Source organism: Candidatus Bathyarchaeota archaeon (genome assembly GCA_025059045.1).
GTDB lineage: Archaea > Thermoproteota > Bathyarchaeia > Bathyarchaeales > DTEX01 > JANXEA01.
The window spans coordinates 57672-115342 of record JANXEA010000010.1 but is presented as its reverse complement, the minus strand read 5'-3'; the positions used below and the strand labels follow the sequence as shown (position 1 = coordinate 115342).

The following is a 57671-nucleotide window of genomic DNA, read 5'->3' as shown; positions in this document are numbered from 1 at the left end:
TTCGCCTCTCATCTACAACCATGTCCACAACAACAGCCATAGAGAGATTGAGACAGGAACAAAGGAATATTGAGGAATCATTAAAGGAGCTTGAGGCTCAGAAGAAGGAGATCGACGCTAAATACGCTGCCGTGGTAGATGAAGAGAACAGGATCCACGAGGAGCTCAGGAGATGCAGAGACCCATACCAATACAGCCAACTTGAGATGAGACTATTTCCCATCAGAAGGAGAAGAGGCGAGATAGAGGCGGAGAAAACCGCACTCGAAAGGAAGATCAGAGGCTTCCAAGAAGAACTTGAAAAGGTGAAAGCAAGGATAGAATACATGAGACCCAAGGGTGATCTCATACAAACCAAGGAGTAGTCTCATAGATCAACTCAGACGCAAACCCATACTTTCTTCACATTCTTAGGAAAAAGGCCCATAAGCTCTGCACATTTCCAAATAGGGATCCATGTCAAGCGTACAGTGGAAATAGTGGATCTAATTCAGAGAAAGTCTTAGTTTTAAATAATCCCTCATCGGGCCTCAGTCTATTGTTCCTTCTATCCTTATGATCCCCCTTCTCTCAAGCCTTCTAAGCGCATCATAGAATTCGCTTCTCTGCTTCCCCTGAAGTTTAAAGTGCTGCATCATATCCTTTATGCATGACCAAGCGGTCCCATTATTTCTTAAGTGGTTCTGCAGATACTTGATCACTAAACGTTCAATCTTGCCACACTTCCATGTTGTGTTCCTTATCAGGATGGCAACGGCCCTGAACATCGCCTGGGTCTCAGCCTTAGTCCGCCGAGCCATCAGACCGCCCCTTAAAAGGTAGAATAAAGATTGATAGTTTTAATATATATAAGTATCTATGGATGTTTTTATGTCTATAAAATAATTTCCATAACCCGCGTCTGTGGGAGATGATGAGAGTCAATGTCAGGGTTCATTTCTAGTAGGGCGAGGGTTGAGGGCTATCTTGAGCCCGATGTAGTTGTTTTGGGCCCAAGCACCGTAGGCTACGGGACCTTGCTTGGGAAAAACGTCATGATTGGCTATCCATCTGAGAAGACGATTAAAACCATTCTCTCTTCCCATCCCTTTAGATTTGAAGAATATGATGCGGTGAGCAAGGGAGCAACTGTGGGAAGGGAGTGCATAGTCCGCTCCGGCTCAGTTATTTATGAGACGGCTTCATTAGGCGATAAAGTCCGAGTTGGACATAATGTCCTGATTAGAGAAGGAAGCTTCGTCGATGAGGAGGCGCTTATTGGTTCATCATCAATATTAGACGGCTCAGTCAGAGTTGGGAAGAGAACGAAAATCCAATCTAACGTCTATCTACCTCATTTAACCGTCATCGGCGACGACGTCTTCATATCCCCACGCGTATGCTTTACGAACGACCCCTATCCGCCAAGCAGACGCATGACCGGGGTTACCGTGGAAAGAGGCGCAATAATCTGTGCAAACGTCACAATTATCGCTGGGGTGCAGATCGGCGAGAACTCGGTAGTCGGCGCTGGAGCAGTGGTCACAAGGGATGTGCCAGCAAACACTGTTGTCTTGGGGGTTCCAGCACGCCATTATATGACACGCGAAGAATTTGACCGGAAAAGAGACGCGTGGGAAAGGCTCATAAACCCTCAAACAATATGAAAGATAAATTTTCATCAAAGGCAATGGGTGTGATGTTAAGGATATGATCAGCTTAGAGAAGTACAGGATAATCGATCTTTCCCGCGAAGTTTATCCCGGACTTCTAAAAGTCAGCGGAGAATACCAGCATGGAAATGAGACTAGAAGGTTTGAGGCACGCCAATTCATCTATGCACCGGACAAAACATATATGCATTGGGTCGAGACTGAGACCCATATAGGAACACACGTCGAAGTCCCCGCACATCTGCTTCCGAATGGAAAATCATGTTCACAGATGCCCATCGACACTTTCATAGGTAAAGCAATAGTTCTGAAGTTTGACTTCTTAAAACCAAGAGATGGGAGAGGGGCGGCTATAACGCCCTCTCATCTCCTGAGAGTTGAGAGCAAAGATATTGTGCTTATGTGGAGCCCATATGTGGGAGAGGGGTCACCCTACATCTCACCAGAAGCCGCAGCATGTCTTGCCGAGAGACCCATAAAGATGCTTGGTGTGCAGAATGTCAGGGTCGAGGCGCCGGACGGTCTCATGTCAACCCATAACAATCTTCTAAGAAGGGACATACCTATAATTGAAGGTCTGATTAACCTTGAAAAAATTAGAAAAGAGAAAGTGTTCTTCATCGGCTTACCCCTCCGCATCGCCTACCTTGACTCCTCATGGATCCGTGCAATAGCACTAGAACCCATAGAAAATAATACATGATTAGAACATCACCTCGATTAAATTAATTTAGGCGTAACGTTGTTCTAACCATTAGATAGGGGGCCGATCAATTGATTCCGCGAGAGAGGGTCAGCCTAGCACTTCGTCATAAAGAGGCGGATAGGATACCTATTCACGATAACATTTGGCAAGCGACGATAGAAAGATGGCGCAAAGAGGGTCTACCCGCATCTGTATCGCCCGCAGATTATTTTGGATTCGAGATATCCTGCTTTGAGGCGGATACTTCTCCACAGTTCCCCATCGAGGTAATCTCAGAGAATGATGAGTATATTGTGGAGAGAGATAAATATGGCGGGATAAGAATGAATCACCGCGATTTTTCCACAACGCCCCTAATAATTGATTATCCATGCAAGAAAAGAGATGACTGGGAGAAGATTAAACAGAGACTTGAGCCAAGCGACTATAGAGTGGACTGGGTGACAGGTTTACAGACATTTCGTAGGGAGCATTCTAAAGGCAGATTCATAACCTATAATGCTACAGTCTGCTACGACAAAATACAAAAATACGTGGCGCCGCCACGCCTACTGAAAGCAATTCTCAAAGAACCTGACTGGGTAATTGACATGTATGAAACCGACGCTAAATTAGTTATGGAAATGTGCAATCGGATGATTAAGGGAGGGTTCAGATTTGATGGAGCCTTCCTTTTCTGCGATTTAGGCTACAAATCCGGCCTTTTCTTCTCCCCCAAACATTACGAGGAACAGGTTCACCCAATATTCAAGGAGCTATGCAGGTTCTTTCACGGTAAAGGGATGTTTGTAATTCTCCACTGCTGCGGAAGGGTGAAAGATCTAATACCATACTTCATCGAGGAAGGGATAAACTGTCTCCAACCATTAGAGGTTAAAGCCGGTATGGATCTTGTAGAACTAAAAGAGAAGTTTGGCGACAAAATTTCCTTCATGGGGGGAATCGATGCCAGATTAATGGCTCTTGACGATCTAAGAGCCATTGAGGATGAAATAAGAAAGAAGATAATGGCCGCAAAGGAAGGTGGAGGATACATATATCACTCAGACCACTCTATACCGAAAAATGTAAGTTTCCAGAACTATATGAGGGTCATAGAACTAGTAAAAAAATACGGAGAATATAACGCCTAAAAAATTCTGCCCCACCTATTTTCCCGAAAAGAAAACTCCAAAAATATAAGCTTATATCTCGCTTGATCAATACGAATCATGAACAGAACCTTATGCCGTCAACAATCGCTTGGGGGGCTGCATATGGTCAGCAAGAAGAAGCAGAAGGAATATGAAGAAAGGATAACGCAGGCGATAAGGATCCTCGGTCAAGTCTCAGAGGATACAACCACCCCCAGAAACATTAGAAGAGCCGCCAAAGAATCTATGGAGACACTTCAGCTCACAACGTATACGATGGGGGTTAGAGCCTCGAACGCTGTATCCATCCTAGATGAGATCCTTCAGGATCCAAACATGCCTCCATACACCCGCGTCAAATTATGGAATGTTATAAGCCTACTGGAGGCAGTCAAAGATTAGAACTCATATCGCCCCATACACGTAATAATTAATCCAGTAATATTGAAGAGAGAGTCTGCAAATCGGCATGGAGGAAAGGATTTAGAGGAAAAGGCTAGTAGAACCCTATAGGTGCATAATTATTCATGTATAAACGTGAAGCCATGCTCTATGAAGAGATCCAGGGAAAAATGGTACGCTGCAATCTCTGCGGTCGCAGGTGCATAATCAGGGATGGCGGTTTCGGTTTCTGCGGGGTGAGAAAGAATGAGTCGGGAAGACTATATGCATTAAACTATGCGAGGATCTGCGCCGCGAATGCTGACCCAATTGGAAAGAAACCTCTTTCACATTTCCATCCAGGCGCCACAGTCTTGTCAATTGCGACCGTAGGATGCAACTTCAGATGCCAATTCTGTGACAACTGGTCAATTAGTCAAGAAAGGGACATCGTTGGAAAGGATTTTCCCCCAGAGAAGGTGGTAGAAACAGCCGAGAATTATGAATGTGAAGGTATAAGCTACACATACACTGAACCAACAATATTTTTTGAGTATGCATATGATACGGCCATTCTTGCCCATGAAAAAGGAATCTTCAACACCTTTGTAACTAACGGTTACATGACACCGGAGGCTGTTAGAATGATCGCACCATACTTGGATGCGGCTACTGTAGACTTCAAGGGAGGCGGAGATCCAGAGTTTTATAGGAAGTTCTCATCCGTCCCCTCTGTTGAACCAATATACGAGTCTCTGCGTGAAATGAGAAAGTGCGGAATCCACATCGAGGTAACAAATTTAGTTGTACCCGAGATAGGCGACTCTTTAGAAAGGATAAGGGAACTTGCTTCCTGGATAAAAGAGAATTTAGGCAGAGATACTCCTTTCCACCTTCTCAGGTTTCATCCAGACTATAACCTCACCGAGATCCGTGCAACCGAGATTCAAACATTAGAGAAGGCTTACGATGTTTCAAGAGAAGCTGGCCTAGACTACGTGTATCTAGGTAATGTTGCAGGTCACAGGTATGAGAACACCTATTGCCCCATTTGCGGAGAGACCGTGATCAAAAGGTACGGTTATGAAGTTATAAGATGGAATTTGACCGAAGATATGCGTTGTTCCAATTGCGGGAACAAGATCCCGATTCGCGGAAGATTCCACAATAAAGGCTTCTCATTCCCATATCCCATATTGTGATGGGAAATTCCAAATCTATCTCATACTAGAAGAACATATCGTTAATAAGGTTGGACAGGCCTATTTAAAATTCTGAGAAAATGATCACCATATTCAGGCCCGATGCAGTTTCGGTTCTTAATGATGAGAAAGTGAGGGCAAGCCTGCCCAGATACTTCGCCGTAATGCAAGATAAGAAGCCGGCGAAATTCTTGATCGCAAAGAGAATTCCAGCAGATTTTTCAGAAGATGAAAGCCTAAGCGGATTATGGCGAATCCATGATGATCTCTCAAAAGAATTCTTTCGCATCCAGGACCAGATAGACAATGGTGAAGAAAAAGTAGAAAATGCTGATCTGCCCCAGAAGTCCCTCCTAGACCTGAAGATAGCAATAGCAAATCGCATCCTTGAGAACTGCTGCCTCTGCAATAGGAAGTGCGGGAAAAATCGGTTGAATGGTGAACTCGGCTACTGCAGATGCGGGTCGCAAATGATAGTGTCATCCATCTTCGAGCATATGGGCGAAGAGCCGGAGCTAGTCCCTTCTGGAACCATCTTCACAATGGGCTGCACAATAAGATGCCTACATTGCCAAAACTGGTCAATATCCCAGTGGTATGAGGAAGGAAAGGCTTACACGCCGAGAATGCTGGCCCAGGCTATAGAGGGTCTGAGGAGGAATGGTTGCAGAAACGCTAACCTAGTTGGCGGGGAGCCGACGCCATGGCTCCCCCTCTGGCTTGAAGCGTTCAAGCACGTGAATGTAAACATACCGGTTGTATGGAACTCTAACTCATACTATAGTGAGGAGACAGCTAAGCTTCTCGCCGAATTTGCAGACATATACCTCTTGGATTTCAAGTATGGCCAAAATGAATGCGCAGAGAAGATTTCGGATGCCCCTGGTTACGTAGAGGTTTGCAGGAGGAACCACCTATACGGAAAACGTTTCGGCGAGCTCATCATAAGGGTCTTGGTCCTCCCCGGACACTTATCCTGCTGCACAGAACCTATCTTAAAATGGATATCTGAAAAATTGGGAGAAAATGTTAGGGTAAACCTAATGTTCCAGTATCGACCTGAATGGAGAGCCCATGAAATCCCTGAGCTCAGGAGAAGACTGACGTTCAATGAGATGAAAAAAGCGGTAGAACTGGCGAGAGAAGCCGGGCTCTCCAATTTCATAACATAACAATCCAGCTCACAATGACAGTATGTGAGCCAACCTGTATTTTTCTAGGTCGATCTCCTTAACCTGCCTAGTAGACTCATAGAGGCTCATAGACCCTATCTTCCCATCCTTAATTCGGACAAGCCTCTCCTTCTCCCCATTAAGGAGCAGCTGAACTGCCAGATGACCAAACTCGCAGGCCAGTATCCTGCTAACCGCCGAGGGACTTCCACCCCTCTGCACATAACCAAGAACAGTCAAGCGAACCTGATATTGTGTCTCTTTCGCTATGTAGTTCGCAATCTCAGAGGTGGAGCCAACCCCCTCAGCCGCAACGATGATCTGCGAGGTCTTCCCCTCATGCAGCCCCATCCTCAGCCTCTCACATATTTCATCTAGGTCAAATTTCACTTCTGGTATGAGAATTAATTCCGCTCCCCCGGCTAACCCAACTTCTAACGCGAGGAAACCCCTCCTTCGCCCCATAACCTCGACCACAAATATTCTCTCATGTGAAGTCGCGGTGTCCCTAATCTTATCTATCGCGGAGACAGCCGTATTGACCGCGGTGTCAAAACCTATCGTACTATCCGTTCCAGCAACATCATTATCGATTGTCGCCGGAATCCCAATCACGGATACCCCGCTTACCCTTTGGAGTTCAACCGCACCTCTGAAGGTTCCATCGCCACCGATGGCCACGAGCCCATCCACATTTAGATCTTTAAGGTTTTCAGCAGCCCTCTCTATACCCTCCCTAGTCTCCATCTCCGCGCATCTTACAGTCCTAAGTATCGTTCCTCCCAGATTGATTATCCCGCTGACGGACCTCATGGTCATAGGCCGCCACTGTTTATGTATGAGGCCTGCATACCCTCTTTCGAACCCTATCACCTCCAATCCCATGTAGATCGCGGAGCGGACGACCGAGCGAATGGCAGCATTCATTCCAGGAGCGTCCCCACCAGCAGTTACTAGACCGATCTTTTTCACCATTATCCTCACCATTAATGGCTCAAGAATTAAATAACAAAGGTTATTCAAGAAGTATTTTAACAATTATCCGCTATGATCAGTTTCCTGTCTGCTTAATGGCAAGATTATCCTTACTGTTGTTCCCTTCCCATAAGTACTTTCCCAGCTAATCGTTCCATTGTGCGCCTCAACAAAACGTTTTGATACCGCAAGTCCGAAGCCCATGCCTCTTGGCTTCGTCGTGAACAATGGTTTCCCGAGATTTGGAAGCATCTCTTTAGGTATACCGATCCCCGTGTCCGTAAACGTGACTTCCACCCTATCGTCAAATTTGACTGCTTGTATGGTGAGCTTCCCACCGACAGGCATAGCCTCAACGGCATTCCTTATTATGTTGACGAATACCCTCTTCATCTTTTCAATGTCTACCTCAAGCTTCACCCCCTCATCCACTAGCTTCACAACTTCAATATTATTCGGTATTTCCAGAATCCTTAATGATTCGGATATAAGCGAGGCTAAATTGACCACTTTAAGATTTAGACGTATCTCGCTGGAGTAGTCGAGAAGATCATCGACAATCTTGTTCGCATACCTAACGTCATCCTCTATTATTTTCAGCATATAGCGGCTCTTCTCGTCTAGAATGGAGTTATACTTCATCTTCAAATAATAGGATGCGCCGAGTATGCTGGTCAACGGGTTCCTAAGATCATGACCCACCATTCCAGCTAACTCGCCTATTGCGGCAAGCCGTTCCGACCTAAGTAGCTTCTTCTGCATCTCCTTGCGGTCAGTTATGTCTCTAGCCATTGCGATTATGTAGGCTGGATTGTTTTCTAAGTCCCTAATTAGGCTCAGAGAAACTTCCCCTGCAAATTCTTTGCCATCCGCGGTCAGAAGGGTGATCTCAATATTCCTCACAAGACCCTCTTTCAGTAGCACTTTTGAGATCTCCGAGAGTTTCCTATGATCTTTTTTAGCAACAAAATTAAGACCATTCTTCCCAATCGCATCATTTCTAGAAGGGAATTTAAACATCGTTAATGTCGCATGATTACATTCAACAATGTTTCCTTTAATGTCGGCAACTAATATCGCGTCGGGAGACGCGGTGAACACATTCGTCAGCCAGGATTGGCTCTCCTGAAGTTTCTTTGTCTTCTCTTTCACTAAGCTTTCCAGATGCTCCGTGTACTTCTTCAGTTCTTCCTCCATGAGTTTCATTCTTGTCACGTCATGCAGAACGAGGATTCTGCATCTGGGATTTCCAGACCAGTCAGAGACAGTTGAAAAGTGTAGGCTATACGTCTTCCCTCCCAGCGAAACCTCCCGGCCGCTATCATTGCACAACTCACTTGATGAAGGGTTCGGGATAAAACTCAGAATCTCAGAGGCAGCTCTTCCCCGCGCATCCTTATTCGATAAACCAGTCATCGCCTCCGCGGCCTTATTAAGCTCAAGAATATTGTTATGCTCGTCCATCACGATTATTCCATCACTTATGCTGTTCAGAACGACTTTATGGGCGACTGGGATAACATCCTTGAGACGCAGCCGGGATGGATTAACTAAGGATAGTAGTATCGAAGCAACAAGACATATGGCCGGTGTAAAATCCATTGGAAAGACGCGAAGTCTCAGGTAGACGAACGCGCTGCTAACCCATGGGACAACCGTGATTAGTAAAAGAGCCGCCGCTTGAGATTTATATAGAGTATATGCGCGAAATAAGGTGGCTAGAGAGAAAACCGATGAATACAAAAGAAGAGCGTAAATGTAAATGAAGAAGACCCAAAAACCAAGACCATAATGGACGGTTAACGGTAGTCTCGGGTCATAAGGGTTTAGGCTTACCTGTTCATAAATTAGGCCATGCATCTCATTAGTGAAAACAAGCAGCAGTTTCACAGCTGGAGCGATGCTTAGAAGGCAAACCAATCTTCTGGTTAACCACCTCCCATATCCTAGAAGATAAAGAACATAAATGAGCCATGTTGATGGAAGGAGGTCAATCCCGATAAATTGAATCTTATTCCATAACAGTTTAGTGGAGAAGTCGGAGCTACTTATCTCAAGGGTCAGTCCAAGCGACCATATTAGAATTGCTGAGATGACTATAGAACCGATAATACTGCTCGTATTTTTTGATATTAGATTACGGATCACAAACATTATTGCGATAATGCTGAGCGTGAGTAACATGGCTGCGTAAAGTAGCATTACAGGTCCCCCATTTAATCAATAGGCCTTCTGTTTTGCATGTGGGCTCCAAGCGTCCCCCATAGGCTACTCGTAGCCTATGACCATAAGTCATGCACGTTTATCCCCGTCTGCGGCCGATAGAATCTCTTTTATATAGTCTGAGAATTTGTAGTCTTTTCTCCACCTTATCTCTTGTCCCAGCTTGAGATACAAATTCTCTATTATCAGATCCTCAATAATTGTTGAGCCTATGCCCAGCATCTCCTTAAGTGCAAAGGAGAACAAGTCGCTCTTACTTGGAATTTCATGCCACTCAAGTGAGAAGTTCCTTCTCAACGCTTTTACAAGCCGCGTAAACGCCTTCTCCCCAAGAACATTAATCAAAACCTCTTCCACTACTTTCAGCACCAGCTCTTCCCCAGCTTGAATTCTGCTACTGGCGATAGTTTTCATGGGGCCTCATTTCTCCGGCTTCTTCCTAGGCTTGGATTTACTCTTCATCTCTCTGGCCCTCGTCTCTATAAATTCCGCAACCTTCTCCTCGCTGAACCTGTTTTCCTCCTCCTGCCTCTTCAGATGCTCCGCAATCACGTGACATAAGGCGTCTACATCGATAGGCTTTACTAAATAGCCGTCAGCACCCTTGTTCACAGCGTCTATTGCATTCTTCAATGTAGGGTAGCCGGTCAGTATGATTTTTATCATCTTCGGCGTCGTCTCCTTCATTCTTGTCAGAAGATCGGTTCCTTCCATGTCCGGCAGCTTTATGTCTATTAATGCCAGGTTATAGAAGTTCTTTTGAGATTTTTTTATCGCCTCTTCCCCATCCTCTGCGACGTCCACTATGTACCCTTTGTCTTCTAGGATCATAGATAGGACCTTTCTTATGTTTTCGTCATCATCGATTATCAATATTCTCGGTCTGCTCTTCATCAGTCTGTCTTCCCTTCAATTTCGATAAAATCACCTCGCCCTCATATCTTCTTCAAAAATTGCTCCATTAAATCGCTTATGAACTTTAATTATGTGTTCATAAGATGTTACCTTAATATCTTCTTTAGATAATGAATAATCAGTAGGTCTGATGTTTGTAGTATAAGAAGATAAAGTAAACATGTGCCCGTCTCACAGTCATAGAGGGAGCGATGATATGATCTCAAGTGACGCGGTTGAACAGTATTACAAAGCCGGAGAAATCGCGTCCAAGGTTAGAGAACAGGTGAAAAGTGTGGTTGAAGAAGATAAACCTCTCATCGAGATATGTGAAAAGATTGAGGGGATGATCAGAGACCTTGGCGGCAAGCCGGCTTTTCCATGCAATATTTCAGTTAATGATGTCGCTGCACATTATACTTCCCCAATAGGTGATGAGAAAAGGATTCCTGAAGGGTCTATTGTCAAAATCGACATCGGCGTACATATTGACGGCTATATTGCGGATACTGCGACAACCGTCTGTTTTAATACCGATTATGAAGGTATGGTTCATGCCGCTGAAAAAGCATTGGAGGCGGCGATCAGGATTATGAGACCTGGGATCTCAACATCAAAGGTCGGATCGGAGATACAAGGGGTCATCGAGAGCTACGGTTTCAAACCAATCTCAAATTTGACTGGCCACCTTATCAGCCGATACACAATCCATGCTGGTAAATCTTTGCCAAACATATCCCATTCTTTTCCAAGCAGGATTCTTGAGGGAGAAATCTATGCAATAGAGCCTTTCGTAACAGTCAGGAATGCAGCTGGGAGAGTGAAGAATGGGCCTGAAATGCATATATTCAGATTTACCAAGCGGAGACCTTTGAAATCTTCGGAATCAAGAACCCTTCTTAAACATATTGAGAACGAGTTCCACACTTTACCATTCGCGCAGAGATGGCTGAAAGAATATTTGACTGAGGATAAGTATAGGTCAGCGTTCTCGGAACTTTTGGGTTCAAAGTGTCTTATGGGATATCCCGTCTTCGTAGAGGCTAGCGGATGCACGGTTGCGCAGGTAGAGCATACAGTATATGTTGGAAGCAGAGGTGTAACAGTATTAACTTAGCATAATCTGTTTACTCCTCTTTCTCCTCAGGCTCTCTGAAGATCGAGGAAACATATGTCGGGCTGTTGCATTTTGGGCAGGGATCCATCTGCCTAAAAATGTAATCTCCCTTCTGGAACTCTCTGACTTGACGGAACTCGCAGCTTCTGCATTGAATATTGGTGAAAACTTTCGGAATTTCAAAGCCGAGTTTTATAGGCCTACTTTTCAACTGAAAGACCATATAAAATGATAATATAATCGCGCTGATGCTGAGAAATATTGCTAGAAAGTCCGGTAAGCCTGTACGCCTATAGATCTCGAATGCTTGGAAGAGGGAAAATATGGATAGTGCCAGCAATACGGCTATGATTGCTATAAAAAACGCTGATACTTTTTCAACGGAAGACGATTTCTCATTCATAATTCATCACTACTGCGCAATGCCCATAGTATTTCCAATACCGGCGATTATTAAGCAATCGCCAGGCTTCGTGTTCTCAAGCACTATTCTATGGATTCTTTTAATGACCTCATCAGCACTATTCGATATCTCCTTTCTCATCGTAGAGACGACGTCGCCTATTCCTTCTTTAACTAAAATGGCGTGAACAGGCACTTTATATTTCGTCGCGGCTTCCTCAACCTTATATTTGTCAACCCCTGGACCCCCAATCGCGACCCCTGTCCCCTCTACAATTTCACCAGGTTTTTCGCCTTCAAGCTTCTGTGCAGCGTCGACTAGGATTATCAGAGCAACACGACCTTCCCTCTCCTCAAGTATCTGCTTTACAGCCTCCCCTGGCTTTCCAACATTTCCGCCAGGTCCCTTAGCCTTGAGGACATAGGCCACTCTCCCCTCGATGGGAACCTCTGACACTACAATGTCCTCAGCTATCTCCCGGCTTGCCCTCCCATACATTAGTTTCGCCGAGACCAGTGCGCCAATCCCATCGCCGATTGGTTGACCCAGTGTGAAGGCTCTCAGCGCACTGGCAAAGGCCTCGCATTCCTTCATTATCTGTGGCAATATCATCTGCAACTGTAATACAATGTAGAAACTTGATGTCTTCTTACCTAAAAGATAGAAATGCCTAACGTACTTGTAGATTTCATTGAGGGCCAAAGCGGCTTCAAGCATATTCGTCAAATTGTTTATCTGAGTCTCATCCGCATTGGGAACCATATGTCTCACTTCATCTTTGAATCTGAAGTCCCGTACGTCAATTATATGCTCAAGCCTTCGAATTATTCCGCTAGGATCCAGATCAACTGGCGGAATGTAAACGTGATCAAGGATTCGATCAACACGTGCTGAGGGGTCCTCAGAGAGGTTACCGACCTCCTTAATAGTTGAAATCGCTATGCTTCTTCCCTGGTCTCTCATAGCCTTTAGCCTATAAAGTGAACTTTCAACCTCCTTCAACATAACCTTAACCTGCAGCTTCTGCCCATATAGCAAGTAAAATACGAAGAATGCAAGCCACGCTACCTGAATCAATAGGCCAATGTTATCCTGAGAAGCCATGCCTTGCATTAATTGCAGTACCACTTCAGCCATCATATATCTTCCTTACACCATCCAAGAATAAACCATCAAAGATGGTTAATAAATGTTGAGCAAAAAAACTACAATTGAAGTTATGGAAACAGACAGGAAATACTTAAATTTGCAGATCATCTCATAGATCTAAGTGGCATGAAAGTAAAGCTTCTCTATCTTGGCCTGGTTAGAAATTCTACTGGAAGAAGCGAGGAGGATATTTACCTTAAGGAAGGCTCCTCGCTCAAGGATTTGCTAAATGAACTGGCGAAAACATACGGAGAAAAATTTGGAAGATTTATAAATGCTAAAGAGCACCTTTGGGATCCAACTTTCATCGTGGCGGTCAACGGGAAACTCATAAATCTGCATAACGAGAGTCCAATTTTACTCAAAGACGGAGATGTCATATCATTGATGACCTTGATTAGCGGCGGATAGAACTTGTATATGCAGGGATTTCCATGACTAATTCGTAGGCTCTTGGATCGATATTTCTTCCACAGTTCTGTTTAACGCCACTTCCGCGATGTTTCTACCATAATCCGCCATCCGCCTTACGTTGTCAAGGATCAAGCTAAAGAGGGAAGAAAAAGCTGGATCCATCTTCTTACTCGATATCAAAACTGAAAGCTGATTTTCTATTCGCCGTGCCAAGTCAATTTCTCGTATTACCCTTTCCGCTTCTATATAATTCCTTTTGAACAGCGCCTTTAAAGACTCCTCAAATAAACGGTGTATGTGATTGTTATAATCAAGAATTTGACTGTAAACCTCCTCATCTATTGGCTCCTTGGAGAAGATGGTCCCGGATTCTATAAGTGGCTTTATCGCCATAAGGTTATTAATAATATTTAAGGCGTTATCCGAGATCGCTTTAACATCATTCACAACTAATCTATAGCCGAGAAACTCCTTAGCTGTTTTGAACCCTAATTCTTTGAAGGCATTCCTCTCGAGTCCATATTTTAGTTGTCTAGTCACATATAAGCTCAGTCTGTAAACATCATTGCATATCATAAGAATGCCTCGCGCAGTCTCCTCGCTAATGTCTTTCAGATTTGAAATTACATCATTGCTTGCAGACAAGGCGAGCACCGCCATTCTTCTTATAGCCTTCTCAACTGGAAATTCAAGCTGGTCGATAAGTATCTGAATTGTTATCCTTCGCGGTGTTTCCTCAACTATTTCTGCGCCCAAAAGAAAATTTTTGACGATTTCATGTATCTCATTTCTAAATTTAAGCGCGGTTGAAGCATCCTTAAAGGTTACATGGATCGTGTTAGCGCTCACAACGTATAAGGAGGTTATCCTGCGCCGCAATGATCCAACATTATCGTCTGGGTTAACATGCACCCAATATTCTTTCCTTTCTCGTCTTTCTCTTTTGCTTTCAAGTATTTTTCTCGGCGTCAAAACCAGTGAAGAATCTTCTTGAACCTTAAATGCTATCTCGCTTCCTTTATCAAGCCCAAGACTTTCGACCCACTTCTTTGGAAGTGAAATTATGTAGGACTTTCTGCCCGTGGATTGAACCTTTCTGTAGCCGAGATCTTTTTCCATGATGGGCACTCTGTCCAACATTTTTACATGATTCATATATCTTCGGATTAAATCACTTTCAGCGCATTAAAGCATAATGAACACATATAAATACCTATTGATGATACGCAATACTCTTTCGTGAAAGTCGAAAAAGAATAAAATGGACTGTCTGTTAGGTGAAGTGGAGGATGCCATATGCCTGAAAGAGTATTACGGAATTCCTCATACCTAAATGGAAAATCGACAACAGGAACCAACACAAGGGTCAGAGATGTCAGCTGCACAAGTGGAATGTGCCCATTATGCATACGAGACTGCCCATTTCTCTGCGAAATCGCTCTTTCGACATTCAGGGGCAGAGAAGCACTTTACCCAGAACCTGTACAGTACGGGTTCAGCACATCCGGGGCCCTTAAAGACTTCGGTCTGGACTGGTCTCACTTTAACATTCAATCCAGCCTATTTGAGGTTCAGGGGGTCGAGGCTGATCCTGACGTAGCCTTCTTCGAGAACGTGAAGACCGACACTGTCATCGGCGGCGTCCCACTAAAGATACCTATAATAATCGGCGCCTTCGGATCGACAGAAGTTGCAAGGCTAAATTGGGATGGTCTAGCCATAGGCGCAGCTATCTCCGGTGTCGGGATAACAATCGGCGAAAACGTCTGCGGAATGGATCCCGATGCGGTGATAACTCAGGGAAAAGTAACCTATTCTAAGGAACTTAAACGGCGGGTGGATGCATTCAGAAAGTTCTGGGATGGAAAGCATGGAGACGTCGCCGTCCAGACGAATGTTGAGGACCAGCGTCTCGGCGTCGATGTCTATGCCTTGTCGAAACTTGAAGTGAACATTATCGAGAGGAAATGGGGGCAGGGGGCAAAAGCCATCGGCGGCGAAGTCAGAATTAACAATCTAGAGAGGGCTATAACCCTGAAGAAGAGAGGCTACCTCGTCATCCCAGACCCTGAAGACCCGAATGTTCAAGCTGCATTTAAGGAGGGCGTATTCAGGAGCTTTGAACGTCACAGCAGAGTTGGGATCCCAAACGCAAAGGACTTTGTTGAGGATATTGAAAACTTAAGGAGCCATGGAGCAAAACATGTTTTTCTTAAAACCGGAGCTTATAGGCCGTCGGCTGTGGCATATACTTTGAAGATAGCTTCAGAAGCGAAAATTGACGCGGTGACATTCGACGGTGCAGGCGGCGGGACTGGCATGAGTCCGGTTCCAATGATGGATGAGATGAGTATCCCCACAGTCTATCTAGAGGCATGGGTTCTAAAATGCGCGCAGATTCTAAAGAAGAAGGGTATGTATGTGCCGGACATTATCATGGCAGGGGGCTTCATAAATGAGACACAGATATTCAAGGCTATAGCGATGAGCAACTTTGGGGATGGACCGCTAGTTAAGGGCGTTTTGATGGCTAGGTCTCCATTAACAGCGGTCATGAAGAGCTCCTATTTCATTGAGCTGGCGAATAAGGGGCAGCTTCCAAAGAGCTTCATTGAGAATTTTGGCAATAGACCTGAAGTCTTTTTCGCCGCAGCTCCTGAGTTGAGGGCTAAGTATGGAGAGAGGTTTAAAGAAATTCCATGGGAAGCGGTTGGCCTGTATTCCTACTTAAGCGAACGTGTCAAGGTCGGACTCATGCAGCTCATGGCAGGGGCCAGAAAGTGGCGTCTTGACCTATTAGATCGAAAAGACCTAATGGCGCTAAGTGAACGTGCAGCAAAGGTTACTGGAATTCCATTGGCGGAGGAGGCTGAAGAAGAAGCCGTCCTGAGAATACTTGACCCATAACCTTTTTTTTATATTGATCTCTAGTCAAATTTTTGAAAATCCTCCCCTCCAGTCCACTTTATATAAAGGCATCTCTATCATAATGGTTAACAATTTAAATTTGATAGGTCACCTCTATTTAGGTGGCAGAGTTGAGTTCTGAGTTAATCTCACGTCATTGGCTCGTCTTGGTTATAATCGATATGCAGGAGAAGCTTATTGCGAAAATAGCTGAAAAGGATCTTCTAATCGAGAATGTTAAAAAATTGATAAGCTTCGCAAGGATCATGAATATTCCAATCGTGTTGACTGAGCAGTATCCAAAGGGCCTGGGAGGAACTATTCCGGAGATCAAGACTCTTCTCCTGGACGTCGAGCCTATCGAGAAGGTGGAGTTTAGCTGCTTCAAGTCCGCGAAGTTTGCTGAAACTCTAAGGGAGATTAATGCACGGACACTAATCATCAGTGGAATCGAGGCGCATATCTGCGTGATGCAGACGGCACTTGACGGCTTAATTCGAGGCTACAGGCCATGTGTCGTTTACGATGCAGTCTCATCCAGAAGGCTTGAAGATAAAGAGGTCGCTATCAATAGGATGAGACAGTGCGGCGTGACCATAGCTACAACGGAAATGTTAATGTATGAGATACTTGAAAAGGCAGGAACGCAGGAGTTCAAAGAGGCATTAAAGCTTGTAAAATGAGCTTTGGATCATCAGAAACATTTCCAATATTTTCTCAGGATCTTCTTCAAATCCCCCAATATCCTTTCAACCTGGACCCTGTTTTGCCACGGATCCCTCGGCGATGGAAAATAGTCCTCAATTTCTTCCGGATCCCTTTGCGGTTCAATGAAACCAGCCGCCAGAGCGTACCAACAATAGGGAAGGACCAAGGGATTATATCCACTGGCGATCAGCAACGCAGCCCGACCATTACATACTTTTTTAGAAGTTTCAAGGATTGTTCGAGATATTTTGAAGAAGCCTTTAGCCGTTAATCCCATACTTCCCAGATGATCTGCAAAGTGCGCATCGCTTCCGCCGTTAGCAATTATTATTTCAGGTTTGAACTCCTCCGCAAGTGGAGGGAATATCTCATTCAAAGCAAGTAGATATGATTCTTCGCCAGTTCTGACCGGAAGCGGAACATTTACGTTATAACCTTCCCCTTCCCCCTCTCCGATCTCATCTATAAAGCCTCTTCCAGGATATATTGTTAGCGGGTCCTGATGAAGAGAGATGAAGAGCACGTTGGGATCAGAGTAATATATGTCGCTCGTCCCATTGCCGAAGTGGACATCATAGTCTAGTATCAGAAACCTCTTCACACCAAACTTTTCGCGAAGATGCTCTACAAGTATGGCTATATCGTTGAAGATGCAGAAGCCGCCTGCATAATCTCTACCTGCATGATGGAAGCCGCCTCCTAACGCGACCGCCCGCCCGAATCTTCCAGAGAATATCGCGTCTCCCGCCTCTATAACGCCGCCAATCATAAACATTAGAGCCTCAAGAATAGGCATGGAAACAGGTGTATCAAGATCATATGGTCTTCCAGCTTCAGCGAGCCTCTTGATTAAATCAACAAACTCTCGTGTGTGAACTTTGATCAGATTGCTCTCTTTTGCGGGTCGGGGTTCTATATAACATACATTCTGGGATTTGGAAAGGTTCTTCTTATCAAAAAAGGCCTTTGCTTTGGGGAACCGGTCGCCTTTGAATGGATGATTCGCACCTAGGTCATATTGGCGAAACTTTTCATGGTATGTTATGCAGACTGACAAGCCGGGATTGACACCCTTTGTGTCACTCTTTTAAAAGAGTGAGGGAATGTGCTATTTAATGCTTTCAGTGGTATAGTAGCCTATCCTCGTATTTTCTCAGATGCTCAGACGCTTTGTAGGTATCCATAAAGAGGGAGTCAACCCTCTCGACATCCTCAAGTTTCACTGTTTCATGCTTCATGACCTTGGCGTTTTGGGCGGCTAGGCTTAGAAGTTGAACCGCATATCTCAGTGATGACTTTGCCCCGATTTGTGTGAGCCTTTCTAGAGCATCATTTTCGATGGTCACCTTCTCCTCTCTTGCCCTTATCCTCAGTATCTCTCTTATACTATCAGCGTCGTAGTCCTCAGTGGCTATGATCACAGACCTGTCAATCAAGTCTAGGGGGAATCCAAGAGGACTTTTAACGTCTGTACCCCGAATCGTCGTTACCCCCCTATTGGTTGCTAAGATTATTATTGGGACAAGTTCGCTTTCAAGGGCTCTGCCAAGGAAGCTAAATGCTTCTAGGTCAAGGAGGTGGCTGTCGTCTATAAAGAGGACGCCGGGATGAATGAAGGCTTTGCCCTCGTCGACCATCTTCTTTACAGATTCGTCAACGGCAGCCCTGATATCGGTGTCAATCTCTTTCGTCTCCGCTCCACCTAGGAATAGTGAGAATAAGCCGCCTCCCAGCCTGTGCCTAGCGTTGATCTCATCCATATCCGCTAATGTTAGCGTATAAACAAACTCCTTCTCTTTGAGAACGTCTCCTGATGGTCTAGGCACCTTCTCGCTCGTATCAACATCGTACGTCTTTCCCTTGGTGCTCTCTATGCTCAGCCCAAGATTCGCAACCCTGCCAGTCTCAGCATCAATCTGTATGACATTGCCTTCTGTTATTCCCTGCTGAATAATCTGCTGCGCAATTGAGGCTCCTGCCTCAATGGTTTTCTCCTGCTTAGTCGTCTTTAAGGTTATTCTCACGCTTTCAGGAACCTTTTGATAGGGGTTATAGGGATGCGGAGCTGTCCTAATGTCGATCGCTGTCACTTCGCCCTCGTAAACCTTACGCATCTCATGTATCTCGACGCCTATGCACTTTCTCATCGCCTCGATAAGCACCTCTGTTTTCTTTCTCTCGCTGCTATAGATCTCGCTGCCGCTCATCTGAATAAAAGGCACATTAGGCCCCAATTCACGGGATATGGCAACAGCGATCGCTGTCTTACCAGTTCCTGGCGGGCCTGCGAGTATTACGGTTTTCCCGCTCATCTTACCCTCCTTAATCATTTGAACAACTAGTCCCGCGGCTTCTCGTGCCTTCTCCTGTCCCACCATGCCATCCTTGACTTTGACTGCTCTGAAGTTTTCGTCCAGCCCTAACCCTTTTATGTGTGTATGTGCGCCTATCCTTTCGAAGCGGCTTGCTCTTGCCGGAATTTCCCTAATTTCAGCCATTCAGCCTTCACCTCCTCTTTTTTATAAGCGTAAAAGAAGGGGTGAGACTATTCTTTTCAATAGCGCAGGCAAAAGAAAGCGTGTCTCTCATTGCTCTCCCAGCCCCATCAAACTTTCTTTTAGTCCATCTCTAAACAAGATTGAGGCGGATTGAGGTTTTTTACATCCCCACATGAAGAGCATCCTATCCATATCAGCCTTAAGAGTTTCCGCTACGATTCTAGCGGCAGCTATATTATTTTTCCGCGCATCACCCCCCTTAGTTCTGTAAGGCCTTTCCCTGAAAACTAATAATGACTGACCTCTTAGCATTGTTAAATATGCCAAATTATGCTAGTCCTCCCAAAATCGTGAAATGAGAGAAGGCTAATTGGGAGATATAAATGTTTTTGAGTCCGAGATGATCCTTCGATTACTTTATTCCTGAATAGTTATGAAAATTCTTCTCCATCACCTTTGGCTGAGAAGAAGAATTGCCTGCGCCAAGTCGCCATTCGTCTCTTCCAAAGCAGCTCTTGCCTGCTCCAAGCTAACATGCGCCTGCTGCGCAACGAGCTGGACGTCTTCCTCCGGGATTGTAATCTTTCTCGCTATCATTTTTTCCGTCAACTCGCCGCCCATTATCTGGAATATTTTTTGCCCCTGCACATCTAAGATTGCAACTTCAGGATTCTTTATCATTATTTCTTTGTCTCTGGTTTTGAGAATTACTTCTTCTACGTCGATCTGGTTCATTGAGAGTCCCATGCGTTGCATAATTCTCTTAGCTTCTCTTGGACTTATCCTGCGCAAATCCTATCATCCCTCAAACATTCACTCTTTCATTCCTATTTTTCTTTTTTAGGGCTTTTACTTTTTCTGATTTTTACGGCAACACCTCTATTGAACTTTTTCATCTCATCGCCAGTAAGAACAGACCTGCCAACAGCGATCACTTTATTCTCGTTATCCAAAATTATAACCTCTTCTCCCGGCCTTATCTCTTCATCTGCATCGAGTACATGTTTAGCAAAAACGTCGCTCCCTTTTCCAACAAAAATGGAAGCTTCGCTGCTGATTTTTACCCAGAGCCTTTTAGGATTCATTCCTTCAAACAGCCTCTTTGCCCCTTCAATGCTTAGGGAGAAGAGCCCGTCACTCGGTCTTAGGGTTGCAAGAAGCCTCCCTTCATGATACACGTGCCTAATCTTACCCGTCCTTTTAGAACGGATTATTTCTACGTTATCCGGGAATATGATGTTCCCTGCGCCTAAGCCGAACTGGTAATCCGCAATGCATCTTATCTTTCTCAAGAAATCATCTTGTAGGCTATACATATCTTCCGGCCTCAAGAATATCATAATTTTGCTATATGCTTATTCTTGTTTGTTTTGGATTGATAGAAAGGTCTTGCGTCACCTTTAAGTTTGTCATCACATATGTATGTTTGGTGTCCCCGTTTGCATTGTGAGGTTTGCGGCCGACAAATTGAAGGAGAACCTCGAAGGGTTATTATTGAAGGAGCAAAAATGGTAACGTGCGAAAAATGTGCCAAACTAGGATCAGATACCTGGCTTCCGAGATCAAAAGAAGATGGATCTGGGTCAGGTAAGAGAAAAGTCTCGGTTAGGATCGTTTCGCGTAGGCCGAAAGAGAAGCTGGACCAAGAATTTGGAGAAGACATTGTTGAGGGGTTCGGGTCGCTAATAAAAAATGCGCGTGAAAGAATGGGTCTAAGCCATGATGATTTGGGCAGGAAAGTTGGAGAAAAGGCCTCAGTTATTAGAAGGATAGAAGCCGGAAAGATGATGCCTGACGAGCATTTAACCCTTAAGCTCGAGCATGTGCTTAAAATAGAGTTGCACACTTCAGTCGAAGAAAAAGCTGTCTCAACCTCTCAACCTGCATCTGAAGCCATTACTTTGGGTGAGATTGCTGTTTTCAAAACAAATAAGGAGGGTTTCTTGAAAGACGAGAGCGGTTCTGGTGATTCGTAGAGATCATAATGAAAAGTCGAATATCGAAGAGTTGAAGAGTCTTGCTGAAGCTGCGGGATACGAAATTGTTGATGTAATCGAGCAAGTCCGTCCTCAGGATCCCACGTATAACATAGGCGCGGGGAAAGCTAGGGAGCTAGCGGACATCGTTTCTCGTTTGAATGTTCAAAAGGTAATATTTGGGAACGAACTGAAGATCGTTCAGATTTATAACTTGGCGAAACTTACCAGAGTTGAAGTTATCGACCGTTTCCAGCTTATTCTAGAGATCTTCTCGAGGAGAGCGTCAACTAAAGAGGCTAAGCTTCAGATAGAATTGGCTAGGCTTCAGTACGAGCTGGCTCATGCGAAGGAGAAGGTTAGACTGGCGAAGGCTGGTGAGCAACCGGGCTTCCACGGTCTAGGGAAATATGATGCCGACATATATTATGAGACTGTCAGAAGAGAAGCGCAGAGATTGCAGGCTAAGATTAGAAACATAAGGAAGACAAGGGAGATCCATAGAAGACGTAGGCGGAAGCTTGGCTTCTCGCTTGTATCATTAGCTGGTTACACAAACTCTGGCAAGAGCACTCTATTTAATGCGTTGACAGAAGAAAATGTCCCAGCTGACCCTAGGCTGTTTACAACTCTCTCGACAACAACTAGAATCCTGAATCTCTCCGGTGAGAGAATCTTGTTGACCGACACTGTTGGATTCATTGACGGGTTGCCGCTCACGTTAATTGAGGCTTTTCATTCAACATTAGAGGAAACCATCTACTCTGATTTAATATTGCTGGTTCTCGATTTCAGCGAAGAGATTTCAGAGATTGAGAGGAAACTTTCATGCTGCCTTAATACTCTTCAAGATATAGGTGCAACAGGAGTTCCCGTCCTATTAGTCCTCAACAAGATTGATCTCTTATCTTCTGATCAGCTAAATGAGAAAGTTAGGGTTCTAGATGGAAAATTATCCGAATTTGTCCCCATATCGGCGCTTCATCGAGTAAATATAGATCTTTTAAAGGATGAAATAATTAAGAGGCTTGGAAGAACCAATTTACACTTCACATTGCCGAAGAGCGAAGAAGCACTATCTCTCCTTTCATGGATATACAAGAATTCGCATGTTCAATGCGTCGACTATAAAGAGGATAGCATCATAGTCTCTTCTTTTTCTCCCCTGAGTTCCGTGGATATAATTCGAGAGAAGGTAGAGAAGGTTGGAGGGGCTTTTCAGGGTTGAAGAATTGGCGAATCTACGTGCTTAGATTAGGTCATAGAATAAGACGCGACAAAAGAGCGACGACACATTTATTCCTCGCAGCGAGGGCGCTTGGAGCGGATGGAGCCTATTATACTGGCGACCGAGATGAAATGATTGAGAAGAGTATTAGCAGGGTTAATGAGGTATGGGGGGGCTCCTTTCGAGTTGAATATGTAAGAGACTGGAAGCGAGTCCTCAAGCTTTGGAAGGACGCTGAGGGTGAAAGCATACATCTCACCATGTACGGGATCCCACTTCAAGAGAAAATAGGCGAGATAAGAGCCTCTTCCAGAGACAAGCTTATCATTGTAGGCGGACCGAAGGTTCCCTCAGAAGTCTTTAAGATTGCTGACTGGAACATATCAGTAACGTCTCAGCCACACTCTGAGATAAGCGCACTAAGCATCTTCCTACATGAGCTCCTAGAAGGAAAGGAGCTCCAAATGGAATTCGAGAATGCTAAAGTACGGATTATTCCACAAATAAGAGGAAAAAAGATTGCCAAAATGGAGAAGATAAGTGGGCAGGATGATCGATTGATTTAAGTTCTTCAACGTAAAAAATATATTTACTGGATATAGGTTGATCGTGAATAAATGATTATGAGGAGACTGTGAAAATCGATATCCAATATACCGGTGGGCTTAATGTCTCTTGTTAGCTATGAGACGCTTCTGAAGGTGGCGCATGTTCTCGGCGGCGAAGAGGCGGTAAAGATAGTTGAGTTACTCAGCAAGGTTGACGAGATCACAGACGAGGAAATAGTTAGCAAGACTGATATAAAACTCAACAATGTCAGAAAGATATTGTATAGGCTTTATGATCACTCAATAGTCGGGCTTAGAAGGACGCGGGACAAGGATACAGGATGGTTTATTTTTCATTGGAGACTTCAACCTGACCAGGTTGAAGGATTTCTGACAAATCAGAAGAGGCATGTTCTGACAAAACTTGAAAAGAGGTTGGAATACGAGAGGAGCCATGAGTTCTACTACTGCAATACGCCTGGATGCAAACGTCTAACGTTTGAGGAGGCGGCTGAATCTATCTTCAGATGTCCAAAGTGTAATAAGCCCCTTTCACACTTTGACAATAATAGAATTGTCGAGTTTCTCTCAAAAAAGATCAATCAGCTGAGAAGTGAGATAAGTGAGTGAGAGGCTGCCTCCTCCTGAAGAAGCCATCAAGATTCTTATAGAAAATGGTTGCTCTCTGCCTGTGGTAGATCATTGTAAAGCGGTCGCGGAGCTAGCACTGAAAATCGCAGAAAAATGTGCAAAAAACGGAGTAAAAGTTAATGTTGAATTGGTGCGCATAGGAGCACTTTTACATGACATCGGTCGATCAAGAACTCATACTGTGCACCATGCCGTAGTCGGAGCGGATATCGCACGGTCTCTCAATCTGCCGCAGTCTATCGTCTCCATAATAGAAAGGCATGTTGGGGGCGGTATAAGTGAAAGCGAAGCGTCTGAGTTGGGTTGGCCAAAAAAGGATTATATTCCCAGGACGATTGAGGAGAAGATCGTCGCATACGCAGACAAGCTTATAGAGGATGCAAAAGTTGTTCCAATCGAGGTGACACTGAAGAAGTTAGAGGGAGAGCTTGGTTCAAATCATCCGGCAATCAGAAGGATCGTTAATCTTCATGAAGAAATACTTGCCCTCTGCGAGGGAACTGGTACTTCCTTGTCGCATAACCAGTCATCTTCCTAACATGGGGGAAAAACGTTCAATTTAACTTAATTGCACCCCTTTAACCTTCACTCCATAAGGATATGCTCGATTTATATAATAACGATCAGTAAAATTATTTTTCATGAACGTTTTTCCCTTCACAACATAAATCTAAAATAATGGTTTAGCATATGCTAGCGTGGCGCAGATCTTGAAGCGGGAATGAAGCATGACTGCTCTAGATGTAAGGTCAAAGATGCTGGTCAAAGATGTCATGACAAGTCCAGTAATAACGGTGAAAGAGGACACACCATCTTCCGAAGTGGCCAAGTTGATGAAGAAGCATGATGTTGGATGCATTATAGTTACCTCTGCGGAGAATAAGCCTATCGGCATAATTACTGAGAGGGATCTTGCAGAGAGAGTTGTTGCAAATGATCTTAAGCCAAGCAAAATTTCTGCAAAGAAGATAATGAGTTCTCCTCTAATCACCATTGATGCTGATCAAACGATAAGCGAAGCAGCTAGGAGAATGAGCCTACAGAATATACGAAGACTGGCAGTTATGCATAAGGGGGAATTAGCCGGAATAATATCAAGCAAGGATATTCTCGCTGTGACACCTGAACTTATAGAAATAATACGGGAGAGAGCCCGTATAGAAAATCAGAACATGGAAGAAATAGAGGAGACCCCTTCATCAACTGGGTATTGTGACAATTGTGGAGAATGGTCAGACAATTTGAGGGAGTTCGAAGGAAAATTCATTTGCGAGGAATGCCGCATCGAGCTCATCCAGTCTGAATACTAACCCTTAATTCCCAATTCTCAGTCAAGATCTTAGTCTCTTCAGATTCACTCTTGTGAACCCTTATTTATTCACTCCTTCATCATATTCTATTGGAGGATAAACTTGCCTGTCGACCTTGTACTAGTGAACTCTAAGATTTTCCTTCGCCAAGGGTTGGTTGAAGCAGGTTTAGCCATAGATGGAGACAAGATTGTCAAGATTGGCAAAGAAACAAATCTTCCGACCGCTTCGAAAAAGATGAATTTGGATAGGCACGTTGTCCTTCCAGGACTTATAGATGCGCATGTCCACCTGAGAGATCAATGTCTAGATTATAAAGAAGATTTTTTTACTGGGACATCGGCAGCGGCGAATGGCGGGGTCACATTGGTTATTGATATGCCTAACAATAGACCTGTCACAATGAGCGTAGAGAGCCTCAAAGAACGAATGAACACATCCTCTCGAAGGGTAATCGTGAACGTTGCCTTCTACTCAGCCTTTCCTGAACGAATTGATGAGATTGAATGTATAGTAAAGGAGGGAGCAAAAGGCTTCAAGTTCTTCATGTCGGAAAAAATTGGCGGTGTAGACCCAATTGATCATGAAGCCGTCCTAGAAGTGTTTAGAAAGGTGGCATATACCCATGTCCCTGTTGCAGTCCACGCTGAAGATGCATCCTACATGGTCTCTTCATTGCAAAAAATGAAGAGGGAAGGAAGAAATGATTTGGATGCTTATCTCGCGGTGCATTCCGAGGAGGCTGAAATTACAGCGATAAAACGTATATTGAAGATTGCGGAGATTAGCGGAGCTCGCGTTCACATATGCCATCTAACAACGGGTCGCGGTATGGAGATGGTCTACGAGGCGAAGGCTTCAGGAATGAAGGTTAGTTGTGAAGTTACACCCCATCATCTACTACTTCAATCAGAATTTTTAAGAGAAATAGGAAGCTTCGCTCTAACTAATCCTCCACTTAGACCCAAATCTGACACTGAAGTTTTATGGACCGCCCTGATATCGGGTTCAATTGACATTCTAGCATCAGATCATGCTCCGCACGCATTAGAAGAAAAAAAGAAGCCATCTGTTTGGGATGTTTCACCGGGATTTCCCGGTTTGGAAACATTGCTGCCGCTCATGTTGACAAAGGTTAACGATGGGGTTCTCTCGCTTTCAAGACTGGTCAATGCCGCTGCTGAGAGGCCTGCAGAAATATTTTGCATCGAGAAGCGTGGAAGGATTGAAGAGGGGAACTACGCCGACCTGACAGTCGTGGACGTTAAGAAAGAATGGAGGATTGACGCGTCGAAATTTCATTCGAAAGCCAAGTTCTCACCTTTTGACGGGTGGAAGGTTAAGGGTAAACCTATAAAGACTTTTGTCAACGGACGCTTAATTATGGATGAAGGAGAAATAGTTGCTAAGCCTGGTGAAGGTCGAATAATTAAGGGATAGGGATTCGCGGGATGAAATTTCTCGCAGACGGGATGCTGGGCAAGCTGAGTAGATGGCTCAGGATGCTGGGCTGCGATGTTGAGTACTATAATAACCTCGACGATGAAGAACTAATACAAACCGCGGCAAGGGAAGGCCGAATCCTTATTACCAGGGATGCTGAGCTTCACAGGAGGGCGTCCATTTTAGGGCTTCAATCTTATCTCCTTAAAGGCCAAAATGAGGTGGAAAGGCTTGCCGAGGTTGCCAGACGTTTTGGGATTAAGCTCGAGATAGATGTAGATCGTTCACGCTGCCCAAAGTGTAACATACTTCTACGGTCAGTTAAGAAAGAGGAGATTATTGATAGAATACCGGATTCGACATCACGTTTCTATAATAATTTCTGGATATGTCCAAACTGCGGGCAGATATATTGGCAGGGAAGCCACTGGAGTAAGATAAAGAATACACTTCTCAAAGCTAGACAGCTGTCTAATCATCATTAAAGTCGCTACCTAAACAAGCTCAACTAGGCCCGGCGTAATGAACTTTATTTCACCAATTTTTCTGCTTTTTAACACCTTATTAATGTTGAGGACACTCTCAAACATATTTGAAGTCATTAACGGGCACACCACTACATCTTCGCATCGTTTAGCTCTCCAAATTTCCTCAGCGACCTTTGCATATGGAATCTTTTTTCCTTTCCCATATTTCTTAAGCAATTCAGCATATACTTTCTCAGCCGATACGCATTTTTCAAAGAAACGGTCAGTGGGACAGTGATAATACTTGAAATCCTTAATTATCTCGCTTTTCAGTTTCGCTCTAAGCATCTCTACAGATATAGCATTGAAGAGCCTCTTCTCCGAAACCCTTCTATTCGCATACAACACCATGATTCGGCTGAGTTCTGAAGCCCCCTCGTCAAAGATGAGTTCCTGCCTACTTATCCTGCTTGCTCCATGGTCATATTCGCCAATCCATAACCCATCTCGAGAGCCTTGCCTTACAGGCCTTATTATGAAACCGCGTGACCTCTGGTGGCTTCTTTCAAGGAGCCATTCCGCATCATCTAGTAGGCTGTTATAACTTCTGAAGTCTTTAAAGATGAAGGGTCCTAGATCCCTATCATACATTACTACTATATCCTGTAGAGTGAGGTCTTCGGTTGACAAGTTGACTCCTAGATTCGATAATTAAAGGACATTTTAAGCTTTACGCAGAATTATGATGATTACGCCTTCAGCCCAGAAAAAATTAGTAAAATTTATATTTTCTCGTCGATTTTCTTGTTGCATTAATCTGGAGGATCTACATGTTTATGGCCAATTTGGAAGAAAATCAGTCTATGCTCGATCCTCCAATCCTCACAGCTCCTTTCATAAAAAAACATTATAAAGGAGAGTTATAATAAGACGGGTTCTGGGAAGAAGGAGATCATAGGTCCGCCTAAACTCACGCGTTTCGAGATGGCTAGAATAGTGGGGGCGAGAGCACTTCAAATCGCAATGGGAGCACCAGTTCTAATAAAGCCCTCTAAGAAAAACGCAAGCCCAATAGACATCGCAATAGAAGAGCTGAAGAGGGGAGTGCTCCCAATAACTATCCGCAGAACACTACCAGACGGCAAGACATACCAAGACATACCGCTCAAATGGCTACTTTAACATTATTTTTTTGCTGTTTTAACGATATTTCTCATCTCTTTTAATAAAATTAGTAGGCGCATACGGCCATTAATTAACCTTTTGACAGATCAGAGACTACTTCACCTTACAATCTTTAGACACAATTGAAAAGCGATCTGAAGGCGTTAATCATTATTTAAGTTCAAGGCGGACAAGAGGGAAATCATCTTTCCTTCTCACTACTTTGAAGTTATTCCTCAAATAGAAGGTTAATGGTCCTGACGGATTGTTTTCAGAACTAATTCTTGCAAAGGTTTCAACGGCTATAAATCCCTTTTCTTTTAATTCCTCCGTCAGATTTTTAAGCATAAGCGTACCGTAGCCCTTCCCCCTCTGATCCTTATCCAGGATGTAAAGACATGCTATAAATGCAGCGTCCTCATTTGGCGGTCCGGAAATATACTCTCTCACGCGCGGAAAGTATATTGCTGGAGCATACTGCATAACACCTATTACATCACCAAGGCATGCTACTTTAATGCAGCACCCAAATTCTCTCAGTACTCTCTTTAGCCAACGCATCTTTTCTTCCTCTCCACCTTTGCCCATGGAGGAGGAATTGAACTCTCCAACTGTTTGCCAATAAATGCAGCGCCTACACGGGTCTGGAACCCTTAAAAATGTGTCTTCATCAATTTTCTCGATCCTAAGCAATCTTTTTCACTTTTTGCTGCAATATCCTTTTTACGCGTACTAATAAAAGAATTATGTAAACTTTAACATTAGTTTGCTTTTGCGACCCGTTATTGCTTCAAATGGAGATTGAGAAATCATCGGGAAGAAGCTTAAAAAGAAGGGAAGAAAGCCAGAAGTCTTATAATAGCGCAGTTTTTCGTCTTCAGCTTTTAAACAGGGGTTGCCAATAGTTAAGTTGCGTGAGATCTCGTTATCTTCATTTTCTCTTCCTGAGGCATTATTTTTTAAGCATGCGAGGATATTGGAGACTAGTCTATAAGAGTTTAGAGATTAATCTGTACCCTTCGCCACTTGAATTGGAGCCGTCTTTTTGGCAGAGGAGCACGTTTACTAGGGGCATTTTTATTTTTCCTCTAAGAAACCTTTTTAATAAAAAACTTAATAAGGGCCCCTTGCCATTTAATACCCCTATGGAAAATGAGTTCGGGCAGAACAACGGAAACACATGCTTTCTTGAGGTTCTCAAGGCCTTATCAAATCCACAACGGTTAAAAATACTGGCCAGTCTTGCCAGCGGAAGATATACAGTTACAGAATTGTCGGAAAAGCTGAAGATGTCTCCCCCTCTGGTCTTTCTGCACTTAAGAAAACTTGTAAGAGCGGGGCTGGTCATGGAGGGGGAAAGAGAGACCATTGCCAGAGAGGGTCTTCCACCTCTCAACAAATCCTACTACGAAATCAGAGATTTCAAATTTGAGATTAGCCCGAAAAAAATTTTAGAGGAGGTGAACCAATGGTGTTAGAGCCAATTCTATGGGCCTTTTTCGGCTTGACATGCGCTACACTAGGCATCTTTGTCGGAATGTTCTCAAAATGGGCCAGGTTAAAGAGATAGAGGCCCGCAGCAAGTCAAAGGAGAAAACAAGTCTAGATTCAATTGAGGGCCATCATGGAAGACTTTAGGCACAGGCTAGATATTATAGAGAGCACTGTAAACGAGATAAGAGACCTTCTGAAATCAACAATATGACATCCGCCTAACCGCAAAAAGAAAATCCAGCACTCCAACAGCCTGTCTCAGCATAATACAATTATGGTTAGAAATTATTTCACTTTTCGGTTGAGAACAAAGCTTAATGACGATTGATTAAATCTTGGAGCAGAACACATGGTAATGTGACTGAAACTGAAAAGTGTCACGAAACAAGAGATAGGCATCGAGAATTGCCCAACTTTCATGCTTCACCAATCTTTGTCCCCTTAGTCGGTTGCGCGACACATAGTGTTCAGGTAGAAGCAAGTGTTCTTCTGCCGTAAACCAGTATTATCGACTCAAATGGCACCCTCTTCTCTTTAAGAATATTCGTTTCGAATCCCTGCAATTCGAGTTTTCTCATGGTTAATTCGATGTTAGATAATGATGACTGCGCAAGAAGGATGCGGCCTCCGGGCTTAAGATGCTGGCTTACTTGTCCCAGAAATCTATCTATCACGCTTCTTCCGTTCTGGCCGCCTGACCATGCATAGTCGATCCAGTCTGAGGGTGCCTCTTCTGTCGGCAAGTAAGGCGGATTAAAAAGAATCATGTCGAACGATGTGCCTCTTCTTAAGGGTCCAAACAGATCCCCTTGGATGAAGTCTATCTTTTCATGGACGCCGTTCACTTTCGCATTAAATTTCGCGCATCTCAAAGCGACAGGGTTTACATCCGTAGCCACAACTTTCTCTGCTTTCTCAGCGGAGATAATCGATAGAATCCCGCAGCCTGTGCCAATTTCCAAGACATCCTTGGCTTCGAAATCTTCTAGACTCTCAGCAATCAAGAAAGTGTCTTCCGCGGGTTCATAAACCCCATCGAAAACATAGAAGACATACCTGTCGAAGTAGATCTTCCTCAATTAGACCTCTCCAACCAAATGAGGGCGAAGCGTCTACTACATCTCTATTCAACCTTTCATATGCATAAGTTTTAAAGCCCCTCGATACAATTTAGCCGCGATTAAACTTGAATTTCTCCATGAAATCCTCACTTTTCATGCTCAACTAAAAAATAGTTGCTGGTAACAAGAGAAATGATCTGTGAATGTTGAATAAATGATTTTATATTGCATATTAATGATGATCCTTAAGGTGAATTAGTTGAGACTGTTGCTGGATGAAATGTATATTGGGCTAAAAGAATACTTTGAGATGCTTGGATGGGAAGTCCTAACTGTCCAGGATATAGGTTTGCAGGGAGCAAAAGATAGGGAGATTGTAGAATACGCTAAAGAGCATGACCTAATTCTCGTAACGCAAGACCAGAAGCCAGCAGACTTGGCTGAGCTGTCAGGTGCAAAATATGTGCTAATATCTAATGCTCTAATTGCAAGGATAGCTGATGAGAAGATTAGACAGAAGTATCTAGAGGCGAAAACAAAAAACTCGACTGCATCTCTTCCAGAAGGGTGATACCTTCAAATCTATTTGCGACAATGAATTCTGCTTTAATTCTGCTTTTTAAATGGTCTGATTAGCTCAACGCCCCATGAATGTTGGTTAACCAGAGGTTTCAAGTCCGCTGCCCATGATTATTGCATCTGAAATCGTGGCGAAAAGTGAAGGTTTAATGAGTTAGGGCGCTAATCTTTTTATCGAAGATTTTACGGATCAAAGAGATTGGCAAGTATCCATTGGCGGCTATTGTGTCGTGGAAGAATCTCTCATCGAATCTCTCGCCCATCCTCTGCTGAATCTCTTTCTTTAGTTTCAATATTAAATGCTTCCCCAGAAGGTATGACAGTTGGTATCCAGGGGTCTGCGTATACCGGTTTACCTCCGCTCTTGCAGCCTCCTCGGACATTCTAGCCTCTTTAACCAGCATTTCAACGGCTTCCTGGAAACTCATCTCCCCTCGAGAAAGCTTGACGTCAACGATGATTCGAACGGCTCGCCATATCATATCATTAACCTGGATTAGCCGCGTCTCAAGATCCCTGATGAACCCCTTTTCATTCATGAGATCTTCACAGTAATGAGCCCAACCTTCTATTGTTTCAACACCTTCAGCCAAAAACCTGATAACACTTCCACGGCTTGCGAGAGCCCCTTGAAGGAAATGTCCGGGAAAAGCCTCATGCACGGCAGTGTTTGTTATCGCTGGATAATTGTGGCGTTTCCTGAGGTCGATCTCATCCCTAGGTCTAGTCACCAAATAGATTCCAATTCGCTGTTTATCGAACTTTGCTGGCATAATGAGAGCTGCGAAGGGTATTACTGGGGTCAAGAAGGTCGGGGTCTCTTCAACTATTAATATGTCCTCTGGATAAACAGTCAAGATACCCGCCTCTTGCACGAAACGCTTTGCATCCTCTATTACTCTTCTAGTGTACTCAAGTGCCTCCTCAAACGTTCTGGGACTTTTGTACTCAACAACTCTGAGGGCATCCTCAACAGATCCTCCCGGAACTATCTTTTGCGCGATCCTCATGCGCTCCATCTTTAATTGTTCAAGGTATTCCATGCCTAGCTGCAAAATCTCTTCAGATCTCATTCCAAGATTTCTAATCTGGATGAGCCTTTCGAATTTCTCCCTGCCTAATGCCCAATCATCTTTTGCATTATCGAGCAAGCTTCGAAGCCATTCTACCTGCCTCTCTATTGCCGCCTTGACGTTCTCAATAGCATTCTCGAGCCTACTGTAAATTTCCTCGGAGACCTTCCCCTTCACGGCTTCGAGTATATAGAGGAAAAAATCCTGTAGGTTCTGAGTCTTTTCTATTGCTAGTTCTGTCCACAGCCTGACTGGCTGCGACCTCTCAAATCTTGTACGAAAGTCTTCCAAGTATCTCGGCATCTGCTCTATTCGGGCAGCTATCGCCTCAATTCTCTTCTCTAGCGGAGCATAATTCCTCATGAATATTATGAGGATCGGACCGCCTAATTCCTCAGACACATCGGGATTCAACTCATGTATTCGCCGATCATAAAAGTCGAACTTTAAGCGTTCGTAAAAGTCTTCCAGAACTTCCCAATCTATCTTGTGTTCATCGCTAAGATCCTCACGCCTCAAATTCCGCTTCAGGCATTCAAGCCACTCTTCCATCAGCCTCAAAGTTTCCTGGAATCTTAAAGAAGATCCATTGGGCAGCATATAATCATAGGGTTCATGAAGCCCTAGAGATACAGCGAGGTCTGGATTGATTTCGAATAACTTAGTCAAGAATTTGCCCGCTATCTCTTCGAACAACCTGTTCTGAATACTCATTTTTGTTCTAGCTGCATCAGAATGGGATAATAATTATTTAGGGTTTTTTAATTTCAAAATCATTTTGCGCTCGATTTCTAGGGTAGTAGACAGTTATACATTAGACGATGCCGCAGATCTCTATGTAGATGCATATGCGCCGACCGTTAGAAGATGCGGCTTACATTGAAAATAAAAGGGGGAGATCTTCTTTGGAGAAGGGTTCGCATCGTTAGGCAGATAGATAAGAAGGATAATTTAACGGTGGACATTAATGCATTGATTATATGCATTTCACATGTTCTGAGATGTTTTCTCATTTTTTATTCGCCTGTTTAATTCTTCAATCTTATCTGCAGCTTCATTAAGGATGGCTTCAGCCTGTTTGGCATATTGCTCAATGGGAATATCCCTAATTGACATGCCAAGGTTAATGATGGACGCTGTTAACCGTCTTGCCGAGTCCATTAGCGACCTTAAACTTTCAACTTTAGACAATGGCCAAATATCACCTAATAATGGGAAAGGCGGGAACCCCGTCAATCCCGACTCTCTTCTAAACTTCATCTCTTCCTCCAGATACTTATGTCCCTGTTCTGTTAAGACGTACCTTTTTATGCCAGTTTCTTCCGCTGGCTGTTCTCTAACGTATCCGTTGTCCTGCAGCCATGCTAGAAGCGGGTAGACGGAACCTGGACTTGGTCTCCATCTCCCACCAGTCTCCTTCTCAATTTCAGAGATTATCTCGGATCCCGACATTGGTTTAGAAGCAAGCAGCCTCAACACATGAAACCTTAGAAACCCTTTTGGCACACACGCTATTCTTCTTGCCCAGTGTCTGGGGTGTAGCGGTTTAAATCCAAACATATCATCACCTTCGATATCAATATTGATATCGACAGTGACATATAAACTTATTCCCCGACATCTCTGAAGACGCTTGAAAAATATAGCTCAGGTAAAGCGGTTAGATCGCTACCTGTATCTTTATCGGGTTACCAGCCTTGTTGATATGGACTTCGAATGCCTCCCTAATCCTTTCCAGCGGAAATATGTGAGTAACATATGGCTTCACGATGGCTTTGCCAGATGAGACCGCCTTTATGGCCGCTTCATATACATTCGCATAGCGATGTATGCCTTGGATTCTAACCTCTTTAGAGACTATCTTGCTCATGGGCATCATGATCTCTCCATGAGGGTTTCCGACGAGCACAACTGTGCCGCCGGGCTTCACGATTTCAACGGTCTGTTGGATGGCTGCTGGTGCACCAGAGGCTTCAATAACGACGTCAGCGCCTTTACCGCTCGTCAGCTTCGCAACCTTTTCACTCAAGTCCTCTTTCACTGGGTTTATTACGGCACTTGCCCCATGCTTCTCCGCGTATTCAAGCCTATACTCAATAAGATCGCTCACAAATATCGCGGAAGCTCCGCAGATCTTGGAAGCCTGAAGCGCCATCTGCCCTATGGGCCCTGCGCCCAAAATCACAACGATGTCGCCTGCTTCTACACGTCCCATCTTTGCCGCCATCATGCCGACCGCCAAAGGCTCAATCATCGCGCCCTCCTCCAGCGACATTGTGTCAGGTATCGGGTAAACATTCTGTTCGGGAGCATAGTTATATTCGGCAAAGGCTCCGTTGAAGGGCGGGGTTCCATAAAAATTCACTTGTTCACAGAGGTTGTATCTTCCGCTCCTACAGTGTTCACATTTTCCACAGGTGAAACCAGGCTCAACAACCACCCTTTGTCCAACCCTAAACGACTTAACCTCATCACCCACCTCTGCTATTTCTCCTGCACATTCATGACCGAGAATTAACGGTTTCTCTACAACATATGAAGAGATTCTGCCACGGAGATAATAGTGGATATCCGATCCGCAGATCCCCACCCGTTTCATTCTTATGAGCACTTGATCCGGTTCAATCTTCGGGATCTCAACATCTTCGACGCGGAGGTCGAGTGGCTTATGTAGAACTGCTGCCTTCATGAATCCCTTCATAGACATTCCACCGGGGCAATAATCATCTCGCGAATAGTGATATAAGCCTTTGGCATTGGAGCTACATTGCCCTTAGTCTTCTTATTCTCTCCTCTACTGGGGGATGAGTGGCAAATAGTCTGTCCATTGGGTTATGGTTTGGATCTACGAAGAAGAGGTGGCTAACGGCTTCACTTACATCCATTCTCCCCTTATTCTTATTCATGATTTTCTCGAGAGCTGAGGCTAAGCCTTCAGGGTATCTTGTCAACTCTGCGGAGGAGGCGTCGGCTAGAAACTCTCTTCTCCTTGATATTGCGAACTGTACAAGGCGTGTCACCAACGGTGCGATAGCGGCTAATATTAGGCCTGCGATAATGACTATCGCCTCTATCCATCCCGGTTCTCTGCCCCCGCGAATGCGTCTAAGCCGACCCATTCGGAATGATCTTAGAATCATGTGGCTTAGGATTGCTGCGAGGCCGACGAGTACGGCGACATATGTCATGAAAAGTACATCTCTGTTTCTTATGTGCGCAATTTCATGCCCTATTACACCCTCGAGCTCAAGCCTGTTAAGTTCGCCGAGCAAGCCTGTTGTGACTGCAATGCTTGCATCTCTTGGGCCTCTTCCTGTCGCTAAAGCATTCATTTCCTTACTCTCGATAATGTAGACCTTGGGTGTCGGAATACCGGCCGCAATGCTCAAACCCTCTACAGTGTCACGTAAATATTGGAATTTATTTGCATCAGCGGGCTTTGCGTTTACGGACGCCAAGACTAGGCTGTCCCCATACTTATAGGACATGGATGCATAGACAGATATCAATACGATTGAAATTGGAATGGTATAGATGAGAAGGGCGGGAGATAGAATGTAAACAAGTAGGTAGATTAGGGCGAAGATAAAGGCCGAGACGGTGAGTGCTAGAAGAATAGAGCTCCTCTTATTTCTTGCAATCTCATCATAGAAACTGAGCCTAGACATCAGAACTCCACTTTGACTGGTCGCCTCTCAGCCTCCGATATCTCAAGAAATGGCTGCTTTACCCTGCCAGCGGCGAACCATTTCCCAGGAATAGTTGAGATTACATTGTTGTATGCCAAGACTGATGAGTTATAATATTGGCGGGCATAAGCTATCTTGTTCTCTATACCCTCTAGCTGTTCTTGGAGAAGCTTAAAATTCTCATTCGCCCTCAAAGTTGGATATGCTTCAGCGATTGCGAAGATTGTGCGCAACGCCCGGGTCAATTCGTCAGAAGCTCTCATCTGCTCCTCCCTGCTTCCACCCTTCACCATCCTCTCCCTTGCTTCCGCCAATTTCTCAAATAACTCCCTTTCATGCTTTGCATAGGCCTTGACGGTCTCGACGAGGTTTGGAAGGAGATCATATCTCCTCTTAAGCTGAACGTCGATCTGGGCCCAAGCCTCCTCAATCCGATTATAAAGTATTCTGATCTTGTTGTAGTAGTAGACCAGGATAAGAACGAGGGCTAAAACGACGATTATGGATGCCCCGGCGAGAATTAAAGTTATCAAGTCCAAGAATTTCACCGAAAACTAGAATCACAAAATGTCATATTAATCTTTCCATATTCAATGGCCGCTTACGCCCAAGAAAATTAGAGGGGCAGAAACGTGAAAATTATTTATCCGCAGTTATCCGCAGACCCGCTGGGTACATTTTTTAGATACTTTTTCCTAAACTATCTTAATTTTTCATAAGTAATTTATTTTTTAAACTCCATTCTCTGTGCAACAAAAATGGTAGAGTAACATGTGTCTTAGTAATGGTGATCTATTTGGGTCTTGGATTATGGGTGAAAGCTATTAGTAAAATCGAGACAGGCATGCTTGAGCTGGACGCAGGCTATAACATCAAGAAGGCCGATGCATACGTCGCTAGGATGCTGAGGTACTCTCAAAAGGAACTAGTTGGCGTCAACATTTTTTCGTTGGTACCGAAAGAGCTGAGAAAGGTATTCGCTGATCTTTTGGCCGAGGATGTTAAAAGCTTCGAGATGGAACTCATTAGAAAGGATGGGGGAAGAGTCTCGATACTAGTCTGGCCTGATTGCGTCTTCGAAAATGGCATATTCAAACATGGAACCCTATCGGTAATGGAATTCATAGAGAAATGTGTACAGGCATGACTTACCCGTCTCCAACCATTTCATAAATTTTTTGTAGTTTACGAATTTCCACATAATATGGCCCCTTGCATTATAAATGGCTATTGCGGCTCAATTCACAAAACATGCTCTTCAAACACGTAGCAGTGGTAGATTATTCTAATATTGTAGCGGTTCTAAAGCTAGGGCGGAACTAATCGTCTCAGATTTGAATGTGGAAGGCAGAAGCATAGATGCTGGCTCAGCTGCTACTCTGGAATACTCCTCCCTTAGATTTAGTTGGAACCTTAATTGGGATATCGAATCATGTCAGGGACAAATATTTTCCTGAACTTCAACATGAGACGATGAAGCAGAGGTTAAGTGTTCACTTTGACAATATAGCATTAGGATTCACATCTGGACTCATCTTCAGGCTTATGGATGCTTATGTGTTTTTGCTTTTGCCCCCACTTCTATTTGCAGCCTTTCTTATCAGCGTCTTCTTAGCTAAAATCGGATTTTTCTTCCCTAGAGAACTAAAGATCCTTCCCATAGCAAAATTATCAGTGCTGATGGCTGTATCAGTCTACAGGGTTTTCTGGTATTTACTACTCGGCCTAATATGCGGATCCACCCTCTGACTGGTGAAATCTGCATGGGAGGACCTATGCGCCGAAGAGGACAAAGCCAAATCGTCGAGTCTCTTCTAATGCTAGTTATAACCTTCACGGCCTGCGCCATAGCATACGCGGCGGCTTCTACGGCTATAAGCTTTCAAAGGCAAGGAACCCTTATCCAGATGAGGGAACGCCTCGTAATTGAGGATGTGTGGTTCACCGGCTCCAATACGTTAAGAATCTATGTCCGGAACATCGGCTCCGTAGACATAAACATTGTATCAGTATCGGTAGGCGGTACGGTCGCCTCATCAATGTCGCCGTCTAAACTTAAGCTGCCGCCTAATCAAGGAGGGTGGCTGAACTGCAGTTTTTCTCAAGCTTGGTCGGCTGGTGTACCTCAAAGGATAATTATCGTATCGGAGAGGGGAAGCAGATTTGTTACCGAGGCGACTCCATAAAGAATGTCGGGGACAGACCGCGGCGATAGGCATGGTCTTCCTACTCATGGTCATGCTTCTCATGCTCAACTTTATGTACGAAGTTTACCAAGCACAGTACGAGCTAGCCCTGCTAGACGATGAGAGGAGTAGAGAGAGGATCGTCATTTCAGCCCTCTACCCAAGCGTTGCCAGTCGAGAGATTTACCCTGAAATGGTCAGCTCAGGCAGTATTGGTTCAATCGCTGATCTGCGTTCTGTAGACAAGAGGTATGTGGTCTTCAATAGCAAGAACGATTATGTGAGAAAGTATTTGATTGGCAACATGAACTTCACAAGTGGTGTTGATGGTTGGATACTTTGCAAGACTGAAGGGGCCAAGGGTACAGTTGGCGGATACCTCTCGGGGGAGGGGCAGTCAGATCCCGGATCAGGACCAGGCTGCATATATTCAGGTTTAACTGGGACTAATGTAGGTCCATACTGGCTGAATTGGACCTGCAGCTTCGTCCACGAGACTGGGAAGCCAGTTTCAGCCAGTCTAAGCTGGGCATGGATGAACGCATGGGCCAACCCATCAGCTGAGTTGATCATCTATGTTATTTTGGAAAGACCTAGCGTTCCATTCCAACATATTTTATGCTCAGTTAATGTGGATGCGTCTCAGTATGGAGTGTGGCATTACACGCAAAATTCCTTACCACCAGAAATCTTCAATGCGACGGGTTTATACAGGCTGCACATCTGCCTCTCTGCAAAAACAGGCGCCCTTCAGGGGGGGATCCGTATACTCTTCGACGACGTAGGCGTTCTCCTAGAGGTTAGACCTGCAAGCATCGTTGATTGGACCGCCTTATTCAGAATGGGCGTAAACCCGATCGATGTTGAAAAGTTTAGGCTGAAGTATGTCGGTCATTACTCCAGACTTTTCCTAGAAAATGGAAACATATCATTAGGTGGCATGCTGGGCGATACATTAAACGTATCAGGAAGCTATCGGAATCTTTCAGGCAAAGATGATGTCTGCTGGACCTTGAGATCCTATGGAATAAATGAATTGATAAATTCATACATCCCCTCAGGCTACATCTTGGTGGAAAGTACAGAATATGTGAATGGCTCATTAGCTAATCTAGCAGCCGATGAGGGACTATATATGATTTTCAGAAGCTATCCATTATTTAGGAATGAGACACGTTATTTCACAAGTAACAATCAGACAATAAATGGCCTGCAGGCTTTTGCTCTAGGCGTAAATCAAACGTCTTCATATGTGCAGAGAAGCGCAAGCCGTACAGGTCAGCGAACATGCACATGGGGAATCCGCGTATGGAAGCGAAGCGCAAGCGGTATTGAAACCGAAATAACGAATGGAACAATGGTGGCCACGGTGACTAGAAGCACCAGCGGGTCTGGAATTCAAAGCTCATCATGGAATTGCCCCTTAACGGTAACATCACCTACTGACGCCATCGTAATTCGGGTTTATGCCAGTCTAGGAGGCCCGGACAATCTTCTTGCGGAATTTGTTACTGGACAGCTCAACACATCCCAAATTGGATCTGCAACATGGACTGTATATTACTGGACTCAACGTTCTTTTCAGGGAGGTTCAACATATGCCTATTTCAGATTCGGTGACCTAAACTATAACAGCCGTATCGAAGGCTTCAGCTATCAGGATAGATATGTTGCAGAGGTTGAGTTTTTAGGATCAAGTGATACAGAAGAATGGCTTGAACTCACATGGGGCATAGATTGTGCATGGACTGAAGGATTAGTAAACGTGACGGCCCAGCTTTATGACTATTCGAGAAGCGTTTACCCAGTAAGCGGGGACGGTTATATATCATACATATCTTCTTCCACACCAGCTATTGATGAGACAAAAAATCAGACAATAACCGTTGATGCGACAAACTTCAGAGACGCCGCAGGAAACTGGAGGATCAAGATCCGCGGTGTCAAATATACCGCCACAAGATTTTACCTGAAGGTAGATTATATAGTGCTAAGTGCAAAACATTACACAATATATATCTCCGACTGGTATGCAAAGTTTATTTTGCCGTCGTCAGACTCCATTACACAAGTTTCCATATCCTACTATGGCTCATATACAGAGGATTGCGTCACCCAGAGGATGTATGCACTTAATCATAGCTCACTCCAGTGGATCCAGCTAGGCGAAGCAGACATATATGAGAGTTCCGGAGTTGGGTGTTTCCAGAATAGGACGATATCCGCTGAGCTAGCAGATTTCATAAATGAGGAAGGGGTTATCGAGATAAGGCTTTTAGGCCAGTGTGCGGGCAGTTCAGCCTTCTACTGCTACGCGGATTATCTTGGCATAATTGCTTATGTTACAAGCCATGAGCCCGTCTCTGTCACCCAGAGAATTTTCATCTGGGATCATACAGAGAAAAATTGGATAGAACTTTCGACGGTCACCATAGGTGGTAGTGACGTAACCCAAGAATTATATCTTGAAGCCGAAACCATAAAGAGACATATTGGACCCGAAGGAGACGTAAGAGTCCGGTTATATGGAGAATCTGAATACCCAGTCGCCTGCTACGCAAATCTTCTCGTGGTGAATGAATATCGCCTCGACAGGGGGAGCATGATCCTTGAGATCATGAACATCGGTCCTTTAACAGTTGAACTTGTAAGCATATGGGTTATAAACTCCACCTCTCATGACAGGATAACCATTGACCCCCCGATTATCCTCTCCCCTGGAAGCAGAGTCGAGAAAAATCTTAATATTACGTCCGAATCTTCAAGGCGTGAGGTCAAGGTTGTTACGCGGAGAGGTAGCATAGCCTATGCCGTTTTGGATTGAGGAATCAACCTTCTACTCATCTTATGGGAAAACGTAGCTACCAACCGATAACTTGGCTAAAACTAATGCAACCGATTGGAACGGTGTTCCATGGGAGATTTAAGTATTTTTGATCCGTCCATGTTTATATTTGCTCGATTCCCTTTTATTTTCTATAGATGGGGGCCACAATCTTGCCTCAGGAGAGGGTTCAAACAGGCATCGATGGCTTCGACGGATTGATTGAGGGTGGACTGCCAAGAGGATATTGCTACGCTATTGTAGGCGGACCTGGCACTGGTAAGACGACCTTTGCAGTCCAATTTATATGCACTGGCATATTGAGGTTTGGTGAGAATGGAATCTACGTGACTCTGGAGGAACCGCCATACTCGATTGCTAATTCTGCTCTACGCTATGGTTGGAACATGTATGATCTTGAGGAGAAGAGGCGGTTGGCCATCGTTGACGCTTCCCCGATTAGAGCTGAGGGGCAGCAGGGAAGGTACGTGATCAAGGCGGGTATTGGAACCGAGGAGTTCAGTGTTGACGGCTTAATCGGCGCTATCAACGATGCTAGGAGAAAGATTGAAGCTAAGAGATGTGTCGTCGACAGCGTCTCAGCCCTCCAAATACAGTATCGCGACGAATTTGAGTCTAGGCAGGGTTTGCTTAGGCTTGTCAAGGCGCTTACAGAGATGAGGTTGACAACATTGTTGCTTGTCGAGAGCAGGGAGGAGAATCCCAACATGCAGAGGTATGGAACCGAGGAGTTTCTAGCCCATGGGGTGATACACCTTCACTCCTACAGGATAAGGGACTCAATAGTTAGGGCGGTTGAGGTTAGAAAGATGCGCGGCGTCAAGATTACGGATAGAATATGCCCATACGATTTTACATCGAACGGGATAATCGTTTATCCGGGAGAGTCCGTCTTCGCGGAATAGACATCCTAAAAAATTAGAGCTCAAACTGATATGCTGGCTTACTCTTTGGCGGCTGCCAAGGGCGGGCTAATCTTAATTATGGTCAGCCCTTCGTTTCTATACGCCAGTTGATCTCTAAAAAGCCCTCTTATACTGTACGCTTCACTTGGCTGATGCGCATCCGGATTGAGGAGGAAGAGCGCCGTTATCCTCTGATCAGCCATATTTTCTAAGGCGTTCCTAACAAAATTGTAGGTCTGGACCAATCCAAGGGAAAGCATCATGTCTGAAAGGTTGTCGAATACGATGCTGAGACTTACATCTCTATAGGAATCGAGTATTGGCGATATTATTGGTTTCGCTGTGATATTCTTTATGTCCACGTTTCCCTCGTCCAAGGCAACCTGATAAACCGCGCTTCCCTTAGCTGTTAGAACAACGATCGCCTCGCCGTTAGCTTTAGCCTCTAGGATGAAGTCCCGGACACAACGCTCATAGGAGGCGTCCGGACTGAATTCTAACAGCATCTTCCTGCCTGAAAGGTAGCTGTGATTAAAGCCCAGATGAGAAGAAAACTTATTCATTTTCGCCTTTAAGAGATGGGTTCTGACGATTTCAACTAGGCTTTCCGGAGTGAATGGCTTGACGAAGTGTGCGTCAGCGCCGACCTCGGCGCTCATCCTCCTATCAACCTCTCTTCCCAAAACCGAGAACACAATGACCGGGATCTGCCTAGTCCTCTTCTGCTCCTTCAATATTCTACAGACCTCTAGACCCGTCTTTTTAGGCATGACTATGTCTAGCAGCACAAGATCAGGAGATTCTTGGTAAACTTTCGCTAGTGCCTCCTCCCCATTAGAGGCTGTTACAACACTATATCCCTCAGATTCTAGGATAATCTTTGCAAGGTTTGCTATGTCAGCCTCATCATCTACGACTAGAATCTTGTCAGCCATGGTCTGCCTCACCCTTCGACGCCTTTGGCAATGTGAAAGTGAATGTCGCACCCTTACCTATACCAGGAGACTCAGCCCATATCTGGCCGTCGTGTAGGCTGACGATCCCCTTACATATGGATAGACCTAGCCCTATAGACGGTTCCGTAACGTTTGGTCTCTGAATGTTCGGGAAAGGTTGGAAGAGCTTATTCAAGTCTTCTTGAGCAATTCCGATGCCAGTATCTGAAACCTGAACCTTCAATAATGAGCCCTCGTCTATGCATCGCAGCGCTACTCTGCCACCTTCAGACGTGAATTTGTAGGCGTTACTTAAAAGGTTAGTAATAACCTGCGTCAATCTTAATGGGTCACCATGGACAAGCATAGGTTTATCTGGTTTAGCCACTTCTAGCGTTAAACCCTTTTTCTCCATCAATGGCTTAAACTCTTCAACGCTGCTCTCTATGACTTCTCTAAAGTCGATCAGCCTCTTGTTTATCTGGAGCCGTCCCCTCTGAATCCTTTGCGCCTCCAGTAACTCGTTAGTCAATTCTAGAAGCCTATCCGTATTCTTGGCAACTATGGTTAGTAACGAGCGAATCTTCTCAGGGATCTCGCCTAATTTTCCCGATAAGAGTAGGTCGGTATAACCCTTGATAGAGACCAAAGGTGTTCTTATTTCATGGGTTGCTGTGGATATAAACTGGTCCTTGATCTTGTCTAGGCTTTTGAGCCTCTCCAAATATTTTTGGAGCTCCTTTGTCCTCTCCTGAACAGCCTCCTCCAGCCTCTTCAAGTATCTGAGCCTATCAATGGCTGCTCCGACGTGAAGAGCGAGTATCTCAACTATCCTCACATCTCTTTCACTGAAGGCATTCTTTCCTACGCTCTCTAAGTTGATGACAGCCTCAACTTTGTCTCCAACCTTAACCGGAACCGCGAGCTCTGAGAGCGATAATTGAGACTTCTCCGATTTTACGAAATCTTTGTCCAGAGATGTGTCGGGGACTATCTGTGTTTCTCCCGTACGCACTGCACGCACGGTTATCCCAGCCCCATTAAGTGGAAGCATGACAGGTTCAGGAGCATCTACTCCTATCATATGGGTGAAGCGCACACAGTTATTCTCTACCAAGGCGAAGCCAGCTATCTTGCATCCAAGCAATTTCTCTACGGCCTCCAGTGTAATTCTCGCAACCTCCTCAATTTCATTGGCGGTGCTTAACCTGTAAGCGTAGTTGTGAAGCGATGCTAGGATTTCTTCGGCATGTTTGAGGCTTGTCACATCTCTTGATATGCCGAGAACCCCAACAATCCTGCCGGCTTCATCTTTCAAAGGCACCTTGGTCGCTGAAACCCATCGTATAGTGCCACTGCGGTCAACAATCTTCTCGAGCTTCGATATTACGGGCTGACCTGTTTTTATGATCCTCTGCTCATCCTCATAGGCTTCCTTAGCGAATTCTGGGCTGTGAACGTCGAAGTCCGTCTTTCCAATCAGATCTTCTGGACGCAGGCCTCTCCTCGCCGCGAAGGCTTTGTTCACTTTAATGAAACGTGAATTTGCATCTTTGAAGTATATTGAATCAGGCATGTTGTCCATCAGAGCTTGCATCAGCTTTCTCTCATGCGAGAGCTGCTCCTCCAAGAATTTCAGTTCAGTTACATCCCTTGCTATCCCCATAACGCCGATTATCTCATTATTCTTGTCTCTAAGCGGAACCTTAGTGGACAATAGCCAGCGTATTTGCCCGTCAGACCTCTTGACCCGCTCAAGTCTAGTGATATATGGCTTAACCCCATTAATTATCTCTTGCTCATCTTTTAATGATATGGCCGCATGCTCATGCGAGAAGTAGTCAAAGTCCGTTTTTCCCACGGCTTCACTTGGGTCCTTCAGCCCTAAAAGTTCAGCTTCAGCCTTGTTTATCATGATGAAACGTGAATTCCTGTCCTTGAAATATATCGCGTCTGGACCGGTCTCCATAAGGGCGTCTAAAAGGCTCTTCTCATAAGCAATTCTTTCCTCCAACCTTTTTCTTTCAGTCACGTCTCTGACGATGCCAAACTCGCCGACGATCTTCCCCTTATCTATCAGCGGCATGCTTGTGAACTCGCCGACTGCAAAGTCGCCTGATTTTAGCAGGATTCTCAGACAGTAAGGAGACAGGGCTTCTCCTCGGATAGTTCGTTCAAAAGTCTCGATTGCAAGCGGCAGATCTTCAGGATGAATAATCTCGGAGAATGGTCTTCCGATCCACTCCTCTCTGGACCAGCCGGTTATCTTCTCAAAGGAGGGGTTAAGCGATGTTACTATCCCCTCATTGGAAAGGGTGTATATTACTTCGGACGCGTTTTCCAAAATGCTTTGAAGACGCCTCTCCCTCTCTAATCTTTCGAGATCCCCAATGCGGTAGCTAAGGTTTCTTGCTATAACCTCTAGAAACTGGATGCTGGATGGCTTGAAACCATTTGCCCTCTTGCTTTCAAGGTATATGACAGCGACTACTTTCTCTTCAAGCTTAACAGGAACAGCGACCGCAGATAGGGAGGAAGGCAGGAATGGAAGTATGGAAGCCTCATTCACGCATGATATATATTGAGTCTGGCCTGTCTTAACAGCCCTCGCAGCAATATTATCCGCGCTGGCATACCGTGATCTAACATCTTCTATTGGCGCCCCGACAACGTATACGAATTGGAGTTGATCTCTGTCGACTACTCCGAAGCATCCTAGGTTGAATTCTAGGCAGGATCCAACGGCATCAAATATACACTTTCCAATATCCTCGGGACTTTCAACCATGATCAAATTTGAAGCGCATTCATATAGGCCGCGGAGAATTCTATTTGTATATTCAAGCCTCTCTTTAAAAACTTCCTTCTCCGTTATGTCTCGGCTTATCCCTACCAACCCTAAGACTCTACCGTCTCGACCGTAGAAAGGAACTTTTATTGTCTCAAAGATGATTTCTCCGTCCGGTCCAGATAACTTTTCAATCGCCTTAACGGTCTTCCCGGTCTTCAGGGTCTCTATATCGCTCCTGCGGCATTGCTCTGCCAGCTCTGGAGGCAAAAGTTCCTCATCGGTCTTACCTATAATATCCTCCTCATTTAAACCTACAAGCTTCTTAAACGATTCATTACATTTCACATATCTTCTCTTCGCATTTTTGATGTAAATAATATCAGGAACGCTGTTGAAAATGGAGTATAGGACGCGAGATAAGCCTGCCTCAACCTCAGTACCCCTTCTTCTACGGCTTAATGCACCCATATTCAAACGGTCCTGGATGGTCAGCGGATTTCTCCCCAGCGCTTAGGCACCTCCCAACTCACACTTCGGAAATTCTACATATATGTGGAAACTCTAGGGCTTGTTACAATTGATGCGAACTGAACTCGTTTCTTGCGATAGATCGGTTGCGGCTACGCTTATATAAGGTGAATGAATCTGAATTGTAGATTCCAAATAAGTGAACTTATTCTCAAGTTAAACTTGAGAATAGGTGAAACGTATTTTCCTCGCTCAACCATTAAACATCAATCAAAAGAATCGATGATTTGCAGTTTTCCTGCTCGATCTTCACCAGAATACGTCTGGATGTCACAAATGAGCGGAAAAACGATAAGTTTATAACCTGCTTTAGAAATTACATGATTATTTCCGGGCTCCATTGCGGCGGAGTATTTATCATCATGATTCTAATGTGATTCGGAAAAGAATCCAAAATGAGACGTCGATTAGAGCCTGAAGATGAAGGAAAGATCTATTATTTAGATCTGCTTATATCTACCCTTCGCGAGCATGAGAAGAACCTGGACAACCTAATTGGAAGGATAGAAAATTTGGCCTCAGCATTGGATAAGATTGTGGATAGTCTCCAAGCAATCTGCGCTAAGCTCTCAAAGTAATTATACACAATTTTAAAACATGTTTACTTTATGAGTATGGATGATTCTGAAGGATGAAAGCCGCCGCCTTCACGGTCCCTGGAAACCGCAGCCAGGGCATCTGTAGGTGCGTCTGAAGCTTCGACATTTTGTGCATCGCCATATCGTTATCTCTCCACAGTTGGGGCATAGAAACTTATTTGCTCCGACGCCTGGGCCTATAACTCTATTGCATGAGGTACAAATGGGCATTGTGGATTTTTTCATGCTACTCATTCCATATACCTCGTTTGCGATGTCCCTTTTTGAGGATACACTTCGATATAAATGCTATCCCATTCTTTTCCAGTTATTATTGGCTATGCATATCTTTGCGTGCTTTCTTTTGAAGATTTTCCGAATGTGCTCTCTCCGCCGTGTATTCTAGTATTAAGCGGCGGATTAATGAGGCTGTCTGATGAACGAAGTATCTTCCCTTCTGTCTGCTTGTTCCCTCCCGTGTTTTAGATATTAAGAGTAGCCCATAAGAGCCCTGCTCACCTGTTTCCGTGAATAGTAATGTATTGGTTGTGACCATGTTCTTTTCTTTCTGAATGTGCATAAACTTTATATAGCTAGTATTTTCTTCAGCGGTTTTAGGGTCAGCTTTTTTGACCCCTCGCCACAAGGCATCCCTAACATCTATGCGGTCTATCTGCCCGTCAGCATATCTTCGAAGCCTCTCCTGGATGAATTCGAAGAGGTCATTCATGCTTTTCGGCGGGACGCGGAGGGGGATGTTGAGAATCCAGGGATCATCCGGGTTTTTAGGCTCCCTCTCTATTCGCCACTTCTTCAGCGTTGAGGGTGTAACAACTGTTGAGGCCCTGTTAGCCGGTACAGCTGCCCCGAGAACAGCTGCGCCTATCGAGAAGCAGAAGGCCAGTATGCACCATATGGCCTCTGTTTTTATCTTGACGTCTAGGGGGAAACCCAAGAGGGCGAGGAAGCGGTAGCTCGAAACTCCTAGAATATATCCTATGCTCCCCGCTATTATGCCGATGACGACTGCTTCGGCTAGGAAGACAGCGGTTATCTGGAATGGGTTTAATCCTACCGTCGAAAGTATTGAAACCTCTCTTCTTCGTTCATATACTGAAGCAAGCACAACTAATCCGACGTTTAAGACGACCATGATGAGCGGCACGGCTAAGGGAGCGAAGCCGCTAGTTTTATAGTATGAGCCTATATACATGCGGGTTATTTTACCGCCGATGCAGATGAAACATTCGATGTTAGGCCAGTTTAACACTGTCAGCCTTGCCAGTTCTTCAAGGCTCTGTGTCGACCTAACCGCGACTCTCGAGGTCACTGTCTGAGTCAGTTTCGATGCCGCGTTTGCATGTACTATTATTACCTTCCCGCCTGAGCATTCAGCTGGAACGATATCCATTCCTGCGCTGACAAGATAGATTGGGACGAAGCTTGTTCCATCCATCTCTCGGACGCCTTCTAGAGCTCTTCCATCAAAGACTCCGACGACGATGAATCTTTGGCCCAGCGCCTTCACAGTTTCATTCACCCCAACCTTAAGCGCCTTTGATGCTTCAGCACTTATCAGAATGCCAGTTAAGTCGTCGTCTCCAAGAAATCTGCCATTTAGAAGGCAACTCTTAACCTCGCTTACATTTTCCTCTAACCTCGGGAATATCCCCACCAGCCCTTGGACCTCAAATGTCAAACCTAACTCTTCATTCTCTAGGTAGCCGATCCTGTACATTTGGGGCACACTCTCAACTTTCGGGGCCACAACTGTCACTCCTCTCCGCCCTTTAAGCCACAGTGTGACAGCGGTTTCGATTGAATCGTAGGGTCTTAGTTCATCCTCAGTCGGCTTCCGCACAATGACACCGTCATATGGCGGGGCAATCCTTCCGAACATATAGATCGACGCTAGGCCACTCTCATATGAGAAGGATGTGAGTGTAACAAATGCGAAGACTGCTGTGAACAGGAAGATGGATGTTAGAGCCGCCCTTAGCTTTCTTCGTCTCAGGTTGCGGGCAGATATCGAGAACGCTGCGGATAATGCTCCTATGATAGAGATCCCCCAGTCCGATTTCGCTTTGCTGAAGAATCTTGGTAGAATAAATATAATGAGGTATGATGCGAGGAAAGACGAAACGGTCAATATGACGATGGATCCGCTTCCCGAATGAGCGCCATACCAAGGCATTATTGTGCTACTTTGGAATATGCTGTAGCCGGGATACAAATGGTATAATAGGATGAGAAGTAGGATGTATAAGGAGATGCTAACCAGCAGTTGGCGGTGTCTCTCGTCGAAGATGACGAATGAAAACGCAAGGGCTGTTGAAGCTAGGAATGGCGTGATGAAGTATACAGTGGCTGAAGCGTTAGATCGCATACTCAACAGAGAATTCGCTACATCCATTATTATGAGGTAAGATTCCCTTAGGTCTGCGTAGACTGCATCATAATCGCCTTCGGCAAGATGGGCCGTTGCCGCCTCAATAAGTTTCTCCCCGTGCGTCAACCGTGTCTCCTCATAAAAAACAAAGAACCCAAGTTTCTTGTTCTCTTCTAGGTACTCTCTCACCATTTCCAAATAGCGATAGAGGGAGCCTGACTGCACTTCCGACTTCAAATATAGGTTTCTGAGGTCGAGCCTTAGGAGCCCGCCCTGAGACACCGAGATATTCTCCGCTGAGGAGTCTATGAGTACCCTCCTCACAGACCCGTCTACAAGATATATCTCGACATTAACCTTTACTGGCATGTTGGAGGGAACTATGACTGATCTGCCGTCTAACCTAAGTATCTGATTTGCGGCATAAGCCGACCCATAACTTGATAGTGCACGCTTATCTTCAGGGATGCCGTCGACATGAAAGACGATCGTCCTAATGATCTGCATCGACTCAAATGGCCTGAACTCGCCTTCTACCCTCACTGAGGCTCCTGGTAGAAGATTAAATGATAATTCCATATCCTCTGTGAGATGAACATGTTGCCGGAAAGGGACATAATCTATTCCAGGCGTGTCCTTGCGGTCACAGTAGCAATAGATTGTGTAAAAGCCCTTGGGCATTGCCTGAAGGAAAAAATAACCATTCAGATCGGTTGTTACCGTTAATGCGCCTTTATCTATACTCCAAAATATTACCTGAGCCCCAGGCAGAGGACAACCCGTCTCATCATCTAAAACTACTCCTCGAACATTTACCATGTCTGACCCATCAGCTTGCGTGGACAGTGGTATGAAATTAAGGCAGATTAGGAGAGATAACAATACGAGGACAGTCTTAGCCAAGAATCTTAAGCCCAGCATTATAGTACATCCCCCTACCTCCAGTCCATCCAACCAATCTTTCCCTCAAATCTCCTTTCAGCATAAATTGCCGAGAGCGACCTTCTAATAGCTAGAGAGGTTCCAATGTAATTCCACATCAGGGTCTTTTCAGAGAAGGTCACATTTGCGTGTGCGGAGCTCACATTAAAAGCCTGGAGCCTAATGTCCGTATAGTTGCCCGTTAACCTTATCGCGGTCAAATTGTTTCCGTTCAGATGATAGAAGCATTCGTCTAATGTGCCGCTCCGAAATTCTATGCTTCCAGTTATAATAGCTGAAAACTCGGCCAGCGAGTCTCCGTTAGGCAACTCAAACCGCAGATAAGTTTTATTTGCGGACCCTTGAACTGTCTGAAAAAAGTAGGCTCTAGCATAGGTGTGCGGTAAACCATATCTTCCCATCACACCGTCAATTAAACTACTATTGCTAATATAGGCGAGAAGATACCTGTTCACCAAGGATTTCAATCCAATTCGGAAATCTCTTAATGTTGCAGTTAAGTATAGGAAGACGTAGTTTTCCGTCTGATCCTCAAAAGTTATGCATCCGAGACCAACGTATAAGTATAGGCTCCTTTCGACACCAGCAGATGACGACAATATTCTTTGCGGTATGAAGATGCCCGGGCTTGAGTCAAGCGTAATCATAAACATATTCTTCTCGACGATGGTGAGATTCTTCCAGACAAATGGAGGCTCAGCCTGGAACGCGAGCATTCCATATATAAGAGCTAATGGGAGAACCGACACTATCAACACTGCTAAAGCGATTCCCCTTCTAACCTTAACCATGCACGACAACCCTTGAGAACTTTAACGGCACATAATCTATTCCAGGAAATCTTAAATTAGACTCACCCAATAGCGTCCAGGATATTTCAGGCTTATCCATAGCTACTGCCTTGACTTTTTTGGATTTCTATTTTTGTCACAGAAATTACCGAGTCGTAATTATTTAAGACTTTGTCAAAATTTTTCCGGATTATCTTTTGGGGAGAGGTGACCGAAAAGAAGATCATCTTTAAAGATCTTTTATTGTTCAAATGATTTCAGGCTCTTCCGGGAAAACTACAGTAATACTTACAGTTCGACTAGACGAATTTAAGCTTAAAGTGGCGGGCCCGCTGGGAATTGAACCCAGGATCTTCGGCTCTCCTTTAGCCGTGAGGGCTTTAGAGGGCCGACGCGCTGTCCTGGCTACGCGTCCCGAACGGGGCAATTTATGCCGCGTTTCACGGGCCCGTTGTTCCCAGCGAGCCTCATTCTATTAACGCTTGGAATGATTTAAGTTTGGCGATCCTCTTGGGATTTTTTATCCAGTTCGGTCTTGATTCTCATCTTGAGGACTAATGCCAAGATTGTTCCGAGGAGGGCTAAGAATGCTGAGGCATACAGAGCTGGGAGGTATGACCCATTGTATGTTCTTGTGTAACTTGCTAGTGTCGGTCCCAGGATGCTTCCGCCTCCATAAGCGGTGAAGAGCAACCCATAGTTTATTCCCATGTTTCTGCTTCCATAGTGGTCTGAGGTTAATGATGGGTAGAGGGCAAGGAAGCCTCCGAAGCATAGGCCTATCAGGCAGAGACCAGCGATGAATATTGCCGGCTCAAATATGGTGCTGATTAATAAGAGTGAGACTGTGCAGGTGAGGAAAGTGGCGGATAATGTTGTCTCCCTTCCAGCTTTGTCTCCAATGTACCCCCACATTATTCTGCCAAGCGCGTTGAAGCCTCCTAGGATCGAGACGGCGAATGAGGCTTGCAGGCTGTCGATGTTCGCAAGTTCCATAGCCATCATCTTAGCTTGCCCAATTATCATCAGACCTGCCGTTGTACCGAATAGGTAGCTGATCCAGAGAAGATAGAATTTTGATGTTTGAATCATCTCGGTAGGTTTCAGATCCCTCTTCGCTTTAGATGCTGAAGCCAAAGCTTTGGCGCCTGGTCTATAATCTTCCGGCGGGTTCCTGAGAATCTGGGCTGGGCTGACAGTTAGAACAGTGAAAAGTATTCCCGTCAATGTGAAAGTGTATCTCCATCCAAAGGATTCAATGAGTGAGGTCCATAATGGCGCAAATATTATGGAGCCGCCGCCGAAGCCGAAGACAACAAGCCCCGTTGCTAACCCCTTCTTATCAGGGAACCATTTATTGCATGTTGCGATGGGCGCGCCGTAGGCGAAGCCTATACCAAGCCCAACTATAAACCCGTATGACAAGTAAAGCCATGTAAGTGAATCCGTATAGCTAGAGAGGATCATACCAAGTCCGAGTAGAACACCCCCAACAGTCGCCACGAATCTTGGACCCTTCCGATCTAGGAGTTTCCCGGCCGGAACCATAGAGAGAGCAAAGGTTAGCAGTGCTATGGTAAAGGCGGGAGAAGTCTCTATTCTCTTCCATCCAAACTCAGCTTCAAGCGGTGGAACTAGTATGCTGAAGGCATAAACCGCTCCGAGGCATAAATTTATCATAATAGAGGCGAATATATATTTCGACCTTGATAATCCGGGCCTAGCAGCCTCATCCTTCTTCGAAGTCATGTACCCACGCCACGGTCGGATTATGAGCCATCCTTACTGATTAGGGTCTTAATAAACTTAGCCCAAGAGGGTGTTGCCGTGAGCATCCCACGTGTTTAATCGCCACCCTTTATTAGCCTAGAATGAAACCTAAAATTTTCTCAATCTCCATTAATGATTTGACAGTTAGGTCGGGATTCTCCCTCACAAGTTCCTCCATCCCATAGGCTCCGGTTAGGACGGCGATGCATCTCATCCCAGCCCTCTTAGCCGCGATCACGCCAAAAACGGAATCTTCAATAACCACGCATTTTGTCGGTTGGACACCAAGCTTCTCTGCGCATTTTAGGAAGACTTCTGGATCGGGTTTAGGTTTTTTGACTTCATCCACGGTCAGCACCAAATCGAAATATTTTTTAATCCCCATCGCTGCAATGGCCTTCTCTATTACTTCGCGGTTACTCATAGTTGCCAACGCGATTCTCAACCTTCCATGTAGGGAATCTAGAAGCTCAATTGCGCCGTCGAAAAGCCTAACACGGTCGATCATACCTAGCTGGATGGATGTTTTCCTCCTCAAAAGATCATTTATCATCTTTTCGTCGAATGGTATGCCTGCGCTTTCCAAAGCCTCCTTGAACATGTTCCGTGCGCCGATCCCGATTAATCTCTCAAGAAATCTGTCACTAATCCTGCATCCAACCTCAGCTAGAACCATCTGGAATGAGAGCACCACGACCTCCTTCGTGTCCGCTAAAGTCCCGTCCCAGTCGAAGATAACCGCCTCAAAATCGCTCTGCCCCATCCTTCAAGTTCACCTGCCAACCCTTTGAGGATTGTCATCTAATTAAACATTCTCTCCGCCAAGAGAATGTGAGAAGATAAAAATAGCTGGAGGATAAAACAAAGTTTACAGAAGCGAACTCGCCCCGGAATCCTTCCAGTCAAAATTTAAAGGAGGATGTAGGTAAGCGATTGGAGCTAAGGTGGGATCCTATTCTATCTCAGTGGATAATTGTATCAGGCAAGAGGGGAGTACGTCCTCTGCTTCCGGAGGGTTACTGCCCATTCTGTCCAGGAGCTGATGAGGTGCCTGGAAAAGGCTGGACCGTGCTCAGTTTACCGAACAAGTTTCCAGCCCTAAGGCCGGACGCCCCGCCTCCAGACGTCAAGTTTGACAGGCTTTATCGTTGTAGGCGGGCTGAAGGCATATGTGAAGTAATAGTTTATACGCCTGAACATAACACATCTCTCTCGGAGCTAAGCGTCGAGAATATAAAGGCCGTAATCGACCTTTGGAGGGAACGTTTCGAAGAGCTGCAGAAGCTGGAATACGTCAAGTATGTTTTCATCTTCGAGAATAAGGGTCGAATAATCGGCGTGACCTTGGATCATCCTCACGGACAGCTTTACGCCTTCCCATTCGTTCCACCCATAATTCAGCGTGAACTATCATCTAGCAGAAATTACCTGAAAAGAACTGGGAAGTGCCTATTCTGCAAGATAATTGAGAAGGAGAAAGAAGATAAGGTTAGAGTAGTATGCGAAAATAAGGACTTCATATGCTTTCTACCTTTCTTTGCACATTGGCCATTCGGGGTTCACATATACCCGAAAAGGCACATACAGGCCATTATAGACCTTACGGAGGAAGAAAAATGGTCCTTTGCAAGCATATTGAAAAGTATACTGAGAAAATTTGATAATCTCTACGATATGAGCTTCCCGTATATGATGGCTCTACATCAGAGGCCGACAGACGGCAAAGATTATCCCTACTACCACTTTCATGTCGAGTTTTATCCTCCATACCGCGAGAAGGGAAAGATAAAATATTTCGCAGGTGTGGAAACCGGAGCTGGAACAGTCACATACGATTACACTCCAGAGATGAAGGCTGAGGAGCTTAGAAAAAGCCCTGAAGACTGACACGCTGGTGACGATTCCAAAGGGACTCGCATAAAAAATAGATTTTAAATCTGCCTAGGAAATACTAAGGAGGCTCTGAGGCGGAGGCTTATGCATGGGCGACCCGCTAATCGTGTCAACCCCAGGTAGAGCTGATTTCCTTAATACGCATCAGGATTATAAGGGGTTACCTGTGGTTCCAGTCGCAATTAATTTACGGATGCGTCTATATGGAGAACCGAGAGGGGACAGGATTATAGCGGTCAAATCTAGGGATCTTGAATCGCTTGGAGAACCCTATATGGACGAGTTCAAAGTCGCCGTTAATGAGATGCTTCCCGGAAAATTCTTCGGAAATTATCTACGCGGAGTAGTCAATGTGCTGATAAAGCGTGGACTAGCTGAAGAACTAAGAGGTGCAAATGTGATAATAGAGAGCGATATCCCCGTGGGGTCAGGGCTCTCAAGCAGCGCGGCTCTGGAGGTAGGCTTCACAGAGCTTCTTAACCGCATGAACAGTCTAGATTTGGACATAAAGGATGTGGCTGAAATATCATTTTATGCGGAGAATCAGGAGGTTGGAATCCCATGCGGCAGACTTGACCAGTACGGTGTAGCCTTCGGCGGAATAATCAAGCTTGAATGCAGGCCGCCATACAATGTTGAATCTCTCCCATTTAGGGATCTTGTCTTCACCATTGTCGACTCAGGGGTGAGACACTCAACTGCGGAGATACACCCTAAGAGACAGGCTGAAATCGATCAGGGACTTAGGTCGCTGATGGCGAACCCAAGGGTGCCTGAAATATTAAAGTCTAGGCTTGGACACAGATTTTTCGAGCCGAAATGGGAGGAGATCCGAGAAGAGGAGATTAAAGACTACCTCACCGATCTTGATGAAGTGCCAAAGAGAAGGATTCTCTTCACATTAAGGATGCAGAAGTCGACGGATCTTGCGCTGAAAGTTCTAAGATCGGAGATTATAACTAAAGATGTGGTAGTGGCAAACCTGGGAAAAGAGGCATGGGAAAAGATAAGGCGAGTGAGACCTGAAGAGATGAGTTATCATGTGCTAGGCGAAGTCATGAATTATCAGCAGTCTCTCCTAAGAGACCTGTATGATGTCAGCATCCCAAAGATTGATGACATCTGCTCAGCGGCGATTGAGGCTGGAGCCTACGGAGCCAAGATCTCCGGGGCCGGGATGGGAGGAAGCATAATCGCCTTGGTGAAAGATGAGAAAGTGGGCAAAAAAGTTATCTTTGAATGTGTCTCAGCGGGGGCCAAGCAAGGCTGGATATCAAGGGCCGGCGATGGAGTAAAAGTGGAAGCAGGATAGCAGCCGCCTCTCTCACCAGATGCATCTAAATTTATCTCTCAGTAAGTAATTTTCCTTTATAAGTAGGGGTTTCGAGGCTGGACGTCGATAGAAATGGTCACAAACCTGCCAGCAGAGGCCAAGGCAAAATGGGCTGAAGTTGTAGCTGCACGCTCACCAGCGGAAAAAGTGCGGTTGATGCGGGAGTTCCTCTCTCTTGTGCCGAAGCATAAGGGGACAAGCAAGCTCATAGCCAATGTTAAGCATAGAATTTCGGTTTTGGAACGGGAACTTGAGAGGGATAGGGAGAGAAGGAGAGGTGGCTCTGGGCTGGATTTCTCTGTGCCAAAGGAGGGGGCGGGTCAGATTATAATATTGGGGCCCACGAATGTGGGTCGAAGCAGCCTTCTCTCTTCACTGACGAATGCTAAACCAGAAATATCCGATATACCATTCACAACCCAGAAACCCGTTGTCGGAATGCTACAATACTGCGACGTGCAGTTCCAACTCATCGAGGCGCCAGCTCTGGTTCGAGGTGCAGCGGAGGGGAAGATGCATGGTCCCCAGATACTTGGGCTTGCTAGGAATGCTGACGGCCTCATCATTATGGTAGACTTGTCAAATGACCCCTTCGACCAATTCTTGACAATCAAGTCTGAGCTGGAAAACGTTGGAATGATCATTGAAAAGCCTGAGGGCGAGGTTGAGATCATTAGGAGGGCGGCAAATGCCGGAATCCATATCATCGGAGGCGGCGTACTAGTAAACTGCACCCCTGAAGAAGTCAAGAGATTAGTTCAGGGTTACGGAATAAGATCAGCCCTCATCAGGATTCGTGGAAAAGTCTCCTTAGACGATATCGAAGGCAGTTTATTCTCAAGTAACATTTACAAGCCAACCTTGTTGATCGCGAATAAAGTTGACATGCCCGGCGCAGAGGAGAAGGCGGAGCAATTGAAAAGGGAACTTGGCTTAAGCATTCCTGTCTTGGCTACGTCGTGCAGGGATGGAAGAGGGCTTGAAGATATTGGAAGGAATATTTTTCAAATGTTAAGGATAATCAGGGTTTATGCTAAGGAGCCCTGGGAGAAGGAGCCGTCGAAGAAGCCGGTGATCCTTGAGGAGGGGACAACTGTTATTGAGGCGGCTCGCAGACTCCACTCCACTCTCTATGAGAGATTCAGTTATGCTAGAGTCTGGGGATCTAGCGTGAAGTATCCGGGACAGAAGGTCGGTCCTGACCATATTTTGAAGGATGGGGACACCATAGAAATCCATTAGGCCAAGTCTTCCAATGCGTCTGTGGAAATCTTGAGAGCCTTAAGAATCCTCAGGCAACCTTCATATGTGACCATATCGCCGGAGACCACGTCCTCCCTCGAAGGCTCAATCATGAGACCCTTATACATTCCTGAGGGGTTCAGCAGATAGAAGGCTTGGATCACGAATAGCAGCAGATTTAGATCGCGGCTAGAGACGTTTCGTTCTAAAGCCTTCCTCTGCTCTCTCGATAGTCTAACTCTCTTTGCAAGCGCATCCATAATCCCCTCCTTCTCCTCATCCATCAGATCAAGTATGTCTGAGACAGTGACCTCTTGATCTCGCAG

60 protein-coding genes and 1 pseudogene (1 of these 61 only partly in view) are annotated in these 57671 nt (G+C 45.0%); 31 read left to right on the top strand and 30 right to left on the bottom strand.

Going from position 1 to position 57671, the window contains the following annotated elements:
• Positions 1 to 47 precede the first annotated feature (47 nt).
• Positions 48 to 365: a hypothetical protein gene (locus NZ952_03950; GenBank protein ID MCS7120339.1), complete on the top strand. Its 318-nt coding sequence runs from the start codon at positions 48 to 50 to the stop codon at positions 363 to 365.
• Between the two features lie 165 nt (positions 366 to 530).
• Here NZ952_03950 and NZ952_03945 read toward each other — a convergent pair whose 3' ends face one another.
• Positions 531 to 800, bottom strand: coding sequence for a hypothetical protein (locus NZ952_03945; protein ID MCS7120338.1), 270 nt, complete (start codon positions 798 to 800; stop codon positions 531 to 533).
• Between the two features lie 123 nt (positions 801 to 923).
• On the opposite strand from NZ952_03945, the gene NZ952_03940 reads away from it, so the two are divergent.
• The 6 genes from NZ952_03940 (at position 924) to NZ952_03915 (ending at position 6246) form a co-directional block, all read left to right on the top strand.
• Positions 924 to 1646, top strand: coding sequence for an N-acetyltransferase (locus NZ952_03940; protein MCS7120337.1), 723 nt, complete (start codon positions 924 to 926; stop codon positions 1644 to 1646).
• 43 nt (positions 1647 to 1689) lie between these two features.
• The gene (locus NZ952_03935) at positions 1690 to 2355 is read left to right on the top strand and encodes a cyclase family protein (GenBank protein MCS7120336.1); all 666 of its coding nucleotides are present in this window, start codon (positions 1690 to 1692) and stop codon (positions 2353 to 2355) included.
• A 71-nt stretch (positions 2356 to 2426) separates the two neighbouring features.
• Positions 2427 to 3491 (top strand): hypothetical protein, encoded by a 1065-nt coding sequence (locus tag NZ952_03930; GenBank protein MCS7120335.1) that lies wholly within the window; start codon positions 2427 to 2429, stop codon positions 3489 to 3491.
• Between the two features lie 123 nt (positions 3492 to 3614).
• Entirely contained in the window at positions 3615 to 3893 is a 279-nt protein-coding gene (locus NZ952_03925) for a UPF0147 family protein (protein ID MCS7120334.1), read from the top strand.
• A 125-nt stretch (positions 3894 to 4018) separates the two neighbouring features.
• On the top strand, positions 4019 to 5074 hold the full coding sequence (gene amrS / locus NZ952_03920) for an AmmeMemoRadiSam system radical SAM enzyme (protein ID MCS7120333.1): 1056 nt from the start codon (positions 4019 to 4021) through the stop codon (positions 5072 to 5074).
• 80 nt (positions 5075 to 5154) lie between these two features.
• Positions 5155 to 6246 (top strand): radical SAM protein, encoded by a 1092-nt coding sequence (locus NZ952_03915; GenBank protein ID MCS7120332.1) that lies wholly within the window; start codon positions 5155 to 5157, stop codon positions 6244 to 6246.
• 9 nt (positions 6247 to 6255) lie between these two features.
• Here the strand turns inward: NZ952_03915 and pfkA are convergent, their stop codons facing one another.
• The 4 genes from pfkA to NZ952_03895 form a co-directional block, all read right to left on the bottom strand.
• Positions 6256 to 7218, bottom strand: a complete 963-nt coding sequence (gene pfkA / locus NZ952_03910; protein MCS7120331.1) for a 6-phosphofructokinase — start codon at positions 7216 to 7218, stop codon at positions 6256 to 6258.
• Positions 7219 to 7284: 66 nt separating this feature from the next.
• Positions 7285 to 9423, bottom strand: a complete 2139-nt coding sequence (locus NZ952_03905; protein MCS7120330.1) for a PAS domain S-box protein — start codon at positions 9421 to 9423, stop codon at positions 7285 to 7287.
• Positions 9424 to 9513: 90 nt separating this feature from the next.
• Positions 9514 to 9813 (bottom strand): hypothetical protein, encoded by a 300-nt coding sequence (locus NZ952_03900; protein ID MCS7120329.1) that lies wholly within the window; start codon positions 9811 to 9813, stop codon positions 9514 to 9516.
• A gap of 51 nt (positions 9814 to 9864) precedes the next feature.
• Positions 9865 to 10338, bottom strand: a complete 474-nt coding sequence (locus tag NZ952_03895; GenBank protein ID MCS7120328.1) for a response regulator — start codon at positions 10336 to 10338, stop codon at positions 9865 to 9867.
• Positions 10339 to 10555: 217 nt separating this feature from the next.
• On the opposite strand from NZ952_03895, the gene map reads away from it, so the two are divergent.
• On the top strand, positions 10556 to 11455 hold the full coding sequence (gene map / locus NZ952_03890; GenBank protein MCS7120327.1) for a type II methionyl aminopeptidase: 900 nt from the start codon (positions 10556 to 10558) through the stop codon (positions 11453 to 11455).
• A gap of 10 nt (positions 11456 to 11465) precedes the next feature.
• Here the strand turns inward: map and NZ952_03885 are convergent, their stop codons facing one another.
• Positions 11466 to 11858 (bottom strand): hypothetical protein, encoded by a 393-nt coding sequence (locus NZ952_03885; protein MCS7120326.1) that lies wholly within the window; start codon positions 11856 to 11858, stop codon positions 11466 to 11468.
• Positions 11859 to 11867: 9 nt separating this feature from the next.
• On the bottom strand, positions 11868 to 12998 hold the full coding sequence (locus tag NZ952_03880) for a DUF1512 domain-containing protein (GenBank protein MCS7120325.1): 1131 nt from the start codon (positions 12996 to 12998) through the stop codon (positions 11868 to 11870).
• Positions 12999 to 13133: 135 nt separating this feature from the next.
• On the opposite strand from NZ952_03880, the gene NZ952_03875 reads away from it, so the two are divergent.
• Positions 13134 to 13418 carry a MoaD/ThiS family protein gene (locus tag NZ952_03875; protein MCS7120324.1) on the top strand — a complete coding sequence of 95 codons (285 nt, stop codon included), beginning with the start codon at positions 13134 to 13136 and terminating at the stop codon, positions 13416 to 13418.
• Between the two features lie 27 nt (positions 13419 to 13445).
• On the opposite strand, the gene NZ952_03870 is transcribed toward NZ952_03875, so the two are convergent.
• Entirely contained in the window at positions 13446 to 14540 is a 1095-nt protein-coding gene (locus tag NZ952_03870) for a phosphate uptake regulator PhoU (protein MCS7120323.1), read from the bottom strand.
• A 177-nt stretch (positions 14541 to 14717) separates the two neighbouring features.
• On the opposite strand from NZ952_03870, the gene NZ952_03865 reads away from it, so the two are divergent.
• Positions 14718 to 16328, top strand: a complete 1611-nt coding sequence (locus NZ952_03865; GenBank protein MCS7120322.1) for a glutamate synthase-related protein — start codon at positions 14718 to 14720, stop codon at positions 16326 to 16328.
• A 131-nt stretch (positions 16329 to 16459) separates the two neighbouring features.
• On the top strand, positions 16460 to 17011 hold the full coding sequence (locus NZ952_03860; GenBank protein MCS7120321.1) for a hydrolase: 552 nt from the start codon (positions 16460 to 16462) through the stop codon (positions 17009 to 17011).
• Positions 17012 to 17022: 11 nt separating this feature from the next.
• Here NZ952_03860 and NZ952_03855 read toward each other — a convergent pair whose 3' ends face one another.
• The 6 genes and pseudogenes from NZ952_03855 to NZ952_03830 all read right to left on the bottom strand — a co-directional run bounded on the left by NZ952_03855 (position 17023) and on the right by NZ952_03830 (position 20826).
• Positions 17023 to 18093: a histone deacetylase gene (locus NZ952_03855; protein ID MCS7120320.1), complete on the bottom strand. Its 1071-nt coding sequence runs from the start codon at positions 18091 to 18093 to the stop codon at positions 17023 to 17025.
• 64 nt (positions 18094 to 18157) lie between these two features.
• The gene (locus NZ952_03850; protein ID MCS7120319.1) at positions 18158 to 18457 is read right to left on the bottom strand and encodes a hypothetical protein; all 300 of its coding nucleotides are present in this window, start codon (positions 18455 to 18457) and stop codon (positions 18158 to 18160) included.
• Positions 18440 to 19534: pseudogene (locus tag NZ952_03845) on the bottom strand (RuvB-like domain-containing protein). The gene NZ952_03850 and the pseudogene NZ952_03845 overlap by 18 nt, the downstream one beginning before the upstream one ends.
• Before the next feature lie 87 nt (positions 19535 to 19621).
• Positions 19622 to 19861 carry a hypothetical protein gene (locus tag NZ952_03840; GenBank protein MCS7120318.1) on the bottom strand — a complete coding sequence of 80 codons (240 nt, stop codon included), beginning with the start codon at positions 19859 to 19861 and terminating at the stop codon, positions 19622 to 19624.
• Positions 19862 to 19984: 123 nt separating this feature from the next.
• Positions 19985 to 20326, bottom strand: coding sequence for a nascent polypeptide-associated complex protein (locus NZ952_03835; protein ID MCS7120317.1), 342 nt, complete (start codon positions 20324 to 20326; stop codon positions 19985 to 19987).
• Positions 20327 to 20361: 35 nt separating this feature from the next.
• Complete coding sequence (locus tag NZ952_03830) at positions 20362 to 20826, bottom strand: pseudouridine synthase (GenBank protein ID MCS7120316.1); 465 nt, start codon at positions 20824 to 20826, stop codon at positions 20362 to 20364.
• Positions 20827 to 20952: 126 nt separating this feature from the next.
• Between NZ952_03830 and NZ952_03825 the strand changes: the two genes are divergently transcribed.
• The 8 genes from NZ952_03825 (at position 20953) to NZ952_03790 (ending at position 27175) form a co-directional block, all read left to right on the top strand.
• Complete coding sequence (locus tag NZ952_03825; GenBank protein MCS7120315.1) at positions 20953 to 21510, top strand: multiprotein bridging factor aMBF1; 558 nt, start codon at positions 20953 to 20955, stop codon at positions 21508 to 21510.
• On the top strand, positions 21500 to 22738 hold the full coding sequence (hflX, locus tag NZ952_03820; protein MCS7120314.1) for a GTPase HflX: 1239 nt from the start codon (positions 21500 to 21502) through the stop codon (positions 22736 to 22738). The genes NZ952_03825 and hflX overlap by 11 nt, the downstream gene beginning before the upstream one ends.
• Complete coding sequence (locus NZ952_03815) at positions 22735 to 23304, top strand: tRNA (cytidine(56)-2'-O)-methyltransferase (protein MCS7120313.1); 570 nt, start codon at positions 22735 to 22737, stop codon at positions 23302 to 23304. The genes hflX and NZ952_03815 overlap by 4 nt, the downstream gene beginning before the upstream one ends.
• Positions 23305 to 23406: 102 nt before the next feature.
• Positions 23407 to 23916 carry a transcription factor gene (locus tag NZ952_03810; GenBank protein ID MCS7120312.1) on the top strand — a complete coding sequence of 170 codons (510 nt, stop codon included), beginning with the start codon at positions 23407 to 23409 and terminating at the stop codon, positions 23914 to 23916.
• Complete coding sequence (locus NZ952_03805; GenBank protein MCS7120311.1) at positions 23909 to 24475, top strand: TIGR00295 family protein; 567 nt, start codon at positions 23909 to 23911, stop codon at positions 24473 to 24475. Before NZ952_03810 ends, NZ952_03805 begins: the two co-directional genes overlap by 8 nt.
• A gap of 190 nt (positions 24476 to 24665) precedes the next feature.
• Positions 24666 to 25247 carry a CBS domain-containing protein gene (locus tag NZ952_03800; GenBank protein MCS7120310.1) on the top strand — a complete coding sequence of 194 codons (582 nt, stop codon included), beginning with the start codon at positions 24666 to 24668 and terminating at the stop codon, positions 25245 to 25247.
• Between the two features lie 102 nt (positions 25248 to 25349).
• Entirely contained in the window at positions 25350 to 26687 is a 1338-nt protein-coding gene (locus tag NZ952_03795; protein ID MCS7120309.1) for a dihydroorotase family protein, read from the top strand.
• An 11-nt stretch (positions 26688 to 26698) separates the two neighbouring features.
• Positions 26699 to 27175 carry a Mut7-C RNAse domain-containing protein gene (locus NZ952_03790; GenBank protein ID MCS7120308.1) on the top strand — a complete coding sequence of 159 codons (477 nt, stop codon included), beginning with the start codon at positions 26699 to 26701 and terminating at the stop codon, positions 27173 to 27175.
• Positions 27176 to 27184: 9 nt separating this feature from the next.
• Here the strand turns inward: NZ952_03790 and NZ952_03785 are convergent, their stop codons facing one another.
• Complete coding sequence (locus tag NZ952_03785; protein MCS7120307.1) at positions 27185 to 27847, bottom strand: hypothetical protein; 663 nt, start codon at positions 27845 to 27847, stop codon at positions 27185 to 27187.
• A 219-nt stretch (positions 27848 to 28066) separates the two neighbouring features.
• Between NZ952_03785 and NZ952_03780 the strand changes: the two genes are divergently transcribed.
• A complete protein-coding gene (locus NZ952_03780) occupies positions 28067 to 28339 on the top strand; it encodes a DNA-directed RNA polymerase subunit K (GenBank protein MCS7120306.1) in 273 nt (90 codons plus the stop codon).
• Positions 28340 to 28492: 153 nt separating this feature from the next.
• On the opposite strand, the gene NZ952_03775 is transcribed toward NZ952_03780, so the two are convergent.
• Entirely contained in the window at positions 28493 to 29014 is a 522-nt protein-coding gene (locus NZ952_03775; GenBank protein ID MCS7120305.1) for a GNAT family N-acetyltransferase, read from the bottom strand.
• A 452-nt stretch (positions 29015 to 29466) separates the two neighbouring features.
• Between NZ952_03775 and NZ952_03770 the strand changes: the two genes are divergently transcribed.
• Complete coding sequence (locus NZ952_03770) at positions 29467 to 29799, top strand: ArsR family transcriptional regulator (GenBank protein MCS7120304.1); 333 nt, start codon at positions 29467 to 29469, stop codon at positions 29797 to 29799.
• 483 nt (positions 29800 to 30282) lie between these two features.
• Here NZ952_03770 and NZ952_03765 read toward each other — a convergent pair whose 3' ends face one another.
• Positions 30283 to 30894: a class I SAM-dependent methyltransferase gene (locus NZ952_03765; GenBank protein MCS7120303.1), complete on the bottom strand. Its 612-nt coding sequence runs from the start codon at positions 30892 to 30894 to the stop codon at positions 30283 to 30285.
• 241 nt (positions 30895 to 31135) lie between these two features.
• Here NZ952_03765 and NZ952_03760 point away from each other — a divergent pair, with 241 nt between their 5' ends.
• Positions 31136 to 31447: a DUF5615 family PIN-like protein gene (locus NZ952_03760; GenBank protein MCS7120302.1), complete on the top strand. Its 312-nt coding sequence runs from the start codon at positions 31136 to 31138 to the stop codon at positions 31445 to 31447.
• A 154-nt stretch (positions 31448 to 31601) separates the two neighbouring features.
• On the opposite strand, the gene NZ952_03755 is transcribed toward NZ952_03760, so the two are convergent.
• The 5 genes from NZ952_03755 to NZ952_03735 form a co-directional block, all read right to left on the bottom strand.
• Positions 31602 to 33197, bottom strand: coding sequence for a DUF885 domain-containing protein (locus NZ952_03755; protein MCS7120301.1), 1596 nt, complete (start codon positions 33195 to 33197; stop codon positions 31602 to 31604).
• 318 nt (positions 33198 to 33515) lie between these two features.
• Positions 33516 to 34088, bottom strand: a complete 573-nt coding sequence (locus NZ952_03750; protein MCS7120300.1) for a PadR family transcriptional regulator — start codon at positions 34086 to 34088, stop codon at positions 33516 to 33518.
• 100 nt (positions 34089 to 34188) lie between these two features.
• The gene (locus NZ952_03745; protein ID MCS7120299.1) at positions 34189 to 35229 is read right to left on the bottom strand and encodes an NAD(P)-dependent alcohol dehydrogenase; all 1041 of its coding nucleotides are present in this window, start codon (positions 35227 to 35229) and stop codon (positions 34189 to 34191) included.
• Positions 35230 to 35290: 61 nt separating this feature from the next.
• Entirely contained in the window at positions 35291 to 36196 is a 906-nt protein-coding gene (locus NZ952_03740; GenBank protein MCS7120298.1) for a M48 family metallopeptidase, read from the bottom strand.
• Positions 36196 to 36756, bottom strand: a complete 561-nt coding sequence (locus NZ952_03735) for a LemA family protein (GenBank protein ID MCS7120297.1) — start codon at positions 36754 to 36756, stop codon at positions 36196 to 36198. The genes NZ952_03740 and NZ952_03735 overlap by 1 nt, the downstream gene beginning before the upstream one ends.
• A gap of 257 nt (positions 36757 to 37013) precedes the next feature.
• On the opposite strand from NZ952_03735, the gene NZ952_03730 reads away from it, so the two are divergent.
• From NZ952_03730 to NZ952_03710, 5 genes are all read left to right on the top strand, one after another.
• A complete protein-coding gene (locus NZ952_03730; protein MCS7120296.1) occupies positions 37014 to 37364 on the top strand; it encodes a PAS domain-containing protein in 351 nt (116 codons plus the stop codon).
• 212 nt (positions 37365 to 37576) lie between these two features.
• Positions 37577 to 37966: a hypothetical protein gene (locus NZ952_03725; protein MCS7120295.1), complete on the top strand. Its 390-nt coding sequence runs from the start codon at positions 37577 to 37579 to the stop codon at positions 37964 to 37966.
• A 14-nt stretch (positions 37967 to 37980) separates the two neighbouring features.
• Positions 37981 to 38403 (top strand): hypothetical protein, encoded by a 423-nt coding sequence (locus NZ952_03720; protein ID MCS7120294.1) that lies wholly within the window; start codon positions 37981 to 37983, stop codon positions 38401 to 38403.
• Positions 38381 to 41227 carry a hypothetical protein gene (locus NZ952_03715; protein ID MCS7120293.1) on the top strand — a complete coding sequence of 949 codons (2847 nt, stop codon included), beginning with the start codon at positions 38381 to 38383 and terminating at the stop codon, positions 41225 to 41227. The genes NZ952_03720 and NZ952_03715 overlap by 23 nt, the downstream gene beginning before the upstream one ends.
• 173 nt (positions 41228 to 41400) lie before the next feature.
• Positions 41401 to 42153 (top strand): AAA family ATPase, encoded by a 753-nt coding sequence (locus NZ952_03710; GenBank protein ID MCS7120292.1) that lies wholly within the window; start codon positions 41401 to 41403, stop codon positions 42151 to 42153.
• Between the two features lie 38 nt (positions 42154 to 42191).
• Here NZ952_03710 and NZ952_03705 read toward each other — a convergent pair whose 3' ends face one another.
• Both NZ952_03705 and NZ952_03700 read right to left on the bottom strand, forming a co-directional pair.
• Positions 42192 to 43088 carry a response regulator gene (locus NZ952_03705; protein MCS7120291.1) on the bottom strand — a complete coding sequence of 299 codons (897 nt, stop codon included), beginning with the start codon at positions 43086 to 43088 and terminating at the stop codon, positions 42192 to 42194.
• Positions 43081 to 46347 carry a PAS domain S-box protein gene (locus tag NZ952_03700; protein ID MCS7120290.1) on the bottom strand — a complete coding sequence of 1089 codons (3267 nt, stop codon included), beginning with the start codon at positions 46345 to 46347 and terminating at the stop codon, positions 43081 to 43083. Before NZ952_03700 ends, NZ952_03705 begins: the two co-directional genes overlap by 8 nt.
• Before the next feature lie 455 nt (positions 46348 to 46802).
• Between NZ952_03700 and NZ952_03695 the strand changes: the two genes are divergently transcribed.
• Positions 46803 to 46985: a hypothetical protein gene (locus tag NZ952_03695; protein ID MCS7120289.1), complete on the top strand. Its 183-nt coding sequence runs from the start codon at positions 46803 to 46805 to the stop codon at positions 46983 to 46985.
• Positions 46986 to 47054: 69 nt separating this feature from the next.
• On the opposite strand, the gene NZ952_03690 is transcribed toward NZ952_03695, so the two are convergent.
• The 5 genes from NZ952_03690 to NZ952_03670 all read right to left on the bottom strand — a co-directional run bounded on the left by NZ952_03690 (position 47055) and on the right by NZ952_03670 (position 53640).
• Positions 47055 to 47231 carry a zinc finger domain-containing protein gene (locus NZ952_03690; GenBank protein MCS7120288.1) on the bottom strand — a complete coding sequence of 59 codons (177 nt, stop codon included), beginning with the start codon at positions 47229 to 47231 and terminating at the stop codon, positions 47055 to 47057.
• Positions 47232 to 47316: 85 nt separating this feature from the next.
• Complete coding sequence (locus NZ952_03685) at positions 47317 to 50295, bottom strand: FtsX-like permease family protein (protein ID MCS7120287.1); 2979 nt, start codon at positions 50293 to 50295, stop codon at positions 47317 to 47319.
• Between the two features lie 14 nt (positions 50296 to 50309).
• On the bottom strand, positions 50310 to 51107 hold the full coding sequence (locus NZ952_03680) for a hypothetical protein (protein MCS7120286.1): 798 nt from the start codon (positions 51105 to 51107) through the stop codon (positions 50310 to 50312).
• Positions 51108 to 51599: 492 nt separating this feature from the next.
• On the bottom strand, positions 51600 to 52856 hold the full coding sequence (locus NZ952_03675) for an OFA family MFS transporter (protein ID MCS7120285.1): 1257 nt from the start codon (positions 52854 to 52856) through the stop codon (positions 51600 to 51602).
• 112 nt (positions 52857 to 52968) lie between these two features.
• Positions 52969 to 53640 carry an HAD family phosphatase gene (locus tag NZ952_03670; GenBank protein ID MCS7120284.1) on the bottom strand — a complete coding sequence of 224 codons (672 nt, stop codon included), beginning with the start codon at positions 53638 to 53640 and terminating at the stop codon, positions 52969 to 52971.
• A gap of 170 nt (positions 53641 to 53810) precedes the next feature.
• Between NZ952_03670 and galT the strand changes: the two genes are divergently transcribed.
• The 3 genes from galT to NZ952_03655 all read left to right on the top strand — a co-directional run bounded on the left by galT (position 53811) and on the right by NZ952_03655 (position 57345).
• The gene (gene galT, locus NZ952_03665) at positions 53811 to 54764 is read left to right on the top strand and encodes a galactose-1-phosphate uridylyltransferase (GenBank protein MCS7120283.1); all 954 of its coding nucleotides are present in this window, start codon (positions 53811 to 53813) and stop codon (positions 54762 to 54764) included.
• Between the two features lie 94 nt (positions 54765 to 54858).
• Positions 54859 to 56082: a GHMP kinase gene (locus NZ952_03660; protein MCS7120282.1), complete on the top strand. Its 1224-nt coding sequence runs from the start codon at positions 54859 to 54861 to the stop codon at positions 56080 to 56082.
• 93 nt (positions 56083 to 56175) lie between these two features.
• Positions 56176 to 57345, top strand: coding sequence for a 50S ribosome-binding GTPase (locus tag NZ952_03655; protein MCS7120281.1), 1170 nt, complete (start codon positions 56176 to 56178; stop codon positions 57343 to 57345).
• Here the strand turns inward: NZ952_03655 and NZ952_03650 are convergent.
• A protein-coding gene (locus NZ952_03650) for a hypothetical protein (protein ID MCS7120280.1) crosses the window boundary here: on the bottom strand, positions 57342 to 57671 show its 3' portion. 45 nt of this gene lie beyond the right edge of the window; 330 of the gene's 375 nt are visible here — the last part of the coding sequence; the start codon falls outside the window, past its right edge; the stop codon is at positions 57342 to 57344. The two genes, NZ952_03655 and NZ952_03650, sit on opposite strands and share 4 nt — an antisense overlap.

Bases quoted from the DNA above. Each gene is read 5' to 3' on its own strand.
- NZ952_03945 (MCS7120338.1), bottom strand. From the start codon at position 800: ATGGCTCGGCGGACTAAGGCTGAGACCCAGGCGATGTTCAGGGCCGTT.
- NZ952_03915 (MCS7120332.1), top strand. From the start codon at position 5,155: ATGATCACCATATTCAGGCCCGATGCAGTTTCGGTTCTTAATGATGAG.
- NZ952_03825 (MCS7120315.1), top strand. From the start codon at position 20,953: ATGTATGTTTGGTGTCCCCGTTTGCATTGTGAGGTTTGCGGCCGACAA.
- NZ952_03690 (MCS7120288.1), bottom strand. From the start codon at position 47,231: ATGAAAAAATCCACAATGCCCATTTGTACCTCATGCAATAGAGTTATA.
- NZ952_03810 (MCS7120312.1), top strand. From the start codon at position 23,407: ATGTCTCTTGTTAGCTATGAGACGCTTCTGAAGGTGGCGCATGTTCTC.
- NZ952_03800 (MCS7120310.1), top strand. From the start codon at position 24,666: ATGACTGCTCTAGATGTAAGGTCAAAGATGCTGGTCAAAGATGTCATG.
- NZ952_03750 (MCS7120300.1), bottom strand. From the start codon at position 34,088: ATGTTTGGATTTAAACCGCTACACCCCAGACACTGGGCAAGAAGAATA.
- NZ952_03675 (MCS7120285.1), bottom strand. From the start codon at position 52,856: ATGACTTCGAAGAAGGATGAGGCTGCTAGGCCCGGATTATCAAGGTCG.
- NZ952_03895 (MCS7120328.1), bottom strand. From the start codon at position 10,338: ATGAAGAGCAGACCGAGAATATTGATAATCGATGATGACGAAAACATA.
- NZ952_03700 (MCS7120290.1), bottom strand. From the start codon at position 46,347: ATGGGTGCATTAAGCCGTAGAAGAAGGGGTACTGAGGTTGAGGCAGGC.
- NZ952_03790 (MCS7120308.1), top strand. From the start codon at position 26,699: ATGAAATTTCTCGCAGACGGGATGCTGGGCAAGCTGAGTAGATGGCTC.
- NZ952_03935 (MCS7120336.1), top strand. From the start codon at position 1,690: ATGATCAGCTTAGAGAAGTACAGGATAATCGATCTTTCCCGCGAAGTT.
- NZ952_03680 (MCS7120286.1), bottom strand. From the start codon at position 51,107: ATGGTTAAGGTTAGAAGGGGAATCGCTTTAGCAGTGTTGATAGTGTCG.
- NZ952_03685 (MCS7120287.1), bottom strand. From the start codon at position 50,295: ATGCTGGGCTTAAGATTCTTGGCTAAGACTGTCCTCGTATTGTTATCT.
- NZ952_03905 (MCS7120330.1), bottom strand. From the start codon at position 9,423: ATGCTACTTTACGCAGCCATGTTACTCACGCTCAGCATTATCGCAATA.
- NZ952_03865 (MCS7120322.1), top strand. From the start codon at position 14,718: ATGCCTGAAAGAGTATTACGGAATTCCTCATACCTAAATGGAAAATCG.
- NZ952_03705 (MCS7120291.1), bottom strand. From the start codon at position 43,088: ATGGCTGACAAGATTCTAGTCGTAGATGATGAGGCTGACATAGCAAAC.
- NZ952_03725 (MCS7120295.1), top strand. From the start codon at position 37,577: ATGCTGGCTCAGCTGCTACTCTGGAATACTCCTCCCTTAGATTTAGTT.
- NZ952_03655 (MCS7120281.1), top strand. From the start codon at position 56,176: ATGGTCACAAACCTGCCAGCAGAGGCCAAGGCAAAATGGGCTGAAGTT.
- NZ952_03770 (MCS7120304.1), top strand. From the start codon at position 29,467: ATGGAAAATGAGTTCGGGCAGAACAACGGAAACACATGCTTTCTTGAG.
- NZ952_03670 (MCS7120284.1), bottom strand. From the start codon at position 53,640: ATGGGGCAGAGCGATTTTGAGGCGGTTATCTTCGACTGGGACGGGACT.
- NZ952_03720 (MCS7120294.1), top strand. From the start codon at position 37,981: ATGGGAGGACCTATGCGCCGAAGAGGACAAAGCCAAATCGTCGAGTCT.
- NZ952_03660 (MCS7120282.1), top strand. From the start codon at position 54,859: ATGGGCGACCCGCTAATCGTGTCAACCCCAGGTAGAGCTGATTTCCTT.
- NZ952_03925 (MCS7120334.1), top strand. From the start codon at position 3,615: ATGGTCAGCAAGAAGAAGCAGAAGGAATATGAAGAAAGGATAACGCAG.
- NZ952_03870 (MCS7120323.1), bottom strand. From the start codon at position 14,540: ATGGAAAAAGATCTCGGCTACAGAAAGGTTCAATCCACGGGCAGAAAG.
- NZ952_03880 (MCS7120325.1), bottom strand. From the start codon at position 12,998: ATGATGGCTGAAGTGGTACTGCAATTAATGCAAGGCATGGCTTCTCAG.
- NZ952_03740 (MCS7120298.1), bottom strand. From the start codon at position 36,196: ATGTCTAGGCTCAGTTTCTATGATGAGATTGCAAGAAATAAGAGGAGC.
- NZ952_03875 (MCS7120324.1), top strand. From the start codon at position 13,134: ATGAAAGTAAAGCTTCTCTATCTTGGCCTGGTTAGAAATTCTACTGGA.
- NZ952_03695 (MCS7120289.1), top strand. From the start codon at position 46,803: ATGAGACGTCGATTAGAGCCTGAAGATGAAGGAAAGATCTATTATTTA.
- amrS (MCS7120333.1), top strand. From the start codon at position 4,019: ATGTATAAACGTGAAGCCATGCTCTATGAAGAGATCCAGGGAAAAATG.
- NZ952_03885 (MCS7120326.1), bottom strand. From the start codon at position 11,858: ATGAATGAGAAATCGTCTTCCGTTGAAAAAGTATCAGCGTTTTTTATA.
- NZ952_03745 (MCS7120299.1), bottom strand. From the start codon at position 35,229: ATGAAGGGATTCATGAAGGCAGCAGTTCTACATAAGCCACTCGACCTC.
- map (MCS7120327.1), top strand. From the start codon at position 10,556: ATGATCTCAAGTGACGCGGTTGAACAGTATTACAAAGCCGGAGAAATC.
- NZ952_03940 (MCS7120337.1), top strand. From the start codon at position 924: ATGTCAGGGTTCATTTCTAGTAGGGCGAGGGTTGAGGGCTATCTTGAG.